Consider the following 49,586-nt stretch of genomic DNA (forward strand, 5'->3'; position numbering starts at 1 on the left):
GGAATACCAATGCGAGGGCGCTCGCAACCGGAGGGGGGCTTGAAGTGCCAACTAAAAATCCACATTTTATCGACATTCTGATAGGCAAAAGAATCCGTCACAGACGCATTTCAATGAGCCTTTCCCAAAAAGAATTAGGAAGCCATTTAGGTGTCAGTTTCCAACAAATCCAAAAATACGAAAAAGGCTTAAATCGTGTAAGTGCCAAATGTTTACTGGAAATCGCTCAAAAACTGGAAGTTCCTATAAGCTTTTTTTATGCAGACATTGCCACAAAAGAAGATCTTTCAACAAAAGAACCTCTCTTACACCACAATCAAGAAACCTATAGCGAAAAAGAACACACCCTTTTAAAAAATTTTAGAGACCTCCAGCCGAAAAAACAAAAAGCAATCTTATGGTTAATTTCTGATTAGGAAAAAGAGCAACAATTAACATACCCCCTGCCTAAAGTTTCCCATACCTGATATCACCATACCTCCAAGAATGATATTTTACGGCATATAAGATAATTCACACTATAGCTCCTCGTTTTCTGTTTCCATTATTGCTTCAAGTCAAGCTGATTAAGGATTGGCAGCTGAGTTTTTTAAGTTTGGCTATTCGTAGCAAAGCGGAGTTAAACAAAAATGACATTGTTACTCAAAACCATGCCCCCTATTGCGTTTACGAGACGGTAGAACAGCGTCAAGAAGGCAAAGCCCCGAAAAAAAATAAAAATATGAGCGGTTAAGTAAAAATCAAAGATTAAACCTATAACGTCAAAAAAGCTGCTCTATGTTGGATTATCTCCACGTCCTCTAAATCTCAGAAAAATGATTTAAAACATTTGTTTTATTGATGAGCCAATCATTGAGATCGAACAATTAACAAAGAACGGTTCAGCAATATCCTGATAGCCAATAAACAGCATAATCCACTCAATCCAGAAAGAAGGAACAATTTTCCAGCCGAAGTGTGACCTAAAACAAACGCTCCAACAAACGGCGCCACCAACATAGCTAAATTTTGTATAGACTGCACCCATCCGGAAGCCAATCCAATCTGTTCATTGAAATTGCTTACCAGATAAACATTAGAAGATATGGAAAAGTAAGCGCTAACCATTCCAATAAGGAAAAAACAGAGCAACAAAGTCTCAATACGGAGTAAATCAAAGTAAAAAAAGCACACTGAGATCATGACAAAACCAATCATTGTTGACATTGCCGGCATTAACAACTCTGATATTTTGCCTGTAAGGGGTTTATGCTTTGATTGTTTCACACTCCAAAATCCATAGAGAAAATTACCGATTGCCGAAGCCGATACCAGCATCCCAAGAGCCTGTTTATTCATTTTCATTGCACTAAGAATAACCGGCAACTGATTATTCACCATAAAGATCATGGCAAAATACACAAACATCACCGCCACATAGGCATACCAAGTTGTCCCATAAAGCCTCTGCTTTGATTTTATGGTATTCGCTGTTTTTATCATGAGCGACGAGACAGGTTGTGCACCAAGACAACAAAACACCATAAAGCCTAGCAATGTCAAAAATCCAGAAAACAATAAAGTATAGGTATCTGATAAAAGTACAGACAGAGCACTCCCCAAAGCAGGTCCTATCATCTTTGCCGCGCTATTGATCATGTTAAGCACAGAATAGTAACGAGTCCGTCCGTTTTCAGGCACCGAATTTGCACTAAGAACGGAAATTGCAGGCATGGCTAGACTGTTGAATGTCGCTCGAATAACTGCCAGTATAATAAATCCTTGCAGACTCGTCGCCATCAATAAACCGACAGTACAGAGTGCCCGTAACAGCAGTGACGCCCGCAACCAATGGATCATAGAACGGTGACTGACCACCATTCCAATTGGCTTAGACAAAACGATACCAGGTAATAATATTGCCGCTCCAATAAAAGCGACATCATATTGATCAGCTTTCCACGTGAACACAGATACGGTCAAAATCACGATATAATCAATCCAACCGCCAAATGACACCACGCCATTACCCAGCAAAAGCACCAACAAGCGATTTTTTACTGCCTCATCTCTTTGCACAAAAACACGCACCCCTTCTTTTTCGTTAGCAATACTGATTAGATGACCAATTTTTCCTCACGCCCTAAAGGCACCAACAGCTTTCACGCAACAAAGCACCAACAAGCGATTTTTTGTTACCCCGTCTCTTTGCACAAAAACACGCACCCCTCTTTTTTGTTAGCAATACTGATTAGATGACCAATTTTTCCTCACGCCCTAAAGGCACCAACAGCTTTCACGCAACAAAGCACCATCGACCTTCATGCAACAAAGCAATTTATAATTATCCATGGTAAACAAAACCTTTGGGGATAAGTCTTAGATATGTATTAAAACTTCCATCGTTGATTGAACTTAATCTGCGTCTTTGCGAATGACGATAATAAGCAAGCCGTTAATCCAGCTCTTAAATACATTTACGATAATCCCGCGCGCCTCCCCTTCAGTTTCCACACAAAAAAACGCTTTAGCGTTCTTTCTCAAGAGAACTCTTTATTCTTCTTCATCACTTACTTGTGGTGGGGGTGGTAAAATATAAGAGCCTGAAAGCCAACGATTAAGATCAATAGCTCGGCACCGTGTGGAACAAAAAGGATAAGAAGATTTTTGTGACATCTGACCACAAATAGGACAAGGATGCGGAGGACGGGTCTCTTTTTGCAAATTTAGCTCTTTTTGTTCTTGGCACACCTTTGTCATTGGCTTCTTCATTAACTTTTCTTCTGTTGCTTTTTTTTCATTTTTGCTTTTCTCTTTTTGTTGCTTTTCACCTTGCATTGATCTTACCTTAAAGTTTTTCTAATGCGTTTGTTCAGCCCAGTGAGTGAAAAGTGGATAGTGATAAGCGGTCAAGAGATCGGCTGTTTCAGCCAAAGGCAATCCCACAACATTAGAATAAGAACCCGTGATATGGACAACAAAAGCCCCTGCTTTTCCTTGGATAGCGTAGCCCCCCGCTTTCCCTTGCCATTCTCCTGAAGCAAGGTAAGCCTTCATCATGGCAGAGGTTAAGCGTCTAAAGCGAACACGACTTTCAACCAATTTTACGGTTATTTTTCCACGTTCATTGAGCGCACAAATGGCACCATAGACCTTATGCGAACGCCCAGAAAGGTATCGTAAACATTCATAAGCCTCATCCTCGCTTTCTGGTTTGGGGAAAATGGTCCGCCCAACAGCCACCACGGTATCAGCCGCCAAGATAATCATTTTCTGTCCAGGTAATTTTTCTTGACCATTCTGCAACTCGTCTTGACCATTCTGACTGTACCAGCGCAAAATTTTTTGGGCTTTCAGTGCTTTTTCTTTTGCCAAACGTTTGGCAAGGTTTGCAGGATGTTCTTTTAATTTTGGCGTTTCATCAATATCGCTTGCATAAACCTGCTGGGGATCAATCCCTATTTGTGCCAAGAGCGCTAAACGCCTTGGCGAAGCGGAGGCAAGCACCAAATAAATTTCTTCTGTAAGAGTATCTGCCAAACGTTTTTCCCCCCACTCTCTTATATTTCTCATTTCCACCCCTTCACAATTGACTTCCCTCTCGCCCCCTTTAGCGCCCCCTTTAGCCTCCCTTTTAAGCGCTATTGATCTCCTTATCCTTTTTCCGCATCGATTTTACAGTTTTTCAAGGCTCTTCAAACACTCCCCTTTTTTCACTCATGAAAAGCAAACTAAAAAACTGTTAAAAAATAATAGAAATAATATGATAGCTTTTAGAAAAAAGTGCAAGCCACCCACGAGGCTACTTATAGCGATATGTAATACGCCCTTTTGTCAAATCATAAGGTGTCATTTCCACCATGATTTTATCACCGGCCAACACCCGTATACGATTTTTCCGCATTCTACCAGCGGTATGGGCAATAATTTCATGATCATTTTCCAGTTTCACACGAAACATCGCGTTAGGTAAGAGTTCAGTAACGATACCAGAAAATTCTAAAACTTCTTCTTTTGACATAAACAAACATTTCCTTTACAGTGCACATATTTTGTTAAGCTGCGCGTTATTTCCAGCGTTCATATCCTATTTTCTTAAGTTTGTGAATAAAAATTCCACAAAAAGGGAAAGGTTTTTCAAGTTTACTCTTCCATGCTCTCAAAAAACGTCATCCCACACCTTAAGAATCAAAACTTTTTTCCACCAATTTTACCCGCTAATTTCCTTCAATTTTTATGATGATTTTGGTTTCAGTGTGACAAGAAATTACGCTAATTTTTTCCCCTAAAGCATTTTCCCAACACCTCTGACTAATCCCTCCACAACTTACGAACAATCATCCTCCCTCCAACTTTTCCTCACCTTCCACACCTTAAACATGCGCCCTTCAGATAAACACCACTCCCCCCACGCCAGAAGCCCTTCCTTTTCTCAAAAACCTTCTCCATTCTTCACTCACCATTCACAACATGCTTCACTGCCCCACACTTCATACTCTACGCATTTCCCATACAGCCTTCCCCATTTTCTCTCTCTCTTCACACGCTTCCTCTAAGCCACTCCTTCCATTTATGTTGTTCTTCCTACCTTCGAAAACACGATCCCTATACATTGCGTATCATTAACCACAACGCCTCTAACGACATAAAGCCTTTTCCTTTTTTACACATTTCCGTTTTCACGCTTTTACGTATTTACAGAATAAAGCCAAATGAAACTTCCACACCGCACCACTCTATAAACAATAGTATTACCCCAGCTTCTTACCTAGCCAATCTCCCCAAGCACTTCAGATCACCCACCCACGGACTTCAGATTCCCCTCAAATGACACCACTTCATCAAGTACCATAAAAGCAAAGCGCTATCTCCTTCACACCATCCTTCACGCATCCCTTCGCACCACCGCCTCTTACCCCCTCTAGTCTGTTCATTCCTATTCCGCCCCCACACTCTCTTCTCCATTCAATCTCCCGCAGGCTTCATCCCAGCTTACCACTCCATTCACAAAAACTCTTTCCCCCATTTATCTCACCATATTCCATGCCATGCCAAAAGCATACACAATGCACAAATCCTCTACTCCTTTTTCACGAATATACGTTTTTAAGCTCCCCTTCTAATCATGATTTCGGAGCCGCGTGAGAGGGACAAAACAAGCCGTTAAGTTCTGGGGGTCAAGGACGCCGTTAGGCGCCATGTAATGGTCTCCTTGACCTTAAGAACCTAGGATTGTTAGTCCCCTCATTAAACGCGGGTCTGATCTCATGATTTTGGTGAGCGTTCCGGAGAGTTTGAGAGGCGGAAAGCCTCTCATTAAAAAATAAAGTTTATAAATAAAAACTATTTTCATTTGCCAATCTTCTGAAATTACTTTATCACTTAAAAGATATTTTGATCGTCTACGCAGCGATCAAGAGGGATTCAAAAACCCTAAGCTCTAGCGTAAAATGAGCCCACTCTTGTGGGTGTCCCGGAATTCCGGGAGTTTTTGCCATGTCCAGGTGCTTTAAGCACTAAAAGCAAAAAAACTGACTAGAGCTCAGTATTTTGACTCCCGGAATACCAATGCGAGGGCGCTCGCAACCGGAGGGGGCTTAAAGTGCAAACTAAAAGTCCATATTTTATCGACATTTTGATAGGAAAAAACGCGATTTATAATCCATATTTCGCACTTTTTTAAAAATTACCCAATCTTATAGTCTTTGAGATTATTTTGATTTTTCTTGCCAATCTCCTGAAATTGCCTTATGAATGAATGCTGTAATTTTGGTCGTATACGCAACGACCAATAGGGAACTAAAAGCCCTAAATCCGAGCGTACAATTGAGCCCACCTTTGTGGGTGTCCCGGAATTCCGGGAGTTTTTGCTATGTCCAGGTGCTTTAAGCACTAAAAGCAAAAAAACTGACTCGGATTCAGTACTTTTAGACTCCCGGAATACCAATGCGAGGGCGCTCGCAACCGGAGGGGGGGCTTGAAGTGCAAACCAAAAATCAAAATTTTATCGACATTCTGATAGGCAAAAGAATTCGTCAAAGAAGAATTGCCATGGGACTTTCCCAAAAAGAATTAGGAAACTATTTAGGTGTCAGTTTCCAACAAATCCAAAAATATGAAAAAGGCTTCAATCGTGTAAGCGCAGGGTGTTTACTCAAAATCGCCCAAAAACTGGAAGTTCCCATAAGCTTTTTTTATGCAGATATTGCCACAAAAGAAAATCTTTCAACACATGCCGCACACTATGATCAAGAAACATACAGCGAAAAAGAACATTCACTTTTGAAAAATTTTAGAGAGCTCCAGCCGAAAAAACAAAAAGCAATCTTATGGTTGATTTCTGATTAAGCAAAAGCGCACACAAAGCATAAATTCTCCGCATCATTTTACGGACATACGTTTTTATTTTACGGATCAACGTTTTGATGCTTCTCCACATTTACAGAAAGCAGCCAAACGAAACTTTCAAATTCCCCCCGCATCACTTTGTAAACATAGGTTTGTCAACAATACAGCTTCTTACTCTAGCCAATTCCCCTGCTGATTTCAGATCACGACACCACAAAGGATAATGTTGCATCAAACGCGACAGATACCTCCTATTTTAAAATATTCTTGCCCCTTCACCACCCTAAAGTAAGATCACGCAAAGCACCGGTCAATCCCACTTCAAAAACAACTTTCCCCACCCCCTCTTTCCTCTCTCGTCAACACACCCACCTCTTCATCCCCCCCAATCTTCTCTCCACATTCCATGCCATGATAAAATCATACACCACGCATAAAGTCCCAGCTTCCTTTTTTGCACATTTCCGTTTTTACGCTTTTACGTATTTACAGAAAGCAGAAAATCTGTAAAAAATGCATTACACAATAACGTTTTCAACAACTGTCATTAAAATCTCGCCTCCCTTTTCATCTAACTCCCCCTATTTTCACTTAAATCATAGATATAAACCGCCCTATTATTGTATTGAGCAGCATAAAATTTTTCGAAAAATTCTAACGATCAAAAGGGGGCATAAGAAGCATTTTACGACTTTTAAAAGAATTTTTATTTACACCCAGTGCTTTTTTGTAACGTAGAAGAGCACATTTAATTAATTGACTATAAGAAAGTTTGAAATGAGAGAAGCTTTTCGTTTTTCTCGTTCAACATCCACAACGATAACTCCTTCTTATAAATCAATTTTTTTCGTAATACAAAACGCACCAAAAGGAATAGACCTGCGTTGCATATTCACACGCTTGTTTTAAAGAAAGATCTCTCAACGCTCATCACACCCATTTTGCAAAACGCCGCCCGTAAAGAAATGGTAAGCCCCCATGAAGTATATAAAATCCATTCAGCCCTCCCCTATCTTTACGCTTATGGAAAAACACGTTTACGCTTATGGAAGAACAAGGCCGGCATCATCACAAAAACTCTGCCAGCTCCCAATGTTGCAGACAGCCTTCGGTTCAAGAGATAATTCATTAAAGGCATGCCTTTCTTGTACAGTTTTGACCCACATGCACGCCCCACCACTTATGATGTATAAGCCAAGTAATTTTAATTGATTTAATATGAGAGAACTGGTGATGAGAAATTTTATTATATTCAGCAACGCGCTTCACGTTAAAAAATGGTTATTTATTATTATAAATCAATATATTAATAAAGAAGAGAGTCATCATCAAGACGCTTACCTTTTTCTAAAAAAGGCTTCACACTGAAAGAAAACATCTAAAACTTAGATAAAAAAAAAGGTTTGCCTCTAATAAACAAACCTCTGCAGAAAATTATTCACATAACTTTCAAAATTTTAAATTAATCCCTCTAGAAGCAATAAAAACGCTTTAGAAGCACCAAAATGAATACAAAGATCAATTTAACACAATGTTAAGAAAAATCAAGAACAAAAAATTTTTATCGTTAATGCACCTTTAAAAAACGAGGCTTTTTAACCTACGCGGCTCAAAAGTCCGGGGCTTCTCTACAAACGCCTCCAAGCCAATCAATCCCTTCATCTCTCTCAAAAGACAGCATAAAAGGTTCACAATACAAGTCTTCGCTAAAAAAATATCAATCGCCAGCGCTCATAAAAGCCAGCGTTGGTATAAAAGATCAGATTATCGAACAATCTTGCTAAAATGTCTTCCCAATAAATAAAAAAGAAGCGGATTCTTAAATATTTCCGCCTCTTTAACAATAAAAATTATGATGAGGGATTATTAAAAAATTTCAAGACTGTGAAGGGAACCAATTTGATAACAATTCATACCTTACAGGATCATCGGCACACTGTCCACCACCACATTCCAGTATGGTAGAAATCAAATTTGCCGCAATCAAAAACACAAATAAAAAACTTGCCGCTTTACTCAAGACTGGAAAAGGAGAAAATTCTTTGAACTTGTGTGCCAATTCGCCTAAAATCATGACAAATGAGACAGCAAAGATACAAAGGACAGAAATAATGAAAGCCCAAGTATAAAAATGCAATCCAAAGAACGTTGAACCATATCCTAAATCATCGGGTGTGATATGCAAAAACACTTGCCGTGCTGCCACAGCACTGGTTACCATACAACCAAGAATAACCATACCATAATGGGTATTTTTCACCTTATGGTGAATATTGAGTAAGAACCCACAACCTGCCAGCATCAATCCAACGCGCTGCAGCAAACAAAGGGGACAAGGTAACTCAAACTTTACCAATTGATAATAAAAAGCCACCACCAAGACAATAGATAACCCAAAGAGTCCTAGCGTATTCATAAAGATGACGAAGTGAGGATTTTTTTGTTCAACATGTTCCATGGCTATTCTCTCAAAAAGATAAATTTAAAGTAGAAGTTGCGTGATGATTGAAAGTGAGAAGAATGACAACGAATAAAATTGCCCACAAAGCATAACTTATATTTTTTTTGCCACACATAGTCGTTACTGCAGTACCTAAAGCGATTAAAAATGGAAGAAACATAGCTTTTAAATCTCCTTTACATCCGTTGTTTAACTCTTATTTATTTCAGCGTTCACCATATTACAAAATTGGGCAAAAAAGAGACCATGGATTTATTATTCACAATTCGTCACTCGCGATTGATATTGCCATTATATTTAAGTGAAAAAACGATATAATCGCTCAGAAGCACATCTCAACAAAAGCGTTAAAAGCACAAAAGCGTTGATTATTCGCTTCCCCTTATATCTGCCATTGTTAAAGATATATCGACAATTATAAAGATTATATCCCCTATAAAGATTATATCCCCCACTCACAAAAGAATCACTTGAACAACAAAATAAATAGGCTTTGAAATCGAGAGATATACATCTCTTTTTTTCTCAAAAGAATATCCTCATTTTGCAACACATTTTTGACATAAAAATCTCTTTTTCTCATAAGCAATGTTTCAAATTGCAACAGATTTTATATCATATGGTGATCTTGTTTATTTTAGCAAATAAAAAATAAGACATTTTTTTAAAAAAAACTTATAATCAATGGCTTTTCCCCAATACACTTTTCCCTCTTATCTTAAATAAAAGACAATACCGCAAGCTCAACAGCCTCATGGGTCCCACGCCACCCCGTGACATTGCCCTCCCCCCTCACAAGAAGTGCTTCATGCCTTCAATACTTTAGTTTTTCATCTCTCGAGATCCCCTTTAAATTTTTAGCTTTCCGCCTTATTTGAAAAATAACTGTTTCTCTGTCATCAATTGGCTTTGCAAAAAGAATATAAAACTTTAAAAAAAATAATGATAAAGAATCGCATTGAACCTTTGAAAAGGATAGAGAATGATGAAAAAATCATGTGATGTGGCGATTTTAATGGGGAGCCAATCGGATTGGCAAACGATGTGCCATAGTGCAGATATTTTGACGAATCTTGGTATTTCTCATAGTTCGCATATTGTCTCAGCACACCGAACTCCTGAACGCCTTTATCAATTTGCAAAAGAAGCAAAAGAAGCAGGGTTTAAAGTTTTAATTGCCGGTGCGGGGGGTGCAGCGCATCTTCCAGGTATGTTAGCAGCCCTTACTCCTCTTCCTGTTTTTGGCGTTCCAGTGCATTCTCACTCTCTTTCTGGTCAAGATTCTTTGCTTTCAATCGTGCAAATGCCAGCAGGGATACCCGTCGGCACATTAGCAATTGGCAAAGCAGGTGCAATTAATGCAGCACTTTTAGCCGCAGCCGTTATGGCCGTTTATGACCATGATCTCGCCCAACGATTAGAAGATTGGCGTCAACAACAAACAGCCAATGTCGCCCAAACGCCTGTAACGGAGGTTTAAAATGGCACCGTTTTTCAACACCTCCTCAGCCAACACCACCTCGTCCAACACCACTCCCTTCACCATGTTACCTCCAGGCAGCGTCATTGGTTTAATCGGGGGGGGACAATTAGCACGGATGCTCGCCATAGCGGCCGCAGAATTAGGATTTCGAACCGTTATTTTTTGCCCTGAAGCCGATTGCCCAGCCGCTCAAACAGCAAACAACCATATTGTTTCCGCCTATGACGATATATCAGCTTTAGATCATTTTATTTCTCAGTGTGATGTTGTCAGCTATGAATTTGAAAATCTTTCGCTTCAAACGGTTCAATATGTAGAAAAGAGTAAGCCTGTTTATCCTTCTTCCAAAGCATTAAAGATCACGCAAGATCGACTTTTTGAGAAGCAATTTTTGCGTGATCAAGGGATTGGCACCGCGTTATGGCACGCTGTTGACAATTTTTCTTCTCTTCTTTCCGCTCTTGATACCTTAGGCGGACGTGGTCTTTTAAAGACGCGTCGTTTTGGTTATGACGGAAAAAACCAGATCAAGCTTGATCACCCAGATGAACAAACCCTTGACGAAGCCTTAAGGACTTTTCAGGAACAGCCTTGTATTTTGGAAGAAATAGTTCCTTTTTTATCGGAAATTTCGGTTCTTTCGGCACGTACAAAACAAGGAGAACATATTTTTTATGACTGCCCTGAAAATCAACACAAAAATGGTATTCTTCATAAATCCTTTGTTCCATCACATATTCCACCTGAGGTGCAAAAAGCAGCTCAAGAAATCAGCTTAACAGTTATGGATGCCCTCAATTATGTTGGTGTTCTTTGCATTGAATTTTTTGTCTTAACGAATGGTCATCTTTTAGTGAATGAATTAGCACCGCGTGTCCATAATTCTGGTCATTGGACACAAAAGGCATGCATAACTTCACAATTTGAACAGCATATCCGTGCTATTTGCGGACTTCCCTTAGGCAGTCCCTATCGCCATAGCGATTGCCAAATGACCAATCTTCTTGGTAACAATTTTAGCACGTTAAAATATTTTCTGAAGCAAGAGCGCACCTCGATCCATTTATATGGCAAAAGCACTGTTCACCCCAACCGCAAAATGGGGCATATCATCCAATTACTGGGACCAGCCAACAAATCTTAAGCCCACATATATACAAATACTTTTTCACACTTTTCCCCTAAATGAACTGAAAAAACAACCTCTCCCCCCACACCGATATCCATCGGCTTCAAAAGCGCCCCTAACCTTTTAATTCTCCCCTGAAAGGGCGTGAAGCCCTCCTACAAGCTCCTTCTCTCTTAAAAACATCACCTCTTCCCCCTCCAAACCGCTTCATCCTACACGAACATCTCATCCGCCCTCAAAAACAAAGCTTCACTCCACACCAATATCCAAGCAGCACAACAAGCGCTCCCAACCCTTCAACTCCACCCCCTAGCTCTTCTCCCCTTCCTTTTCTCAAAAATATCCCCCGGCTAAAAATAATCCACCAGCCCCCAACTTCACTACCCCTCCACCTCCCACAGCATAAATATTCCCCTATAACATACGCAGCCCCTTCATTTTTCTTTTAATGCCAATCTTTAGGCCTTTAATTGCAACCTTTAGAGGATAAACTTACCTCTTGCGGCCTATAGAGAGCATTCTAACAATGCGTTCTCATTGCCTCTAGTCTCCCTTCTTGTGTTCATTCTTTCACAAAAGTGCCAAGCGCCGCTCCGCACCACGCCTTGAGTTTCATGTCAAAGATATAATTACAGTACTAAGCTTATCCATCATAGAATATCCTCTCTCCCCTCATAAGGCGATATTACCTGTGTTGTATTTTCTAGAGCTTGCAGCGTCTCTCCTTATTTCATTTCGCAATAAAGCTTAAAATAGCAGATAAACATACAACTACACACCGAAAGAAAACCGTAAATTTAGCTTACACTCTAAAACAACAACCGTTTTAAATATCACTCACTTTAATATCTGTAATATTTGTCACCTTCGTTATGTCTATCGCCTTCGTTCTTTCCCCTATAAAATTACGTTATTCAAATTTGAGCGCCTAACAGCACTCAAGGACGAAGATTTCTGTGCCGATCTGTCAACAATCAAGCTTTTCTTAAGTAAATTCAACCGGCTAAACACTTCAATATTAAATGCCTCTTCGCCTATAGTTTAGTGATAAAATATAATTGTACTCACAAAACGAATCTTTTATACAGCGGCACGAAAAATTGTACATGCCTCATAATAATAAAGGGAAGATGCGCTACAGACGTAGCAAGTCATTCGTATTATAATTATAACAAGTACAGAAATCTTTTTTCATTTCATAAAAATAGTCTGAGAAACTGAGTTATTCGCTTTATCAAAAGACAAAACCTTCAAGAAACAAACGAATATCAACATGACAAAACCAAACCTATCAGATGCATCACCAAAAGAACAAAATGATACATCTTCTCAATGGGACTTAGTCCTCGATATCCAAAAAGAAGTTAAGGAAACATTAAAGGCTGGTGTTGTTTCACTGGGAGAATTTATATTCATAATCTTTATAAGCGTCTGTTTATACATTTTTCTCTCAGATATTAGGCCATGCGGATAAACCTCAAATGGATGCTGCAAGTTTAATCGGGCTGATATGCGGATTAATTCTGTACGGTTCGATACCAATCTCTTTGGTGCTACGGATCATAGTAAAGAAGAAACTGAAAAAAGTAATGAAACAACTAGACGAAGCGGTTGCTAATCAAAATATAATAAGGAGAGAAAATGACTGAAGCTATAATATTAGGGCGCATTCTAGGGATCATTGTCGGTTGTGCAATAATAACATTATCCGTTTGGCTTGTTTATTCTACCATTAAATATCGAAAACTGTACCGTAAAGCGCTTACAGGACTAAACTTAGCAATTCAAAAATGTAATAAAGAAATTAATAAATAAAAAAAGTCGTGAAAAACGTGGTATTAAAATACCATAATCCTTATTTTCATATTTCTAGACGTATTTAATGTGATTACCAGTTATTGATGACCCATATTGAGGGTATAAGATTTTTCATAAGGGGACGTTTGAAACTATAGGCATGATATTATGTGCGTACAGCCAATACAAGAAACAATTCCAACGGCTCCCCCTCTTCCCCCACTTCAAGCATTTCAGCCGGCGCACGCACCTGACAGGGCTTCACGAGCCCCCACAAACAAGCATCTTGCGTTTTAAGAAGTCCCCCTTTGCCCTTAACGACAAAAACCACACCACTTCAACAATCCAACGGCGTCCCCTCTTCCCCCCACTTCAAACATTTCAGCCGGCGCACGCACCTGACAGGGCTTCACGAACCCCCACAAACAAGCCCCTTACGTTTTAAGAAGTCCCCCTTTGCCCTTAACGACAAAAACCACACCACTTCAACAATCCAACGGCTCAACAGCGCTCCTGTTCTTGCAACACTCCCTAACAGAGCTTATTTGTTTAAAGCTGACAAGGCTTTTACTTTTTTCCACTCTTTGTGCTTTTTTGTGTCCTTTTTTTACGAGAAAATTTTTACCTTCAAGGCCAACCCTTAACACACCCTAAGGAATTTGTAAGGGATATACCCTTGACAAGAATAAGACTTCTTGTTAAATCTCTCCTACTTTTTTGCAATTTTCACTTATCGTTGTGCTAATGAAGTGGTTAATGCGTACCTTAAGAGTGCGCTTTTCTTTTTGTGATCACAGTGAAAAAGTGTATCGTGTGATGTTATCATGCAAGTACGATATCGCAATGCAATGCTCATAGAGTAAGCAGTCTATTGGGGTTGTAATATTGTATTTTCGTGTTTTAATATTGTATTATAGTATTGTGTTACGTAAACTATTTAAACGGTGAATATGATGAAAATTAAAAATTCGCTTAAAGCACTAAAAGAGCGCCACCGTAACAATCGTTTGGTGCGTCGTAAGGGTCGTGTTTATATTCTTAATAAAACGAACCCACGTTTTAGAGCACGTCAGGGCTAATTCTTTTAGGACTAATTTCTTTAGGATCAATGTTTTTATGCCTACTTTAATTGTAGGCTTAAAAAAATTTTCTTGCGTTTTTTTGGTTATAAGTCCGTTGATTACAAGTCTAGTATTTGATAATATTTGGTGATTTATCTTTTGGGGGCTTGTTTTTATGGATTTTTCTATTTTTTTTAAAGCCTTTCGATTTTTTCAGCTGCGTTTTTTCTGTATTTTTCAGCGCGCGTTTTTTCTTTTTTTTGTTGGCGTTTTTTGTTTTGTTCCCTCGAGCTATGGGCAAAATCCTCCTTCTCTTCCTGAAGATCGGCCTTCTCCACAATCGCTTTTACCGTTAGATGATCTTATTCCCAATTCTCCTCCCCCTTCCTCAACGCCCTCCGATTCTGATTCCTCGGCGGTTATTCTTGAAGATCTTGACAAAGAGCAGCTTTCCCATGTTGACAGAGTTAAGCAGCGCAAAGAAGCAGAAATTTCACGTTTACTCAAAGAATTGAAATATTGTGCTGATGTTGCTAAAGCGAAAAAGATCAGTCAACAACTTCAACATTTATGGTCCCAATCGGGGAGTGAGACGATTGATCTTTTAATGTCATGGGCTGAAAATGCACTCAACAGCGATGATTATGGACTTGCGCTTGATTATATTGACAATGCTCTTGCACTTTTACCTACTCATGCTGAAGCTTGGATAAGACGCGCTTGGATTCACATTCAACTGAACGATTTCAAACTTGCCCTGCTTGATCTCAACCATGCTCTTGAACTTGAGCCGCGCAATTATAGTGCTTTTTTTGAACTTGGCGTTGTCATGGAAGCAACGGAGCGTCCAAAACTTGCTCTTAAAGCTTATGAAACAGCATTGGATTACTATCCACAAATGCGCAGGATTCAAAAGCGCGTGCAAGCTCTGTTAGACGAACAATCACCCCAAGCTCTTTAAAACCATTCAAGAACAAGACACTTTACGGCATCCTTTCAAACCTAGATAAGACGCAAGCCGGCTTCACATTCCACTCAATAAACTGCCCCTGCTTATAACCACACCATCACCCCCCCACACAATTGACAGTGCCTTTTTTTGAATTTGGACCTTTTTTGTATTGAAGGCATCTTCCAAACACTGCCAATATGCCCCTTACAGAATTTCTTCTCATAGCAAGCATACGGGCTTCACGCCTAAGTCCTCTTCACGCCGTTTCTTCTTTTCACACCTTCCATCATGGATAAAAAAAAATTGTAAACACGATCCTCAAAAAATACTTTTTGAAAAAAGCTTAAAACATCGCTTAGCGCCTCTAATAAACTATCACCGTCTGTTTTTTATTTATGAGCTTCAACCATATAGCAGCACATACCGTATCGGCTCTCCTCCACCCCTCAAAGTTGATAAAACAGCCCTGAAATATGGCTTCACAAAGCAAAAACTTCAAAGGTGCAACACCAATTCAACCAACATCCTTGAATAAGAAATATTCCTTTCAAAACTCCTCCAAGCATTACCACGAAACATAAAAATCAAGCACTGTCCCAAAAGAGCCAATCAAGCCATTGCCAATAAACCGTTCTGCGTCACTCAATCACCCACCCCCACTCATATTTTTTGCTTTTTTACTTTGAATAAGCCATCCATCATACAGCCATTTCGAGCAACCACCGACAATATCATCAATCTCTCCTGAAATACTTTATGAAAAAGAAGAGAGCGAGGTTATTTTATCTCTAGCAGAAGCTCTGAAATTGTTTTATATTAAGGAGGGTGTTCTGCGCTTCTCGACAGGAAATAACGTATTCCTGAGACCTTAATGATCTCCAAGGGAGCTGTCCCTGATCAAGCCCGTGGGCTTTTTCATATGGCGCCCACCTATTTGTATAGGTTCCCGGGATCAGCTTTTTCCATCGGCTGTTGTGGATCACCCTTTATTTATATAACTTTTTTACATCAAATTTTTCCAGCTAAAATTGAGAGCGTCCTTTTACATAAGACCAATGACGATACTCTCTTTTCAAGAAATAAAAATTACGATAGGCTTTATTTTATAAAACAAACAGCACTTACAAATAATCCCCTCTGTGAATCTGCTTCATCCCTTCGCACGCAAGCAACGCAAAAGCGGTTTATCGCACCAAAATACCCCCTAAAGAGCACACACTTTTTTTCATGCTTTTTTTTTCATGAGCACAGCTCTTGTCCTAACAGAGATTTACAAAACGCCAACAATGGATAAAATACCAGCATCTTATAAAACAATTGACGAGACAATGACAAATAATCCCCTCTATGAATCTGCTTCATCCCTTCGCACACAGCAACGCAAAAGCGGTTTATCGCGTCGTGATGCTCTTTTAACAGAAGAGCGTGCACTCTTTTCGCAGCGTGCTTGTTGCCACTTTATTGAATACCTTGAAAAGAAGGGAACCGATTTTTCACGCCTCATTTTAGCAGGCTATTGGCCCATTAAATCGGAAATTGACCCGCGTCCTTTACTGAATGCTGTAGCGTTACGCGGTGGGCATTTAGCCTTACCAGCAGTTCTTGATTCCACCACCATGATTTTCCGTGCATTTTCGCCCAGCACAATTTTAGAGCCCATGCGTTTTGGCACCTTTGGTCCGGGTGCAGACAATGACGTTGTTGCCCCCAATAATATTATTGTTCCGCTTTCTGCATTTGATCGTCAATGTCACCGTCTTGGCTATGGAGGAGGATACTATGACCGTGCTGTTGCAGCTCTTGAAAAACAAGGGCATCAAATGATATTATGGGGCATAGGATTTTCATGTCAGGAGGTTTCTTCTATTCCCGCAGCAGAACACGATCTACAGGTACAAGGAATTTTTACAGAAAAAGGTTTCTTAAAATGTTAAAATGTGATTAAAGCGCCTATGCGTTTTTTATTTTTAGGTGACATTGTTGGTAGCACAGGCTGTAAAGCTGTTTTTGAACACCTTCCTCAACTGATTGAGAAATGGCAGCTTGATTTTGTTGTGGTAAATGGTGAAAATGCCTCTGGTGGTTTTGGTCTCACACAAGAAACGTATCAAGATCTTTTGATGACCGGTGTTGATGTTGTCACCACAGGTAATCATGCTTTTTCTCACAAAGAAGCATTGCAGTATGCCCATGAGAGTGATCGTTTTTTACGCCCTGCCAATTTTTCGAAAGAAACTCCTGGAAAAGGTTCTGGTGTTTTTACGGCAAAAAATGGCGCCCGTGTTCTTGTCGCCAATCTGTTGGGCAACGTTTTTATGCCGTGTAAAGTAGAAGATCCATTTGAAACAGCGGAAAATATTCTGCTTGCCTGTTCGTTGATGGAGCAAGCCGATACGATTATTTTTGACTTTCACGCAGAAACGACAAGCGAGAAGCAATGTTTTGGCCATTTTCTTGATGGTCGTGTGAGTGTTATCGTTGGCACACATACGCATATTCCCACGGCTGACGCGCAGATCTTAGAAGGTGGGAGCGCCTATTTAACAGATGCAGGCATGTGTGGAGATTATAATTCATCTCTTGGAATGGATAAAGAAGAACCCTTACACCGTTTTCTTTATAAGACGAAGCAAGATCGTTTTGAACCGGCATGTGGTCCTGCCACCCTTTGTGGTTTAGCGGTTGAGATTTCAGATCGCACCGGTTTAGCAGAAAAGGTCTCGGCGGTACGGATTGGTCCTCATTTAAAGCCTGAAGTTCCGGATTTTTGGTAGCTTCTTTTAAGCCACCCCTTTGATAGTTTCTTTCCAAGATTTTCTTTTGAGAACTCTATTTGGCAAGACGACTTTTCTAGCCCTTCCCAAATCCCTACTAAAAACACCCCGCCCTCCAATTTGCCTAATACAGAAACTTTTCTAGCACAAATAAGTCACTCTTTTTAAAAGGATAAAAGATAAAGGATAAAAATTTTCGTGATTTTTAAAACGATGAGAAGGAGGTTTTATTTGGACATTTCTGCGGGGGGGGGGGAGGAGAAATGTTAACCCCCTTCTCTAGAAAAAGCTTTATATAATAATTTATTATTTAGCAAGAGCCTCTTTAATCTTTTTTTAATTCTAACGAAAATTTAATCTTAAAATTGCTTTCTGCTTTTTAGGTTTGAGCTCTCTAAAACTTTTCAAAAGAATGTGCTCTTCTTTACTTGAAATCCTTTCATCACAGCAATACAAGACATTGTCTTTTGTTGAGAGATCCGTATAGAAAAAAGAAATGGGAACATTGAGAATATCAGCAATTTCCTGTAAACGCCCAGCTCCTATACGATTAGAGCCTTTTTCATATTTTTGGATTTGTTGAAAAGTCCCACCTAACTGGCTGCCTAATTTCTTTTGCGACATTCCCAGCATTGTTCTTTTAAAGCGAATTTTTCTGCCTATCGAAATATCGTTAAAGTGTGGATTTTTAGCTTTCACTTCAAGCTCCCCTGCCGGTTGCGAGCGCCTCTTATGCGTATTCCGGGAGTCAAAAACACTGAGTTCAGTCAGCTTTTTTGCTTTTAGTGCTAGAGAGCACCTGGACATAGCAAAAACTCCCGGAATCTCGCGATACTTATAAAGCAGGCTAATGTTTCATCTTGGATTTTCAGGCTTTGGGTTCCACCATTCAACCACACTATACGACGAGAACCTTGGTGCTTGTTCATAAAATAATTTCTGGAGACCAGCAATAAAAATTAAAACAGTGTTTTTATCTCATGAGACAATCAAACACAAAATTGCTTTCTGTTTTTGAGGTTTGAGCTCTCTAAAACTTTTCAAAAGGATGTGCTCTTCTTTACTTGCGATCCCTTCATCACAGCAATACAAGGCATTTTCTTTTGTCGAGAGATCGGAGTAGAAAAAAGAAATGGGAACATTGAGAATATCAGCAATTTCTTGTAAACGCCCAGCTCCTATACGATTAGAGCCTTTTTCATATTTTTGGATTTGTTGAAAAGTCACACCTAACTGGCTGCCTAATTTCTTTTGCGACATTCCGATCATTGTTCTTTTAAAGCGAATTTTTCTGCCTATCGAAATGTCGTTAAAGTGTGGATTTTTAGCTTTCACTTCAAGCTCCCCTGCCGGTTGCGAGCGCCCTCGCATTGGTATTCCGGGAGTTGAAAGAGCTGAAACTTGACTCAGCCTTTTGCTTTTAGTGCTAGAGAGCACCTGGACATAACAAAAGCTCCCGGAAATCCGGGATATCCATAAAGCTGGATAAATACGTGTCTCAAGTTTAGGGTCTTTCATTCCCTGTTGATCGCTGCGTAGACGACCAAAACATTCTCTTACCAATAAAGTAATTTCATGAAATTAGCAATAAAATTTAAAAACAGTCTTTATTTTATGAGCTCCACCCCCGCCTCTCAAACTTTTATGCCCGCTCGTAAAAACTCCAAAACCATGAAATAAAACCCACGTTTATTGAGAGGACTAATAACCCTTTATTTTTGAGATCACACCTCCCAAAAGCACACCTAACAACATATCACCCCCTCCCAAAGCCATTTTTGAGAGACATCTTACAGATTTACACTGTGATGCGTTGGATTTTTGCACCACAACGAGCCAATTTTTCTTCTAATCTCTCAAATCCACGATCAAGATGATAAACACGATTGACGATTGTTTCCCCCTTTGCTGCCAATGTAACAAGAGTAAGAGGGCTGCAATCACAAGAGAAACAACAAGCACGCAAATCCGTCGCCATGATGAGGCCTCCTTGCAAATTCTCTGTTTTATGAGATGCGTTGCTCTCTCGCCCATCAAGCTTTATTTGCACCCTCAAGCGATTGAGTTCTTGAACATGCATAAAACGATTTTCGAAAACCGTCTCTGTAATTTCACGCGCTTCCCTCAACCCCGCGTCATGAGCGCCATGAACGAAACTTAGACAATAATCACGAGCCTCCTCAAGAGTGAGAGAAGCAAAACTTTACACGAAAGAAAAACCATTCCGAAAAGAAAACAGCAGCCACAAAAGCCATACCCTTGAAAGATGGAGATTTGAAAGAACTATTGAGAAAATCATCAAGAATGTACGGCTCCAAAATTCCACAAGCAAGAGAGTAAACCATTAAAAATGCACCAGCCAAGCCCAGCGCCCCAAGCCCAGCCCCTCCCAACAAGCAAACATTGTGTTAAAACGCCCCCAAGCAATCGCCCCCCTCAACCACAGCGCAAAGCATTCAGCATATCTTTAACAGGTTTACACTTTGAAAACTTTACACTGTGATACGTTGGATTTTTGCGCCACAACGAGCCAATTTTTCTTCTAATCTCTCAAATCCACGATCAAGATGATAAACACGATTGACGATTGTTTCTCCCTTTGCTGCCAATGCTGCAATCACAAGAGAAACAGAAGCACGCAAATCCGTCGCCATGACAGGAGCCCCTTGCAAATTCTCTGTTCCATAGACAGTTGCCGTCTGCCCATCAAGCTTTATCTGTGCCCCTAAGCGATTGAGTTCTTGAACATGCATAAAACGATTTTCGAAAACCGTCTCTGTAATATGCGCGATTCCTTCAGCCCGTGTCATGAGCGCCATGAATTGCGCTTGGAGATCAGTTGGAAAAGCAGGATAAGGTCCTGTTTTAATATCAACGGGTATAATTTTGGTGTTCTTTGGATTTCGCTTAATATGAATTCCTTGAGGTTCTATTTGAATCTCGAGTCCTGTTTTTTGGAGCACCTTAAGCACCTTTGTGAGATGATTAGGATTTGCATTTTTAAGAAAGACATCTCCTCCCGTCATAGCAACAGCCATTGCATATGTTCCCGCTTCGATTCGATCAGCAATAACGCGTACTCTAGCACCGTTGAGTTTTTTAACCCCTTCAATTGTAAGCGTTGTTGTTCCTTCACCGGTTATTTGAGCCCCCATAGCATTCAGGGTTCGAATAAGGTTTGTCACTTCTGGCTCACAAGCTGCATTCTCAAGAGTGGTTGTTCCCTTTGCCATTGTCGCCGCCATCAGCAGCACATGGGTTCCACCAACAGTGACTTTAGGGAAACGATAGTGAGCACCTTTTAACCCCTTTAGCGCTTTTGCATGAACATATCCATTTTCGATCGTAATCTGTGCGCCTAAAGTTTTAAGTCCCTCAAGGATAAAATCGACAGGTCTTGTTCCAATAGCGCATCCTCCAGGAAGCGAAACATAAGCCTCTGCGCATCGTGCAAGCAGAGGTCCGATAACCCAAAAGCTTGCACGCATTTTTTTCACCAGTTCATATGGTGCCCGTGTTGTGGCTATTTTTTGCGCCGTAAAATGAATTGTTCTTGAATTCACACACTCATCGTTAAACTCTTGTCCATCAACGGCATATCCAACACCATGATTATTGAGAATACGAATAAGCAATTCAACATCGGCCAGATGCGGAATATTTTCTAAAGTGAGCGTTTCTTCTGTCAGCAGCGCCGCAATCATAAGAGGCAATGCAGCATTTTTTGCCCCAGATATAGGAATTGTTCCTTGAAGTTTTTTTCCCCCAACAATTTGAATAGAATCCATCGTGTTTTCCCTCTTTTCCTTTGTGCCTGCCCTTCCAAAGGATTGTCCCCCTTCGGGAAGTTATGCTTTATTAATCGTTTTAGAACGCATTCTAACTATGAGAACAAATTATTGAGAAGTTTGGTTGCAAAAATTTACTAAAAAACATTTTTTTGCATTTTAGAGCTTTTTGCATTTTAGAGCTCTGGTTGTGCTCTTTTTCGGCTTTGCTCTTTTCGACGTTTCAGGTTTTGACGCAATTGTTGTGCCAATCTTTCTTGACGTCGTTTTGCTTTTTCATCTTGATGATTAATTTCATTTTGTTTTTGTTTTTGATGCATTTGTGTCATTGCGCAACCTTTTAAACAGTGTTGAGCTTCTATCCAAGCAACTCATAACCTTAAATATTTAAGCATATAAGAAACATATGTCATGACATAAGATACGTTTTCTTGCAAGAATATACAAATGTTCTCTTGCCTATTTTCTGACAATATGGCACAAGACAGCGCAAAGATTGAAAAGGGCTGCGGTAGCTCAGTGGTAGAGCACTCCCTTGGTAAGGGAGAGGTCGAGAGTTCAATCCTCTCTCGCAGCACCATTTTATTCTTCTTTTGCCTCTCTCTTCTTGCCCTTATAAGTCTTCCCTATAAGCCTAAATCTTTTCCCCCAACCTTCATCGGCTTCATCAAATCCTCCATCCTTTAAACCATGCGCTTCAATAGCCTCAAAATCAGTAGCCTCAAAATCAGTAGCCTCAAAATCAGTAGCTTCAAAATCAATGGCTTCAAAATCAAGAGCCTCAATGACACGCTTAATCTCTAAAATGCTTTGCGAACGGCTTTTGAAATTGACCGCCCCCCAAAGAATATCCCCCCACCCCTTGCCTCCCCTCTCTTTCCTTGCCTCCCCTCTCTTTCATTTCTGTAAGATTGTCCCCCTTTACTCCTTCTCTTTGCCAAGCCTCACTGTTGCAACAGCTCTTGGCACTTGAGACGGTATAGGCATTTTTATTTTTTCAATATTTTATTTCTTGAATATTTTTCCCCACAAGCTCACCCTGTTTGTAATATGCAAACAAACGATTTTACTTGATTCAATATAAGAGCGTTTGAATAAGAGAACTAAAAACATCTCACACTATTTCGGGCTCTCATTGAAATTCAAATTAAATCTCAATAATGAATTATTATAAACTCATTGTTTAAACATATCCCATTGATACCTTTATCCGCCCCAAAACGAATAATCTTATCTTTCCAGCCTCTCTATCCACCTCAAGCAACACAAGCATTCCCTGTAAAAATTAGAATAAGCTTCATCGATCCTATTCGTCATTTACAACAGATCTAACAGAGCCATTTCCAGAACCTCCTCTCAACGCCTTTCCCATTCTCCCCACCCCTTACCAAAAGCAAAAACCAAACAGTGATAAAATCCCCCTCAATAAAGCTTTCACTAAGCACCCCACGCTCCCATATGGCAAACATCCCATATGGCAAACATCTCATATGACAAACATCTCATATGACAGGCATCCCCATATACTAGACATCCCATATGGCAGAAAATTGAGAGCCTGCCTTTTCAAAGAAGATCCCTCATTACCAATTTTATACACTATGGTTTTCCACGTGCTCTAAGCCTCCCTCTTTCAACACGCATCTTTTTTATACGAATACTTTGATTGATACGGATAGCGTTATTCGTCTTGCATAAGAGCCCCAAGAGCGAAAAGCTCTCTCCCTCTGTTCTATTGAAATTAATCACCCCTCTTCGCTTACACTTCACAAGCAGAAAGATCCGTATGGCGAGAAACTTTCCAAGAAAAGCATATCTCTTCGTAAAAAGCCTCCCAGTAAACGAGATTATGAATCGTCTCAAGAGCTACAGCCCATGCCGCAATTTTGGCAACGGCCCCCCAATAGTACCAACTTACTTTTTCATAAAGTAAAAATAGGGTGCGCAATGTTTATAATCTCTGGGGGGTATAATCTACGGACTTTATAATCTACGGGGCTTGACCGTTATACCCCTCACGATATTATTCACAGGCGCCAGTATGAAATTTATGAACGCCGGCATAAAATGGCTGTGAAATGAGCTTAGAGCGAGATATCTTTATTAAAACAAGTGCGTGAATGTACAACAACAAGTATATTTCATTTGGAGTATTTTGGATATTCCCTACTCTCCCCACCCTAGGACAACCATTTTGGCTACAGATCCCCTTATATTTTCTGCATATTTTCTGCTGTCATATCTCCTCCAATAAGCTAAAACCCCACATATGCGGGGTTTTAGCCAGTACCACACCTTTATTTAGACACATTATGATCATTATAACCATTTTTATTAAATACGTTTTTACGTATATTTTCAACACAAAAATAACACATATTGATTTATTCAACAGAAATGACTTATAAAAGCTCATCAGAAACAAACGACAATAAATACCCTCTGTTTAAACACTTTATTTTCTTCGCTATAGCAATAAGCACTGTTTTATTCACGCATCATACAACGAGTGGATGTACAACAGATGGTCTTTTTGTTGGAAGTACTTCTCCGATCAATTGTATTTCCAAAGAATATATAAGACAGAAAATAAAAAAGAAGCTATTAGAAAAAGAACGCGAAAGAGAATGGTTAGAGCTTGAACAATTTTCTGTTAGCGCTTGTCCAGGTGGAAAATTTCCTGTTTATTATGGCGTTTCTATTATCGACTGTGTTTCAGAGGAAGAACTAAAACAAAATCGTCTTAATCAAAATCGTTTTAATAATGAAATTAATATAATGAACTTATTCCTGCAATGGTTTATCGTAGCATTCGTAATAACAACGATAATGTCTGTTCCCATAAGTTTACTTTGGCGTTTTAGATTTAAGGTTCCTGCCTGTTTATTTACAATAATGACAACCTTGGCTATTATTGCCGTCCCTTTTACATTTGATTTATCGTCTCTCTTTTAATCTATTTTTGTAAAAAATATTTCTAAAATATTAAAAACACTCTGCATTTTTAAGCGTTTTGAACTGTATCTCCTCTCATTTAGAGACAATAGCCCCAAGTACAGCCATGCCACTCAATACAATTTTCACCATATTTCTAACATAAAAATAACACATGTCGATACATTCAAAAGAGATCAATTAAACGATCTTATAAAATAAGAGCAATGCACAAAGTGGCTGTATTTAATGATAGTAAATGAAGACGATTATTATGGAATTCTTGGTGTAAGCTACGCATGCAACGATAAACAGATAAAATCTGCTTTTCGTAAATTAGCTCTGCAATACCACCCTGATCATAATTCTAGTACCGAAGCAGAACAAAAATTCAGAAAAATTTGTGAAGCCTATGAAATTCTTAAAGATCCTCAAAAGAGAGCTGCTTACAATCAGTTCTATCATAAAACTTTTAAAGATAATGACAAGGCTTCTGAAATTAGTAGAAAGCAAGAGAACAGACGACAAGATAATACCGAGCATGTAATTGGTAGTATCATGAATGTAATTTTCATTATTTGTGGAATAATACCTATAATGTGTTATATAATTTCGTTTTTTACGTGGAATATACCACTAGGAATAATAAGTATAGGGTTATTAATTTTCATCAGTATAAAAGGATATTTGGTAAATATTGGTGCATTTATCTTCGGGATCATACTAATATCATTTATCAAAGTTATATGGAGAAGTATCTATTGATCAGTGCTTTTGAAGAGCTTTAAGATCAGCCCCACAGTGAATTCACAAGGTGTGGTAATTTTTGATTTTCTATAACAAGGTAGTGTAGAAAAACATAAAGATTATAATGTCTCTATCCGTTCTTTTCTTATTCTCCCCTTTCCTCCACCCCTCTATTTTTTCCACAACCTGCCCCCCAATCTTTTCCCCAACAAGCCCACTTGACTCCACACAGACTTTTTCTCATGCCCCTACATCCTTTTCCCATATCGGCTAAAAAACGCCCCTCAAACGACTCTTTCTTAATGAACAAAAGTACCACAAGGACCATTTCCTCTCCAATGAAAAAGCACTTGTCCGGCAACTTCGCCATCATGGGGGACTTTCATCGCGCCCCCAAATACGGCACAACACAAAAGCGGCCAGAAGCTCCCCGTTGTCCCAATACGTCTAAACAAGCTTTAATGACCTCCCCCGCCAAACACCTCCTTCCATTTTCCAGCATGCTTTACGTATCATTCCAAGCTCCCTACTTGCGTGCCGCAAAAACATAAAAACCGGCTCTTTTCCTCCTTGAACGTGCCTTTTTATAGGTTGGAACCTGTCTGCACTGCTGCTTCCCTTCCCCCTAAACCTCATTTTTGTTCTCTAGCATGCTTTCGTGTCACTCCAAGTCACAGGATAACGACCTGCCCCCTTCATCCCCACTATTTCCTCCTCATCCCGCTCCAACATTTCTCTTCCCAAAGCCGCGTATCTCCCCCTTTTCCATATCGGCTAAGAAAATCCCCCAAGCCCCCGCAAAGCTCTCTCCCCCCAAGAACGAAAGCATAACGTACACCATTGTCACCACAATGAAAAAGCAACTCAGCCCTTTCATTGCGGCTCCCCCCCAACACTCACCACAAAAGCACCCAAAATCACAGCCTCCATACCTCTGAACACTTAGCCTTACTCCCATTCTCGTTTTCCCCTCCAGCATACCGCGCCGCCTTGCATGCGCTCCAAGCACCCTTTCTTCCCACATTTTCCCACCATGGCTTTCACATTCCTGTCCCCTAAAGTTCGCTATGCTCCCTGCTTCCCTGCGCCCCCTTATTTGGCACCCTCCTCCAACACAAAAACCAGCTCTTTTCCCTCTGCTCTTTCCTTTTTATAGAACTTTGCCTCTCCTCAACGCTACACAAGATCCCTTCCCACCCCGTCTCATTCTCGTTTTCCCCTCCAGCATACGCTTTGTCTTCATTCCAAGCACCCTTTCTTCCCCCTCCTTCAAAGCAATTTCTGTTCTTATATGAAAACCTGTCCCAACACTCTTAATTTGCTGTACCATCTTCTCCAAAGCCTCATTAAAACGGCTAATTTCATTTTCAAGCTTGCAAATATACGCTTCATCACGATAAGCCCGTTTAATCAAAGGGGGCATATCCGGCCAATAGAGCATTAAATCCACCCATTCGCGTTGAGAAATCCATAACCCTCCTTGACATTGTGCTTTATGTTCTGCTGGAAAGCCCTTTTGCATGAAATGAGGAATTAAAATTTCAGGTTTTTTTGTTTTAATTTCCAACAATCCATTTTTTCCAACAAAAGCATCGGGGGAAAATCCTTGTTCGCGATCATCAGCCAAAACAAAGCCAATACATTCAGGTTCTGTATGTGTCAGTTTCCCATAAAGCTGTCGCGCGCTTGGTTCTAATTCAGTCCCACGTCGCATAGAAAGTGTTGCCCCTTCATCAACGGTTTTTCCGGTAATTCTTTCTCCCGCCAATTTCATCATCACACTCTGATAGCGTGACGTTTTTTGCCCTTGTTTTGTTCGTGCCATAACCATCTCAAACAACGAAGCCGTAATCAAACCATTACGCGCTTGCTGCCATTCCTCTGTTCCTTGAATACAATCGATAATGATTGGCATAGTATTTCTCCCCTTCATCTTTAAGGTGTTTTTTTTGCAACATATTCTCTTTGAAACATTCATATCTTTTAAGATGCATTCCCCACTAAGAATGACAGCATCCTTAAATATTGTGCTGCTGAAATCACAAAAGCTGTTGGAAACGCCCCCTCAACATCCCCCTCCCCACAAGTTTCTCATCCCCTCCTTTTCCATATCAGCTAAGCCCCTCCCAAGCGGCGCCCCCCCTAGACGAAAGCATAACGCGTGATATTTTCTCCCCGATAAAAAAACCTCTCGCCCATCATTGCCCCCCTAAGGCTCAATACAAAAACGGTCAGAACCGCGCTCCCATAGCGCCTTCCTCTTCTTCCCTCTCAAACACCTTCCCTCATTTCCCAACATGCTTTCACATTCATATCCAAGCTCTTTGCACTCCCTGCGCTCCAAGCCCTCTACTTTCCCCCCTCCTCCAACACTCTACTCCTTCCCCCTACACGGAACTTTTTTTAAAGATTGACATCTCCTCAACGCTATACGGCTGCCCCTTTTCCACACCTCATATCTCCCCTCCAGCATATGCCTTGCATACGCTTCAAGCTCTCCTCCCCCCACTCGTCCTCCCTCTTAACCAGCCAACCACCAACATTTTCCCCAACAAGCTTCCCCCCAACATCCCTCCTCCCCACAAGTTTCTCATCCCCTCCTTTTCCATATCAGCTAAGCCCCTCCCAAGCGGCGCACCCCCTAGACGAAAGCATAACGTGCACCATTGTCACCGCAATGAAAAAGCACTTGGGCCCATCATTGCGGCGCTCTCCCCCAGCACTCAACACAAAAGCACCCCAAAGCCCCCCACGTGTCCCAATATGTCTAAACAAGCTTTAACGACCTCCCCCGTCAAACACCTCCTTCCATTTTCCAGCATGCTTTACGTATCATTCCAAGCTCCCTACTTGCGTGCCGCAAAAACACAAAAACCGGCTCTTTCCCCTTGAACGTGCCTTTTTATAGGTTGGAACCTGTCTGTACTGCTGCTTCTCTTCCCCCTAAGCCTTCATTTTTGTTCTCCAGCATGCTTTCATATCACTCCAACCCCACTGGATAACCCGCTGCCGCTTCATTGCCTTACCCCCCCAATGAACCAGCCGGCAACTGCCCCCTACACACAAGCGTCCGCAATTCCCCATATATAGGGCTCTTTTCTTCATGCCCTCCTTTCCATATCGGCTAAGAAAATCCCCGCAAAGCTCTCCCCCAAGCGGCTCCCCTAAGTCGTCCCCCCCCAAGAACGAAAGCATAACGCACACCATTGTCACCGCAATGAAAAAGCACTTGGGCCCATCATTGCGGCTTCTTTTTTCAACCCTGCTACTGCACGACGGAAAAATCATGGCGGCAATATTCTTCCTCCAATTTTTTTGCCATAGACTGAGCCACCTCTTGCGATATAAAAAGTATAGCGTTGTGTTTTTGTGGTTCGAGTCTGATTAAATTCCGCATATTTCCAGCATAATAAAGTGGAATCCCTTGATACGAAGTCTTGAGATAACTTGGCATGTTTACCACCAATAATCTGTCAAGACATCACATGGGCGTAAACGATGCTGTTTTTCATAAGAGCCATAGAGATTATCTTCATAATCGCAAGCCGCTCTTTCATTTAAACAAGCATGATAAGCTTCACTATTCAAAATGAAGGGCTGCAATTGTGTATTTTCTTCATTTATTTCATGATTTTCGACATAAAAATCAGCGATTTGTTCCGTAACATCTTCAGCATGAGAAGTTGTCAGATCGAGTCGTAAAACTCTATAAACAGTTTCACATTCTTCAATCAGTTCGAGCACTTCTTCGATTTCGTCGATTGGTCCTTCATAAGTACAAGGATTTTCCTCTTCGCATAAAACGACAATGATTTCATCCTCTTTAACGAATGAAATATTTTTCATGATTTCCCCCTTTAGATAGTTGATAAAGCATAGCCTTGTCTTGACAAGACTAAATATAGCGTTAGTCTTATCTCCTCTATAGGAGAGATGTCAACCATTTTATCCTTCATAAAAGATATATTTTAAATATCTACGGGGTTCAAATGACATATGTAAAGAAAAATCTATTATTCTTTGTTCCTCTCATGCCCCTTTGTTGTTCTCTATTTGTTCTTACAAAATTGCAATTATAAACACACAGGAGAGATAAAATGAGTGACATAATATTAATAAAACACTGGAGTCGCCTTGACTCAAAAGCACAGAAGGAAGTTATTTTGAAGCTTCGTCAATTGGTCGCCGCAAAAGAGTCAAAATCGCCTGTCTCTCTTGCGGAGAGAGTTTCGAAATAAGCTCTATAAATTCTTTATCTTCAGGGCTAGCCCCTTTCCCGTAAAGAATATAATTCATACTGATATTAATTTCGTGACAAATTCGCGAGAGAGATTCGATTGTTGGTTCTTTTCCTTCAGCAAGAATAGAATGAAGGTACCCCGCGCCTTTACCGGCAGCGAGGGAGATAGATCTTTTTGACCGCCCACTTTTTTCCAAAGCGATTCTTAATCTTTGACGCCAACCATTGATATTCATAATTTCACCATATAGCGCGTCTTTTTAAAAAAACACGTCCTTTTTATAAAACGGGCTTGCATTATCCTCTAAAAAGGATAAAATTAAGGAAACAAATTTTACTTTTTAGGGGGAAATTTTTTTATTTTTAGATCATAAAAACACTTTAACCACCCTACCGGATATAAAAGACCACCTCCAAAGCTTCTGCCCAAAAGCAAGTACGTTGAGAATGTGTGGTATTCTTTATTTTTTCCATCACCGCAATCTTAAATCGTAAGTTTGCATGCGCTTCAAGCACAGCCAATCATTTATAAGCATCGTAAAGAAGCCTCTAGTCATCATCGAACAGAGCCAAAAGCAACACAAGTTAAATCCTTATTTGAGCTTTTATCATCAATAAAAATGTATAAAAAAGAAGAAAGTAGATTGCAGTATGAAACACGCTAATCAACAAGAAACTCCTCATTATGAATCGTCTAGGCTTCCATATGTTTGTTGGTATCAAAATGACTTTCTAGGAGGTGTACGTGGGATGCGCGCACACGAAATTGGAATCTATACGATTCTTCTCAATGAAATGTATGCCCGTGGCCGACCTTTAGAAATATCGAAAGAACGTTTAGCGCGTCTTTGTGGTTGTGACAAGCGAACTTTTGTTAATGTTTTAGAGATGCTCATCCAAGAGGGCAAGATTTTAAATTTAGCCAATGGGTTATGGAACAAGCGTTGCGAAAATGTTTTTCAAGAGCGTGAAAAATTGCTTGAACAAAAATCCTTTGCGGGTCGTTCTTCGGCAAAAAAACGCAAGAAAATCAATACTGAGATGCAACAACTGCTTAACGAGCGCACAAAAGATGGTGAACAAAACTCAAAAGCTCAAAAGGCAGAAGAAAAGGAAACACCTTACGGTGTTTTAGAAAAGAAAATTTTGTTTGATGAGACAGAACCTTGTTTTTCCTGCGAAGAGAACTTTGAACAAAGCGATCATCCATCACCCTTATCGGCTCTTGATTCACTTCTCCCTTCTCCTGCGCAAGCAGAAGCAGAGCAAAAAAACGCCTCCCCTTTAACTGCTCCCCAAGCCGAGTTCACTCCCGCCCCTATCGCGCAAATTGTCACGGGGGAAAAAACAAAATCCGCCACCACTCTTCCCCCCAGCAATCTTCCTGCCTCCATCCCTCCTTCTTCCAACAAAAAAACCACAACCTCAGTTGCCAAAGGGCATCGTCTTCCTGAGCATTGGCAAGCAGACATCAAGGCGGCAGTTTCAGAAGGCTTGAGTGAAAGCCAAGCCCATTGGCAAGAAAAGAAGTTTCGCGACTATTGGCAAGCCAAAGGCGGCAAAGAAGCTCTCAAAGTAGACTGGCAAGCCACATGGCGCAACTGGTTTCGCCGTGAGATCGAACGGCAAGAACAGCAAAAACAAAGGAGCTCCTCATCTTTTACCTCTGAGAACAATGACACGCTTTACCGCAGTTTGATCAACTATAACGACAATTTTTGACATCACACAAACAACGTATTTTTCAAGCAAGCGCGGGGACAAAAATGCTTCAACACCACAACAGCATCGGACAAAACAACACAGAACAAAACAAAAGGCGGCAAAACAACAATGAAATAAGCTCTTCACACCGTAAAACGAGTCAACATCGACCATTTTTCTCTCATCACAAAAGCGTTTTCCCCACGCAAGGACCCCAACATACACCCCAATACACACCCCAACATGCACCCCAATACACACCCCAACAGGACTCCAGCATGCACCACCCCCTCACAGGCATATCCTCCCCACCCTTCTTGCACCCCCTTCCTCCTTTCCACCTTCCTCCTTTTCCCAAGGCGCCACTTCCCATGCTCTTGGCAAACAAACATTAACACAGCCATTTCAGAAGGCTTGAGTGAGAGCCAAGCCCATTGGCAAGCCAAGAAGTTTCGCGACCATTGGCAAGAAAAGAGCGGCAAAGAAGCTCTCAAGTAAACTGGCAAGCCCCATAGCACCACGAGACTTTACGATCAGATCAAACGGTGAGAACAGCAAAAACAGAGTCCTCACTTCTCACATCTTGAGAAAAACGAAAATAATATCACGAATGACCATGAGCACAATTTTTGAAATCAAACAAAAACTTATCTCACAAGCCGATAAAATAGCAGAAATGCTTCTTCCCCAAGGGCACAAACGAGGCAACAATTGGATTGTAGGCAACACACGTGGTGAAGCTGGTCAAAGTTTATCGATTTGCTTGAGTGGTAGTAAAGCAGGACTTTGGTATGATTTTGCAGAAAGCACAGGAGGAGATCTTTTAGACCTTTGGTGTGAAGTCAAAGGCATTAGCCTTTCTCAAGCCTTAGAAGAAGCACGCGCGACTCTCAATCTGACACGCCCCAAACCCTTTATGGCGCCCCATCGTTCCTATCGCCGTCCACCGGTTCCTACAGGGCAGAGCCCGCAGAATCTTGTAAAAACCTATCTCCACGAAGAACGCCGCATTCCTCTAGAAATTATAAAGCGTTACCGCATAGGAGAAAATGGCAAAAAAATCATTTTCCCCTTTTATAAACCCGACGGCACCCTTGCTTTAGTCAAAGAACGGCTTGCACAAACGGGAGCAAAAACCAAACCAACAGCCTCCCAATGTGAACCGATTTTATTTGGTTGGCAAGCTCTTTACCCCACAAACCACACCTCCACGCAGGCGCTCCAACAGGCACCCCAACACACACCTCAGCAGGTACCCTCAACCAACCACCCCTCCACGCAGGCGCCCCAGCAAGCATTCCAACACACACCTCAGCAGGTACCCTCCAACCACCCCTCCACACAGGCGCCCCAGCAGGCACCCCAAAACACCGCCTCAACCAACCCCACCTCCACACACACACACCAAAACACCACCTCAACCAACCACGCCTCCACACAAGCGCCCCAAAACACCACCTCAACCAACCACCCCTCCACACAAGCGCCCCAAAACACCGCCTCAACCAACCCCACCTCCACACAGGCGCCCCAAAACACCGCCTCAACCAACCACGCCTCCACACAGGCGCCCCAAAACACCACCTCAATCAACCCCACCTCCACACACACACACCAACAGGCACCCACACACACCCCCCAACAGGCGCCATTTCCCATTCTTTCTTCAACAAACCGTACCATTGTTATCACTGAAGGAGAAATTGATGCGCTATCCTTAGCCGCCTATGGATATCCGGCGGTTTCTGTTCCCTTTGGAGGAGGCAGTGGAGGAAAACACAACTGGATTGAAAATGAATTTGATCATTTAGAATCTTTTGAAACGATTTTTTTAGCCACCGATATGGATCCGCCCGGAGAAGAAGCAGCCCGTGAGATTGCCAGCAGGCTTGGACGCCACCGTTGCTACCGTGTCCGTTTACCCCTTAAAGATGCCAATGACTGTTTAACCGCAGGGATCGATAAAGCCACCATAAAAGCCGCCTTTTCCTCAGCACAAAGCTTTGCACCAGAAGGTTTACGGCGCGCCTCAGACTATAAAGATCAAGTGATTGGGCTTTTTTGGCCAGAGCCTGAAAAACATCTTGGTTATACGGTTCCCTATCCTAAACTGAAGGACAAATTGCATTTCCGCCCAGCAGAATTAACGCTCTGGAGCGGTGCGAGTGGTGCAGGTAAAAGCCAATTATTATCAGATTGTATTCCCCATTGGATTGCACAAAAGAGTCGCCTTTGCTTAGCGTCTCTAGAAATGAAAGGAGAACAATCGCTTCGCCGTTTAACCAAACAAACGGGCGGCTTAGAACAGCCTACAAAAGAGACGATTGAACGGATTCTTCATTTTTTAGACGAAGGGCTTATTCTTTATGAACATGTTGGCAAATCAAGCGTTGACACCTTGCTTGAAGTCTTTGACTATTGTCGTGCGCGCTATGGCTGCGATCAATTTATCATCGACAGTTTGATGCGGCTTGGCATTGCCTCTGATGATTATGCAAGACAAGAACAAGCCGTTTATAAAATGGTTGATTGGGCTGTTTTAAACAGTGTGCACATCCACCTTGTCGCCCATGCCCGCAAAGGCGGTCTGGATAAAGATATCCCCAGCACAGAAGACATTAAAGGCGCCTCAGAAATTGGCGCCAATGCCTTTAACATCATCACCATTTGGCGCAATCGACCGTTGGAAGATAAAATCTTTGCCGCCTCTCTCGCACAAGAAAAAGCAGATTTAGCCAAACGCCCAGGTGTCATTATGAATATTGCCAAACAACGTTCTGGTGATTTTGAAGGCAAAATAGGGCTTTGGTTTGATCCCCAAACTTATCGCTATCGCTGTTCTTTTGAACAATCATTCCCTCGACGTTATCTGTAATGCCCCATAAACCCCACTCTCTTTAAAAACGCCTCCGCTTTCAAACGCGCACGTCTTGCTCCCACAGAAACAACAGGAAGGATCAATCCACAAATGATGAAAAACACCCAATCCTTCGCGAACCAAAGCCTGCTCAACCCTAGATTCTCTGCTCCCAAACGCAAACAAAAAAAGGTCGCTCCAACAACGGCGCAAAACACCACCCCCTTCAATAACCACAAACAACGCGTCACCACCCCATCTCGCCGCCCCCTCATATGCAAAATCAAGAACCACTCCAACAGTGCAGCAAACACGATCCCCATCAAGGACAGAAGTCCCCATGGTATGTCCATACTCTCCATCCCCCAAAGAGCTAAAAAAAGGACGACTCCTAAAATGCAATAAAACAGCACTTCCTTCAAAAAGAGGGAAACACCACAAATACAATAAAACGCCGCCCGCCACCACGAAATATCGAAGCGCTTGGAAACCTTATAAGTACTAATAACGACAACAATAAAAAGGTAGGAAAATACCAACAACAGCAAAAAAAACAAATCGTTCGACATCACATACCCCTCACAGCAAGCCCATTAAAGATCACACCCATAAGACAAAAAACACACCCTACTTTAAGAACCAAGCCCATAGAACACGCGCACGCCTTGCTCCCTCACAAACAAAAGGAAGGGTAAATCCAAAAATGAATAAAAACACCCTCTCATCCGAGAACCAAAGCCAGCTCAACCCTAGATTCTCTGCTCCCAGACGGGTAAAAAAAAGAATTGGTGCCAAAATGCAGCAAAACAGCACAAAATTCAAAGCACGCAACGACCTCTGTAGCACCGTATCACCTTGCTCGCGTATAAAGAACCCCAAGAGCACTTTCAACAATAAAGACAAGAGCAAAACCTTTAAGAATACCGCCCTTATGCTATCCATATCCCTGACGCCCACAGCAGCGAACCACAGGATAAAGCCCATCATGCAACAAAACATGACCGCCTTTAAGAACACTTGCCCCGCCACAGGCATACTCTTGACGCCCAGATGCACCAAACCAAGGACAGTTGCAAAAATGCAAGAAAACACCGCCCCCTTCAAGAGCAGCTCCCCATCAACAGCGCGCCTGCCCACGCCCACATAAACAAAACCAAGGTAGGTGGCAAGGGCGCCATAAAGCACCACCCATCTCCAAAACATCCACTCTGTAACAGAGCGACGCTTTGCTCCCTTATAAATAAAAACCAAGGCCAGAGCAAAAAAGCAGAAAAACCAAGACAACAGCCAAAACATCACATTGTTCGACATCAAATACCCCTCACAGAAAGAACATCAAAGATCACGCCCGTGGAAAAGAAAAATGCTCATTTTTTTAAGCCCCCCAACAGTACACGCACACACCGTACCCCTTCCAAAACAAACAAAGGAACGAATCCAACACTGCTCACAAACACCCCATTGTTAAAGATCAAAAACCAGTGCCCCCATATGCTTGGCTCCGTTATACGCCAATCCAACAACGCAGGAAAACACCGCTAACTTCAAAAACATGTCCCGCGCAACCACCATACGCCCCGCTCCTTCATCAATAAAAATCAGAGACCATGCCAAAAATGCAGCAAAAGATCAATCCTTTTCAAAGAATGAAAGCCTAAACCCAAGACGTTTTGCCCCTAGAAAAATAAGCCCAAGGATAAGACCAAAGACAACGCCAAAAAGAATGTAAAAAACCCACTTGTTTGAAAACCACACCTGAGCCAAACCAAAATGCTCAGCTTTCGCATAAACAAACTTAGAGGTCACGCCAACAAAGAATGCAAGCACCCCACCCTTAAAAAAGCCTTCCTTGTAACCCCGAAAGACCTCATTGCCGCATAAATAGAAACAAAGACAAGAGCAACAAAGCAGAAAAACCCCAACCACTGCCAAAACATCAAATCGTTCGACATCAAATACCCCTCACAGAAAGAACATCAAAGACCACGCCCGTGGGAAAGAAAAATGTTCATTTTTTTAAGCACCCCAACAGTACACGCATACACCGTACCCCCTCCAAAACAAACAAAGGAACGAATCCAACACTGCTCACAAACACCCCATCGTTCAAGAACCCCCCATTGTTCAAGAACCAATGCGTGCTCCAGCCCATATGCTTTACTCCCACATGTGCCAACCCAACGACAGTGCCAATAATGCAAGAAAACACCACCCACTTGAAGCACCACACCCCACGCGATATCCATTTACCCCGCACCCTCATAAGCAAAACCAAGGACAGCGCCAGCAATGCAACAAACACCGCTCCTATCACTAAAAATTCCCATGATATATCAAAACGCTTTACTCCCTTATAAGCAAAGCCAAGAACCACTACAGCAATGGCGCAAAACACCACAGCCTTGAAAAACACGCCCCACGATACAGTCCTACTATTTGCTCCCACAACAATAAAACAAAGGACAGCGCCAGCAATGCAAGAAAGCTCCATCCCCTGCCAAAACACCTCCCACGTAATAGCCGGTCGCCCCGCATCTTCATAAGCAAAACCAAGGACCATGCCAACAACGCCGCAAAACGCCAGCCCCTTTAAAAACATGTCCCGCGCAACCACCATACGCCCCGCTCCTTCATCAATAAAAATCAGAGACCATGCCAAAAATGCAGCAAAAGATCAATCCTTTTCAAAGAATGAAAGCCTAAACCCAAGACGCCTTGCCCCTCTATAAATAAGAGCAAGGACAAAGCCCAAAAGGACATAAAACACCCACTTGTTTGAAAACCACACCTGAGCCAAACCAAAATGCTTAGCTTGCTTATAAACAAAATCAGAGACAGCAGCCAAAATGAAGCTCAACAACACCATCTTGAGGAACAAACCCTTCGTTATACCCCGCCGCTGCATTACTTCATAACCCAACATAAGGAAAATACTGGGAATGCCATAAAACGCCATAGCTCGTAAAAATACGCCCCACGTCATCCCCAACGCCTTCATTTCCACATAAACAGCCACAGAGACATAGGCTACAATACAGCTAAACACCAATCCCTTCAAAGACAAAAGCCCGCGCAACATCATGCCATTCCCCCATCAAGTCATTCAAGGAAAATCCACCATGCGACAAAACACCCCTCTTTTCAAGAACCAAATCCATGGGGCTTCCCACACACAAGCGCAACAGTCCAAGTCACCCCCAAGAGCGCATACCCACACGGCACACTCCAACACATGTCTTCCTCTCATCCCCCTCTTTTGCCTAGAGCAAGCAACATTTTTTAAAAACGAGAAGCAAAATTAAAATTTTTAAGGAGATGCTATGACCCATAAGCAGAAAAAAAATATGCAAACCTGCCCGCTTGATCATCAAAATCAAGAAAAGCACATTGGTCATTTAAAGACGCAAGAAATCCCTGTTGAAACGCGTAATCCTTATTTTAAACCCAATCATCGAGAAAGTTCCAGCAACCCGCGCACCATCAATGCCATTGCCAATGCACAAAGCCATCCCATTGCGCTTTTATATGCGAAAGGACATCTCAGCAAAGCCCAATATAAAGCGGCAGAACGTTTTTATTTTTACTGGCGTCAAAGCCAAGCCGATCTCCACATGAGCCTTGACTACACCCGTGAAAAGGTTTCCTGTAGCCAAGGGTACACACACCCTATTGAACGTCAAATAGAAGCCTCCAATCATTTAAGAACAATCAAAGTTCAACTGGGTATTCTTGGCTATTCACTGCTTGAACGCGTTATCGGCCATGGACAAGCGATAAAAGAATTAAGTTCTTCAAAACGCAAACAAAACTCCCTTGCCGATCATTTACGAGATTGTTTAGACTTGCTCGCATTTCATTGGGGATATGCAAACCATAAACATTTTGAATAATCCCCCTCCTCGCCATTTTAAGCGGTCTCCCATCCTTCCCCGCCCCCTCTAAAGAAACCTCCCCCACACGGGCTCAACCATTGAGCAGCTCTCGCCCCTATTTCCATTACCTTGCCCCCCACACCCAAAAGGACAATACTTCACCCCCACACATACTTAAGATACACCCCACACTCTTAAAAACAAAAAGCCTTCCCCCATATCAGTCCTATAATCATGAGGGGCTCTTAATTCGTTTTTGATTGAAGAATATTATCAAGATGCTTGCATGTATCATAATATTTTTAAATATAGTTTAATTAATATCGAGTCTTAAAACAAATATTCAATTGAAAAAAGTATTACGTTTTAATGCAAAATGACAAAATTTTTTGTAAAAAGTATTTTTTATATTGCTATTTTTTCAATTCTCTGCTAAGTATAATGTGGTAGGTTCTTTAAGTATGATTTTTTGTATTTAGTACGGCCTTTTGAATTTATTCTTTTTTGACACGTCCTGCGAGTCAATGTTAAAATTCTCCTGCTTTTTGGTCCTCTGATTGCGACGGAGGACTTTTTTTTTATAACTGTACTTTTTTATGACTGTATTGTCTTAAATCACTTCCTTATGAGCTTTGTGATAATTCCTCCATAAGGTTTACCCGCAAAATAGATCATTCTTTTGTCAAATTGACTTGCGTTCCATTCTTAAAGAACAAAGATTCTTAACTCAATCTGATTTACAAACAGCTTGGATACACTTCCCTCTTGGTTTGCCATTCCCTCTTGGCTTCTATTCAGGTTTTTCCGCTAAACTCAAGGCGCAACAGAATCTTGCTCTGTCTTAAAGATTCACCACGCCCTTAAAAAAACACTTAAAACATATCCAAGGAAGCTTGCTTCATATCACCAAACCTCAAATGACCGTGTTTTACGGCATAACAGAATGACTTAACTATTGGATAACTTTCTTTATCGCCCCCCAACAGGTTGATGTATCACGACAACATATTGATTTATAATCATCATATCCCGTTATCCATATAAAATTAAGAGACGCAGATATCATAGGGATTCTCTCATTTTAAATTTATTTCATGTTGCATCAATCAACACCTTGTCTTTCCACATTACAAACATGAGAGACATATGAAATAACGCACTTCAAAGATTTCAAAGATAAAGAATCAAAATGCCTCTTATGAACACGCTCAAGAGCCAAAGGCTGTCATCATATGAGGCGCGAATAGCATGATAATGTGCTGGCTTTTCCTTATGAGATTTTAAAGAAGGACTTATCCACTTCACAAGAGATTTCTCCATTATCAGATTTACCAATATCTCCAATCACCAATATAATTGTGATGATAAGATAACATAATGTTTTTAAACAAGTAGGTAAATGTGCAACACAAGTATATTCTATTTAGAACATTCTGTTTTATGTGAGTCGCGTAAACTCCCATTAAAAACAAAATCCCCCATTAAAAACAAAATCCCTATGAGAAAAAATCTAAAGCGTGAAGATAAAAACATGAGACAAGTGTGATTCCATTCAGATATTGCTCTTTAACCGTCAAACCGAATAAAAATAGATCCGGAAAATATGTTAATCTTCCTACCTTAAGAGATAAACTAAGAATATAGACAACATCTCTCCTAACATTCCCCTTTTTCTAGCATCGCTTAAGAAGCAAAAGTTATACAGCTTATTTTGTCATATTATAAAGCACTGTTTTTTAAGGCGGTATTGAAGCAGTTAAAACAATTGAAGTGTTTAGCCAACGCCATCGCCATTAGCAAAGCTAAAAAAACAAACTGTTGAAAAGCCGTGCATATCTTGTGTAAACACAAAAAAAACAAGAAAAAGGCACAAAAATATCTCAATTTTTATAAAAATACATCAGCGTCTTTTACGATTGTATTGACGAACAACCCTTATCACATAATCATCTTAAATATTGAGAATAAAGAATGAATAGCCCTCGCAAATACAGCAACCTATCAATAAAAATATAAAAACAAATCTTTTTGTTATCTCTGTTTCTTATGGAATATGCCTTTCCCTATGGATGCACTTTAGCCTCCAAAGAGTGCATTCAATCCATGGAAAGGACGCACTCTAGCCCTCAAAAGAGTGCATCCTTCCCCTCAACGGATACCGCCGAACCCTCATAAAGGCAGTATCCAATCTATAAGAGGATGCACTCTAGCCTTCAAAAGAGTGCATCCTTCCCCTCAACGGAGACTGCCAAACCCTCATAAGGCAGTATCCAATCTATAAGAGGATGCACTCTAGCCTTCAAAAAGAGTGCATCCTTCCCCTCAACGGAGACCGCCTCAACCCTCATGAGGCAGTATCCAATCTATAAGAGGATGCACTCTAGCCTTCAAAAAGAGTGCATCCTTCCCCTCAAGAGATACCTCCGACCCTCAAAGGAGGCATCCAATCTATAAGAGGATGCACTCTAGCCCTCAAAAGAGTGCATCCTTCCCCTCAACGGAGACTGCCAAACCCTCATAAAGGCAGTATCCAATCTATAAGAGGATGCACTCTAGCCCTCAAAAGAGTGCATCCTTCCCCTCAACGGAAACTGCCAAACCCTCATAAAGGCAGTATCCAATCCATGGAAAAGATGCACTCCGCCTTCAATAGAGTGAATCCTTCCCTTCAAGGGTTTTACTCAATTTTCATCGCATCTCATTTTTATGAACCCTCATTTTTATGAATCCTTGGTCAAAGGCACAAAAAGAAGTTTGCTAGCAACCATTGTATCACCCACCTTATGGGATTCCACTTGCCTACAGAGCTTTCAAACTTTTTTACGCCTTCATAAAATCGAATCTGAAAGAATTCATTAAGGCAATTAAGAGTAAATTTTGTCAAAATATAGACAAAGTTTATTCTTTTTTGTGATTGTTGTATTTTTACTATAGTTATTTAAATCGAATTTATATATGATACGTATCGATATTTATTTATCGAAATAAATATAGGAGAAAAACTATGAATATCAGATATTTTTTCATAGCTGGGGCTATTACAAGTGGTTTAGCTCTCGCGATTCAAAAATCTGATCGTATAGTCAATAAACAACCCTCTCCTATTGTTGCTCCTTATACTATTGAGAAAACAAATTTACATTTTGTTAAACAAGTAAGGGACACATCGGATACATTGAATATACTGAGAGTCAGTAATAGAAGCGCATCAGAACAAGCATCAATCGACGATATATACGATAAAGCAGAAAATTTATTGAATGCACTAGCTGGTTTTTTAGGATCACTTATTATATATTTCGTACAACTTGTTGCTACTAGAATATAAGATACAAAAAGTTCTTAAAGTAAGGTTATATACATTTTGTATATATTGTAAAATTTAAATAAAAAGGCCCTTTATAAAATAGGGCCTTTTTTAGTTTAATTTTTCCTTTGTTTTAGTTTAGTTTTTATTGTGTTTTTATTTTTATTGGCCAAATATCATCGCCTTCAAAAATGCCATTTTTACTTGTCTCACATCTCAAATGACAAAGGCTCTAACTCCCTAGCTTCGCTCCCATAGCGCTTTCGTTAATAAGGGTCCGCAATCTTCTTGTTCTTCCCAAAAATTCTTCTGTTTTCAAGAAAATGACCATGCATCTTCTCTGTCATCGGATTGGCTTACAGATCTCCATGAAGCAGACTGAAAAACACAAAAACACCATAACTTTTTATATTAATATCACCATACTGAAACACTGTTGAAGCTTAACAAGCGCTGCTTCATTGGCAAGGACTTCTTAAAAAGACAAAAAATACCTCAAAGGCAAAAGAGCTTAACACTGCTCAAAAATGCCATTTTTTGCCTTCCTCTCACCTCAAATGACAAAGGCTCTACCCCCTAGCTTCCCCCCATAGCACTTTAGTCAATAGAGCTTCCCCATAGCGCTTTAGTCAATGGACCTTCCCCATAGCGCCTTTAGTCAATGGACCTTCCCCATAGCGCCTTTAGTCAATGGACCTTCCCTCATACCGCTTAAATAAGGCGCTTGAATAAGCGATAATTTATGAGAATTTTCTAACAAAACAACAAAACCATCTTAAAGAAGAGAGTAGAATTTATAATTGATTTTTTCCCCTATTCTTGAGGATCAAGCCATTTTCAGTCTATTTTTTTAATCTTGGCTATTATTCTTGATTTTTCGAGCCCTTTATTTTGCTCTGGTAAAAAAGGTGTGAAAGCGCCATGATTGAGACGCTTTCACAGCTTTTAAATAAAAGTGCTTTTCTTCAACAGGAAAGTACAACACTAATCAATTTTTATATCCATAAATGCGATTTTACCATCTTTAATATAAGTAATATCAGGAGCATGTTTTACCCCTTCTGCTTCAAACACGAACTGTTCATCACTCACCCCTTCAAACCCTTGTTCCCTTAATTCTTGTTTTTTCTTCTCAACTAATTTTTTATGAAAATCTCGTTTTTGATTACACAAATTAAGGTTTCTATCTCTAAAAAGCTGATAGTCCATGGCTATAGACCACTTCTCAGCAACCCGTTCCAGTAGATCGTAACTGAACTTTCCTTCCCTTTTCACTTCTTGAGCAATCACCATCGCGCGTTCCAAATAGACTTTTTCAATGGTTTCATCAAAGCCAAGCTGGTCCCCTGCCGTAAAACTTTCATCATAAGAAGCTAAAGTCTCAACATCGCCCAGCAAGGCAAGAGCAGCAAGATGCAGCAAAGCATAAGGTGCGAACTCTACGTCTCCATCCGTTGCCCATGATAAAGAATCTTTTTCCCAAGGGGGAATACCATATTGAGAGCGAAACATTTCATGCAAAGAATCATCTTCCATTGTCCATTTTAAAGTTTTATCGAGTGCTTTCTTTAAAAGCTGAGCGCTCACTTTTTCTTCAAAAATTTCCAATCCATTGGGTACAAAATTCATAAATACCGTTGGCACAACCCCAGAATTATGAGGATTAATCGTCTGACAAGCCGCCGCAAAAATACCGCTCATAATTAAAAGTCCGCGATCAAAAGGCGAAAACTCTTCCACTCGTTTCTCGTTATAAAGAAACTGCACTTCGCGATCTGGTAAAAAGAGGGTTGCCAAATAATCTCCCTTTCCCTCGATTTCCACCGACCATCCCAAGCTTTTTAAAAGCCCTGTTGCACTTTCTATCGTGAGAATTTCATCATCATCATAATCGGCAGAGAACTCTTTTTCCTTTAGTTGCAAACGCCTCTCCTGCAGCACGGCTTCATCTTTCCAAAACTGCTGCGTTGCAAGATCATTTTCTTGAAGCACTCTTTCCAGCTCGCCTTTCACTTGGAAATTCATTTTCATCCGTTTGAAGACAGAGGTATAAAGAGCTAAAACAAGCATGATAATGATCATGCAAATAACAATCATCACCCAAAACAGGGGATCTAATAGAAATACGGCTATAGGATCACTGTTCATTTTTCCCCTCTCAGTCTTTACAAAGCCCGTGCGACAGAGAGCTTATGTGCTCTCGCACAGAGATTGCTTCTTCTAGTTTCTGAATATTTTTGTACAACTCACCCGTCACTTTGGTGCGAAGCCGTAACATCACCGGAATCAAGAAAAGTGCACAAACCGTTATGATGTCCGTTGTTTTAAAGAGAACGGCATGCACAACATATTGCCACCCTGTCAGCTGCCAATTCAATACACCTGGTATTTCTAGAACCATTTTCCACATGATAATGAGAACCGCAATAGCAAAGATAATTTTATAATCCTTTGCTGAGAGCAACACGTGCTGGAGCGAAAAAGAATGCGCTCCTTTATGCGTTTCTTGCTCTGATGTCCAATTTTGCTCCTTCATGTATTCCCCTCTCACTCTTGATGAAAAGACCCGTGTGACAGAGAGCTTATTTGCTCTCACACAGAGATTGCTTCTTCTCGTTTCTAGATCTTTTTTTCCAATTTACGCATTATGATGATGCAAAACCCAAATATCACCGAAATCAAGAAAAGTACACAGGCCGTTATGGCTTACGTCATAATAAAAATAATAATATTCCTGCTACCTTGCCACCCTCTTACCTTCCTCACATTGCAAACAATAAAGATTTTCAAACCACACCAATCTGTAAACAATAGTCACAATTCAGCTTTTTCTTCCTAAAAATTCTCCTATTTTCAAGAAAATGACCCTGCATCCCCACTTCAATAGGATTCATTTCAAAGCTTGAATGAACAAGGCTCCTAAAAATACGAAAACAACCCATATACCGCGCGCCCCTACAAGCAAAACCGTTCCTTCCTCACGCCTCAAACGATAAAGTAAGTCCCAAGCACTCACTCTAGGCTCTAAACCCCACGGGCTCTTATTCCCTTTAATCAACACTGATCCATAATCGGCTTTTCTTCCACTCAATGCCACCCAACACTGCTCCTTTAAAGCAATGTTTACGGACAACCCATAAAAAAACACCAAAACATATCAGAGGCAAAATGGTATAGAGAGCAATCCCTATAAAGGCTGAATCTCTCATAATTTCTTCATTATTTTTTCCCTCTCATGACTTCTCAAGCGCTGTATCCTGTTCTTGCAAGACGTTTTTCAGTTCTTTTCTTAAACAGCGATACGTTCTCACCTGCTTAAAGACACCATAATAAAGTTCTAAAATCATCATGGGAATACAAGCAACCCACAGTGTCACGAACAGAAGCACGAGACCGAATATTGTAACAAGAATATCGTCCATTTTCCAGTTCACACTTTCTTTATATCGATCCTTTTGATCGGTTATTTTACCCCGTTGCTGGTTTATTTCTTTCAATTTTTGAGTATTTTTTCTCAACAAAAGCCACAATGTTATGAAGAGTATCAACATAACTGGAAACAAGACCCAAACACACACTATAATAACTTGCCAAAACGCACACAGAGAGAGAAAAAGAGGTGTATCCTGCCACCCTGTCAAGTTCTCTTGGCTACCTAAGGATGGAAGAAAGAAAATCCTGTTGCACAACTCAATAATGAGCGAGAGGAACCAAATGACAACATACTCTTGCACAGAAAAATAATCTTTCTCGAAAAAATGGCGCAGTCCATTATAAAATGCTGAATTTTTCCCCTTCATTGCTCTTCCTTTTTATGAAAAACGCATTTTTTATCTCATGCCCGCTCTTTTAAGAACCACGAAAAGTGCGATGCATGGCGCTTCCCTTGTTTTCAACAAAAAACCCCAATTTTCTAAAAGCGTGGTTGCTCTTCCCAATGATTAAGAGCATCCTCCTCATTACAAACCTGATAGGCTTCTTTATCCTCTTTGCCTGATGATTTTCCAACCATCCCCTCTTTCTTGTGTCACGAGAGCTTCTAAACGTTGCCTCTCCCCCCTCACAATAGCGACAAAAGCGCTTTATAGCTAGGCAAGCGCCTTGTCACTCTCTTTATCTTACGCGTTTTAATTCCCGTCTCACTTTACGATACGTTCTCACCTGCTTAAAGACACCATAATAAAGTTCTAAAATCATCATGGGAATACAAGCAACCACCAATGTCACGCACATAAGCACGAAAACAAATATCATGACAAGAATATCGTCCATTTTCCAGTTCACACTTTCTTTATATCGATCCTTTTGATCGGTTATTTTACCCCGTTGCTGGTTTATTTCTTTCAATTTTTGAGTATTTTTTCTCAACAAAAGCCACAATGTTATGAAGAGTATGTACAGAACTGGAAACAAGACCCAAACACACACTATAATAACTTGCCAAAACGCACACAGAGAGAAAAAAAGGGGTGTATCCTGCCACCCTGTCAAGTTCTCTTGGCTACCCAAAGATGAGAGAAAGAAAATCCTGTTGCATAGCTCAATAATGAGAGAGAGAAAACAAATGACAACACGCTCTTTCTCAGAAAAAACACTTTTTTCGAAAAAATAGCGTAGTCCATTATAAAATGCTGAATTTTTCCCCTTCATTGCTCTTCCTTTTTATGAAAAACGCATTTTTTTATCTCATGCCCGCTCTTTTAAGAACCACGAAAAGTGCGATGCATGGCGCTTCCCTTATTTTCAATAAAAACCCCAAACTTTCTAAAAGCGCGGTTGCTCTTCCCAATGATTAAGAGCATCTTCCTCATTACAAACCTGATAGGCTTCTTTATCCTCTTTGCCAGATGATTTTCCAACCATCCCCTCTTCTTGTGTCACGAGAGCTTCTAAACATTGCCTCTTACCCCTCACGATAGCTACAAAAGCGCCTTGTCACTCTCTTTATCTTACGCGTTTTAATGCCCGTCTCACTCTACAATACGTTCTCACGCGCTTGAAAACAAAATAATAAAATTCTAAAATGAGCATGACAACACCCGCAGGAAAAAAGACTTCTAGCAGAAATATCAACCAAAAGTATACGATAAAAAAACAGCTTATTTTTTCTCTATCCTTTTTTACCGGATTATTTTGTTGATCGGTTGTGTGCCCCCGTTGCTGGATAGCCTCATCCAACTGCTGAATCTTTTTTTTCAACAAATACGTTAAGATGAGATAAAGCACCAATAAAACAGGTATCAAGGCAACAACACACACCATGATAACTTCACGCAGCACAAAGAGCGCCAAAAGAGCGCTATCCTGCGATACACTCAACGACCACTTGGATTCTAATGGGATCAAAAGAGCTTTATGACCTATCCCAATAAGGATAGAAATAAGCCAAATGATAATATGGTCTTTATAAGAACGAAATGATTTTCCAAAAACAACAGAGCACAGTTTGTTATAAAATGTGGAATTTTCCCCCTTCATTTGCTCTTCCTTTTTATACAACTGTTTGTCCTTGACTTTTATAAGAACACGAACAATCTCTCAAGTAAAATTCCGTCCATTGTCGTCAAACAGAATACCCCAGAGAACACTCGTATTGCATATTTTATGTTGCCAATAGTTTTGCCAATTCACGTGCTTGTTTAAAAAAAACACCTCTCAACACTTGCAAACCAACGCGTATCACCCCCATTTCATGAACAGCCCCCATGAAGGGGATAACAATAGCGCCCCCATGAATATATCCCCTTACTATAAACTCTATCACCCCTATTGTTTCAGTAAAAAATGTAATCCGGCGCCATTCATATACGCCCCCTGCGGCCTCTACAATAGCCTTACCCTCCCTTGTAATACGGGGCACGCCATAACTCCATTCCTCAACACGGACAACCCCCAATTACCGCTCCTACAACAACCCCACTCCTGCCCCAAAAACAGACATATCTAGGCTTTTACGATAGCCCTTATCCCTTGAAAAGACAGAAGCATTTTTATTCTTTTCTCAATTATTTTCCGCCCACTTAAGACATGAAAAAAGCAACTTCCATTGATGCGCAAATGATCGCGCAATAAGAGCATTTGAAATGAGAAAATCTTACAACTTTCTTATTCCAATTAAAAAGGCTCAATGATCATTCAAAATACGATGATATCTTCCATTTTTCATTAGAGTTCTTGCAAGCCAATAGCTTAGAATATATTCATAAAAGCGCTTCTAAAACACGAGACAGCCGCTACTTTTGAGATCAAGCATTTTAATATTAATGAAAGCACTAACATTCCCTTGCAAGTTTGAGGTGTTGTTTTGTCAACAATCTTGTTAGCATGGACTGATTCTATGATGATGCGATATCATCACAATTGCTCTTTATAAACAGCATAATGATACGCATCATTTTACTCACAATTCTTTATAAGCCTTGCGTTATAGGCTTGTGGGGAAAAGATAAAGGAGAATCCTGTTGAATATAGCAATTATTTTGGGGTCTGTGCGTCAACCTTCCTTAACAAGAACTTTAGCCAATTATTTAGCGGATTGCCTCATAAAGCGGGGTGCATCACTTCATTGGGTTGATTTGCGTGAACAGCCCTTGCCGATGACAGATCCAGATTATCATCAGCAGGTAGAGGCTAATCCAAGTGCTGCGGTCCGTGAGTTTGTCAAAACCATTGCCGCGGCTGATGGCGTTATTCTAGCAAGCCCTGTTTATCAAGGATCTTATTCGGGTGTTTTAAAAAATGCTCTTGATAATTTGAGCTATAATGCCTTTTTAAATAAACCTGTTGGGCTTATCTCTCATGGGAGTACGGCCAAAAAATGCGCACAACCGTGTGAGCATTTAGTGCCGGTGGTGCACACGCTTTATGGTTATACACTCCAATGTCAAATTGCCTCTTCCAACGAAGATTTTTCCTCAGATGATGAAGGTCGTACTTGGAAAGTTATAAGTGAAGAGGTACAAACCCGTTGTGAAAGACTTGCTGATGAAATGTACACATTTTTAAAGCAACGAGGTGGGATTTAAAGTAATAAGGGAGGGGGCATGAAAAAAAAGGATGCGCACTATCGTTATTTAGTGGTAGGGGGCACAGGGATGCTTGCTCCTTTGTATCAATCACTAAAGCCGCAAGAAGTGATTATTGCTGCACGCTTTCTTTCCCATAAAGTCCAGCTTGAGGCATTGCACAACAAACAGTTGTGCGTGTCGTTGGATTATGATTGTGCGGCATCAAAGGCGCAATTTTTAGAAGCTGTGAAGCAATGGCATGATCTAAAATATTGCATATTATGGATTCATTCGCCCGCCTATGCATTTTCTTGCGCATTAATTGAGCAGTTGGCTCTTTTGCCTAAACCGCCATGTATTCTTCATATTTTTGGTTCCAACACGCATGATCAAATGATCCTCGAGTGCGCGCGCAAAAACAAGGTTGATTTTATCCCCATTCAATTAGGACAAAAAACAACGCCCAAAGGTTTACGATGGCTGCCCCATAAGGAGATAAGCCAACAGGTACTGGATGCCATAAAAAACCATATGAATAAACAAAACTTATGATCAATACCTCTGCTTTGCAAAGAAGCAGTGCCCCTTCAATCTCTATCCATACCCGAACACCCTCTTAAATAACTCATACTCTCTACATCATAGGCTTTGAGAACGAACAATCCCCCTCCCTTACGCCTCTAAACAGCATGCCTATATCAACAGCTCCAAAACCAAACGTTTTTCTAACCCTTCTCACACGGGCTTATCCCCCTCTCACAACCATCACGGCTCTTGACCAACCACACGCCCTATTACAGTTCCACGTTTTTACGATTTTGCAAATTCACAGAAAACAACAAACTTCCGATCAACTGCCCCATTAAAGCCTATTACAAGCCTATCACCAGCCTATTCATTGCCACATCAGCCCTTTTCCCCCAACGCCCTCCATTCCCCCATTCCCCATTACCCCATTCCAATTTTGACACATTGCACAATCCAACCATCCTCCATTGGCACCTTTTCTCCCCATATCCTCCCCACAACTCTCACGGCTCTTGACCAACCACACCCGCTTTTACAGTTCCACGTTTTTACGATTTTGCAAATTCACAGAAAACAACAAACTTCCGATCAACTGCCCCATTAAAGCCTATACAAGCC

Annotated in this window: 53 protein-coding genes, 1 tRNA gene, 1 other RNA gene and 3 pseudogenes; 20 read left to right on the forward strand and 38 right to left on the reverse strand. The window is 40.8% G+C overall.

From position 1 onward, the window contains the following. Positions 1 to 44: 44 nt before the first annotated feature. Positions 45 to 416 (forward strand): helix-turn-helix domain-containing protein, encoded by a 372-nt coding sequence (locus ACFINM_RS05570; protein WP_375630103.1) that lies wholly within the window; start codon positions 45 to 47, stop codon positions 414 to 416. A 433-nt stretch (positions 417 to 849) separates the two neighbouring features. On the opposite strand, the gene ACFINM_RS05575 is transcribed toward ACFINM_RS05570, so the two are convergent. The 4 genes from ACFINM_RS05575 to infA form a co-directional block, all read right to left on the reverse strand. Next, positions 850 to 2,058: an MFS transporter gene (locus tag ACFINM_RS05575; protein WP_375640861.1), complete on the reverse strand. Its 1,209-nt coding sequence runs from the start codon at positions 2,056 to 2,058 to the stop codon at positions 850 to 852. A gap of 474 nt (positions 2,059 to 2,532) precedes the next feature. Beyond that, positions 2,533 to 2,817 carry a DNA gyrase inhibitor YacG gene (gene yacG / locus ACFINM_RS05580; RefSeq protein WP_375611670.1) on the reverse strand — a complete coding sequence of 95 codons (285 nt, stop codon included), beginning with the start codon at positions 2,815 to 2,817 and terminating at the stop codon, positions 2,533 to 2,535. A 21-nt stretch (positions 2,818 to 2,838) separates the two neighbouring features. Further along, positions 2,839 to 3,552, reverse strand: a complete 714-nt coding sequence (locus ACFINM_RS05585; protein WP_375610660.1) for a Maf family nucleotide pyrophosphatase — start codon at positions 3,550 to 3,552, stop codon at positions 2,839 to 2,841. Between the two features lie 229 nt (positions 3,553 to 3,781). Beyond that, positions 3,782 to 4,000 carry a translation initiation factor IF-1 gene (gene infA / locus ACFINM_RS05590; protein WP_004857577.1) on the reverse strand — a complete coding sequence of 73 codons (219 nt, stop codon included), beginning with the start codon at positions 3,998 to 4,000 and terminating at the stop codon, positions 3,782 to 3,784. Between the two features lie 1,961 nt (positions 4,001 to 5,961). On the opposite strand from infA, the gene ACFINM_RS05595 reads away from it, so the two are divergent. Next, positions 5,962 to 6,327: a helix-turn-helix domain-containing protein gene (locus ACFINM_RS05595; protein ID WP_375613591.1), complete on the forward strand. Its 366-nt coding sequence runs from the start codon at positions 5,962 to 5,964 to the stop codon at positions 6,325 to 6,327. Between the two features lie 1,043 nt (positions 6,328 to 7,370). Here ACFINM_RS05595 and ACFINM_RS05600 read toward each other — a convergent pair. From ACFINM_RS05600 to ACFINM_RS05610, 3 genes are all read right to left on the reverse strand, one after another. After that, on the reverse strand, positions 7,371 to 7,493 hold the full coding sequence (locus tag ACFINM_RS05600) for a hypothetical protein (protein WP_375630052.1): 123 nt from the start codon (positions 7,491 to 7,493) through the stop codon (positions 7,371 to 7,373). A 710-nt stretch (positions 7,494 to 8,203) separates the two neighbouring features. Continuing rightward, entirely contained in the window at positions 8,204 to 8,785 is a 582-nt protein-coding gene (locus tag ACFINM_RS05605; protein WP_375613594.1) for a disulfide bond formation protein B, read from the reverse strand. Positions 8,786 to 8,795: 10 nt separating this feature from the next. Next, positions 8,796 to 8,948, reverse strand: a complete 153-nt coding sequence (locus tag ACFINM_RS05610; RefSeq protein WP_273790835.1) for a DUF5993 family protein — start codon at positions 8,946 to 8,948, stop codon at positions 8,796 to 8,798. A gap of 822 nt (positions 8,949 to 9,770) precedes the next feature. Between ACFINM_RS05610 and purE the strand changes: the two genes are divergently transcribed. The 3 genes from purE (at position 9,771) to ACFINM_RS05625 (ending at position 13,215) form a co-directional block, all read left to right on the forward strand. Further along, positions 9,771 to 10,268: a 5-(carboxyamino)imidazole ribonucleotide mutase gene (purE, locus tag ACFINM_RS05615; RefSeq protein WP_375610656.1), complete on the forward strand. Its 498-nt coding sequence runs from the start codon at positions 9,771 to 9,773 to the stop codon at positions 10,266 to 10,268. A 1-nt stretch (position 10,269) separates the two neighbouring features. Next, positions 10,270 to 11,415, forward strand: coding sequence for a 5-(carboxyamino)imidazole ribonucleotide synthase (locus ACFINM_RS05620; protein WP_375640862.1), 1,146 nt, complete (start codon positions 10,270 to 10,272; stop codon positions 11,413 to 11,415). 1,626 nt (positions 11,416 to 13,041) lie between these two features. Continuing rightward, a complete protein-coding gene (locus ACFINM_RS05625) occupies positions 13,042 to 13,215 on the forward strand; it encodes a hypothetical protein (RefSeq protein WP_375611660.1) in 174 nt (57 codons plus the stop codon). A gap of 148 nt (positions 13,216 to 13,363) precedes the next feature. Here the strand turns inward: ACFINM_RS05625 and ACFINM_RS05630 are convergent, their stop codons facing one another. Then, a complete protein-coding gene (locus ACFINM_RS05630) occupies positions 13,364 to 13,528 on the reverse strand; it encodes a hypothetical protein (RefSeq protein WP_375640864.1) in 165 nt (54 codons plus the stop codon). 622 nt (positions 13,529 to 14,150) lie between these two features. Here ACFINM_RS05630 and ykgO point away from each other — a divergent pair. The 5 genes from ykgO to ACFINM_RS05655 all read left to right on the forward strand — a co-directional run bounded on the left by ykgO (position 14,151) and on the right by ACFINM_RS05655 (position 17,984). Continuing rightward, entirely contained in the window at positions 14,151 to 14,276 is a 126-nt protein-coding gene (gene ykgO, locus ACFINM_RS05635) for a type B 50S ribosomal protein L36 (protein WP_004863016.1), read from the forward strand. Positions 14,277 to 14,433: 157 nt separating this feature from the next. Further along, positions 14,434 to 15,219: a tetratricopeptide repeat protein gene (locus ACFINM_RS05640; protein ID WP_375640865.1), complete on the forward strand. Its 786-nt coding sequence runs from the start codon at positions 14,434 to 14,436 to the stop codon at positions 15,217 to 15,219. 815 nt (positions 15,220 to 16,034) lie between these two features. Further along, positions 16,035 to 16,195: non-coding RNA, 6S RNA (ssrS, locus tag ACFINM_RS05645), on the forward strand. Between the two features lie 343 nt (positions 16,196 to 16,538). Continuing rightward, a complete protein-coding gene (locus tag ACFINM_RS05650) occupies positions 16,539 to 17,144 on the forward strand; it encodes a 5-formyltetrahydrofolate cyclo-ligase (RefSeq protein WP_375640908.1) in 606 nt (201 codons plus the stop codon). 18 nt (positions 17,145 to 17,162) lie between these two features. Further along, entirely contained in the window at positions 17,163 to 17,984 is an 822-nt protein-coding gene (locus ACFINM_RS05655; RefSeq protein WP_375630057.1) for a TIGR00282 family metallophosphoesterase, read from the forward strand. Between the two features lie 342 nt (positions 17,985 to 18,326). Here the strand turns inward: ACFINM_RS05655 and ACFINM_RS05660 are convergent, their stop codons facing one another. The 5 genes and pseudogenes from ACFINM_RS05660 to ACFINM_RS05680 form a co-directional block, all read right to left on the reverse strand. Continuing rightward, positions 18,327 to 18,791 (reverse strand): helix-turn-helix domain-containing protein, encoded by a 465-nt coding sequence (locus tag ACFINM_RS05660; RefSeq protein ID WP_375621485.1) that lies wholly within the window; start codon positions 18,789 to 18,791, stop codon positions 18,327 to 18,329. Positions 18,792 to 18,962: 171 nt separating this feature from the next. Further along, positions 18,963 to 19,547: a helix-turn-helix domain-containing protein gene (locus tag ACFINM_RS05665; protein ID WP_375613601.1), complete on the reverse strand. Its 585-nt coding sequence runs from the start codon at positions 19,545 to 19,547 to the stop codon at positions 18,963 to 18,965. A 235-nt stretch (positions 19,548 to 19,782) separates the two neighbouring features. Continuing rightward, positions 19,783 to 20,135, reverse strand: a pseudogene (locus ACFINM_RS05670) (UDP-N-acetylglucosamine 1-carboxyvinyltransferase); the annotation flags it as partial. A gap of 341 nt (positions 20,136 to 20,476) precedes the next feature. Further along, entirely contained in the window at positions 20,477 to 21,772 is a 1,296-nt protein-coding gene (murA, locus tag ACFINM_RS05675) for a UDP-N-acetylglucosamine 1-carboxyvinyltransferase (protein WP_375640866.1), read from the reverse strand. A 176-nt stretch (positions 21,773 to 21,948) separates the two neighbouring features. Then, positions 21,949 to 22,101: a hypothetical protein gene (locus ACFINM_RS05680; RefSeq protein WP_375607050.1), complete on the reverse strand. Its 153-nt coding sequence runs from the start codon at positions 22,099 to 22,101 to the stop codon at positions 21,949 to 21,951. 176 nt (positions 22,102 to 22,277) lie between these two features. On the opposite strand from ACFINM_RS05680, the gene ACFINM_RS05685 reads away from it, so the two are divergent. Then, a tRNA-Thr gene (locus ACFINM_RS05685) sits at positions 22,278 to 22,352 on the forward strand. 1,179 nt (positions 22,353 to 23,531) lie between these two features. Here ACFINM_RS05685 and ACFINM_RS05690 read toward each other — a convergent pair. After that, complete coding sequence (locus ACFINM_RS05690; protein WP_375636919.1) at positions 23,532 to 23,720, reverse strand: hypothetical protein; 189 nt, start codon at positions 23,718 to 23,720, stop codon at positions 23,532 to 23,534. A gap of 449 nt (positions 23,721 to 24,169) precedes the next feature. On the opposite strand from ACFINM_RS05690, the gene ACFINM_RS05695 reads away from it, so the two are divergent. Continuing rightward, positions 24,170 to 24,727, forward strand: a complete 558-nt coding sequence (locus ACFINM_RS05695; RefSeq protein ID WP_375631876.1) for a hypothetical protein — start codon at positions 24,170 to 24,172, stop codon at positions 24,725 to 24,727. A gap of 228 nt (positions 24,728 to 24,955) precedes the next feature. Beyond that, a pseudogene (locus ACFINM_RS05700) lies at positions 24,956 to 25,195 on the forward strand (DnaJ domain-containing protein); the annotation flags it as partial. Between the two features lie 557 nt (positions 25,196 to 25,752). Here ACFINM_RS05700 and ACFINM_RS05705 read toward each other — a convergent pair. The 8 genes from ACFINM_RS05705 to ACFINM_RS05740 form a co-directional block, all read right to left on the reverse strand. After that, complete coding sequence (locus tag ACFINM_RS05705) at positions 25,753 to 25,908, reverse strand: hypothetical protein (RefSeq protein WP_375640867.1); 156 nt, start codon at positions 25,906 to 25,908, stop codon at positions 25,753 to 25,755. A gap of 260 nt (positions 25,909 to 26,168) precedes the next feature. Beyond that, a complete protein-coding gene (locus tag ACFINM_RS05710) occupies positions 26,169 to 26,477 on the reverse strand; it encodes a hypothetical protein (protein ID WP_375631882.1) in 309 nt (102 codons plus the stop codon). A 126-nt stretch (positions 26,478 to 26,603) separates the two neighbouring features. Then, positions 26,604 to 27,368 carry a lambda exonuclease family protein gene (locus tag ACFINM_RS05715; protein ID WP_375640868.1) on the reverse strand — a complete coding sequence of 255 codons (765 nt, stop codon included), beginning with the start codon at positions 27,366 to 27,368 and terminating at the stop codon, positions 26,604 to 26,606. Positions 27,369 to 28,063: 695 nt separating this feature from the next. Further along, on the reverse strand, positions 28,064 to 28,228 hold the full coding sequence (locus tag ACFINM_RS05720) for a hypothetical protein (RefSeq protein ID WP_375640869.1): 165 nt from the start codon (positions 28,226 to 28,228) through the stop codon (positions 28,064 to 28,066). 168 nt (positions 28,229 to 28,396) lie between these two features. Further along, complete coding sequence (locus ACFINM_RS05725; RefSeq protein WP_375640870.1) at positions 28,397 to 28,558, reverse strand: hypothetical protein; 162 nt, start codon at positions 28,556 to 28,558, stop codon at positions 28,397 to 28,399. 160 nt (positions 28,559 to 28,718) lie between these two features. After that, on the reverse strand, positions 28,719 to 28,907 hold the full coding sequence (locus ACFINM_RS05730; protein ID WP_273790850.1) for a hypothetical protein: 189 nt from the start codon (positions 28,905 to 28,907) through the stop codon (positions 28,719 to 28,721). 2 nt (positions 28,908 to 28,909) lie between these two features. Next, positions 28,910 to 29,299 (reverse strand): hypothetical protein, encoded by a 390-nt coding sequence (locus tag ACFINM_RS05735; protein WP_375621497.1) that lies wholly within the window; start codon positions 29,297 to 29,299, stop codon positions 28,910 to 28,912. Between the two features lie 312 nt (positions 29,300 to 29,611). Then, entirely contained in the window at positions 29,612 to 29,929 is a 318-nt protein-coding gene (locus tag ACFINM_RS05740; protein WP_375621498.1) for an XRE family transcriptional regulator, read from the reverse strand. Positions 29,930 to 30,344: 415 nt separating this feature from the next. On the opposite strand from ACFINM_RS05740, the gene ACFINM_RS05745 reads away from it, so the two are divergent. Next, positions 30,345 to 31,415 carry a DUF1376 domain-containing protein gene (locus tag ACFINM_RS05745; RefSeq protein WP_375640871.1) on the forward strand — a complete coding sequence of 357 codons (1,071 nt, stop codon included), beginning with the start codon at positions 30,345 to 30,347 and terminating at the stop codon, positions 31,413 to 31,415. A gap of 125 nt (positions 31,416 to 31,540) precedes the next feature. Here ACFINM_RS05745 and ACFINM_RS05750 read toward each other — a convergent pair whose 3' ends face one another. After that, the gene (locus ACFINM_RS05750; RefSeq protein ID WP_375640872.1) at positions 31,541 to 31,891 is read right to left on the reverse strand and encodes a hypothetical protein; all 351 of its coding nucleotides are present in this window, start codon (positions 31,889 to 31,891) and stop codon (positions 31,541 to 31,543) included. Between the two features lie 122 nt (positions 31,892 to 32,013). Between ACFINM_RS05750 and ACFINM_RS05755 the strand changes: the two are divergent. Beyond that, a pseudogene (locus ACFINM_RS05755) lies at positions 32,014 to 34,269 on the forward strand (toprim domain-containing protein); the annotation flags it as partial. Here the strand turns inward: ACFINM_RS05755 and ACFINM_RS05760 are convergent. The 5 genes from ACFINM_RS05760 to ACFINM_RS05780 form a co-directional block, all read right to left on the reverse strand. Then, positions 34,249 to 34,719, reverse strand: coding sequence for a hypothetical protein (locus ACFINM_RS05760; RefSeq protein ID WP_375640873.1), 471 nt, complete (start codon positions 34,717 to 34,719; stop codon positions 34,249 to 34,251). The pseudogene ACFINM_RS05755 and the gene ACFINM_RS05760 sit on opposite strands and share 21 nt — an antisense overlap. A 162-nt stretch (positions 34,720 to 34,881) precedes the next feature. Beyond that, a complete protein-coding gene (locus ACFINM_RS05765) occupies positions 34,882 to 35,565 on the reverse strand; it encodes a hypothetical protein (RefSeq protein WP_375640874.1) in 684 nt (227 codons plus the stop codon). A 153-nt stretch (positions 35,566 to 35,718) separates the two neighbouring features. Then, the gene (locus ACFINM_RS05770) at positions 35,719 to 35,868 is read right to left on the reverse strand and encodes a hypothetical protein (protein ID WP_375640875.1); all 150 of its coding nucleotides are present in this window, start codon (positions 35,866 to 35,868) and stop codon (positions 35,719 to 35,721) included. A gap of 394 nt (positions 35,869 to 36,262) precedes the next feature. Next, a complete protein-coding gene (locus tag ACFINM_RS05775; protein WP_375640876.1) occupies positions 36,263 to 36,913 on the reverse strand; it encodes a hypothetical protein in 651 nt (216 codons plus the stop codon). 15 nt (positions 36,914 to 36,928) lie between these two features. Continuing rightward, positions 36,929 to 37,336: a hypothetical protein gene (locus tag ACFINM_RS05780; protein WP_375640877.1), complete on the reverse strand. Its 408-nt coding sequence runs from the start codon at positions 37,334 to 37,336 to the stop codon at positions 36,929 to 36,931. A gap of 238 nt (positions 37,337 to 37,574) precedes the next feature. On the opposite strand from ACFINM_RS05780, the gene ACFINM_RS05785 reads away from it, so the two are divergent. Beyond that, positions 37,575 to 38,144: a hypothetical protein gene (locus tag ACFINM_RS05785; RefSeq protein WP_375621509.1), complete on the forward strand. Its 570-nt coding sequence runs from the start codon at positions 37,575 to 37,577 to the stop codon at positions 38,142 to 38,144. Positions 38,145 to 40,339: 2,195 nt separating this feature from the next. Here ACFINM_RS05785 and ACFINM_RS05790 read toward each other — a convergent pair. Further along, positions 40,340 to 40,474, reverse strand: coding sequence for a hypothetical protein (locus ACFINM_RS05790; RefSeq protein WP_375640878.1), 135 nt, complete (start codon positions 40,472 to 40,474; stop codon positions 40,340 to 40,342). Between the two features lie 656 nt (positions 40,475 to 41,130). Here ACFINM_RS05790 and ACFINM_RS05795 point away from each other — a divergent pair. Continuing rightward, the gene (locus ACFINM_RS05795) at positions 41,131 to 41,454 is read left to right on the forward strand and encodes a hypothetical protein (RefSeq protein ID WP_375630071.1); all 324 of its coding nucleotides are present in this window, start codon (positions 41,131 to 41,133) and stop codon (positions 41,452 to 41,454) included. A 963-nt stretch (positions 41,455 to 42,417) separates the two neighbouring features. Here the strand turns inward: ACFINM_RS05795 and ACFINM_RS05800 are convergent. The 8 genes from ACFINM_RS05800 to ACFINM_RS05835 all read right to left on the reverse strand — a co-directional run bounded on the left by ACFINM_RS05800 (position 42,418) and on the right by ACFINM_RS05835 (position 47,329). Next, entirely contained in the window at positions 42,418 to 43,581 is a 1,164-nt protein-coding gene (locus ACFINM_RS05800) for a DUF6990 domain-containing protein (RefSeq protein ID WP_375640879.1), read from the reverse strand. A 10-nt stretch (positions 43,582 to 43,591) separates the two neighbouring features. Then, positions 43,592 to 43,969 (reverse strand): hypothetical protein, encoded by a 378-nt coding sequence (locus ACFINM_RS05805; RefSeq protein WP_375640880.1) that lies wholly within the window; start codon positions 43,967 to 43,969, stop codon positions 43,592 to 43,594. Between the two features lie 354 nt (positions 43,970 to 44,323). Further along, positions 44,324 to 44,530 (reverse strand): hypothetical protein, encoded by a 207-nt coding sequence (locus ACFINM_RS05810; protein WP_375621755.1) that lies wholly within the window; start codon positions 44,528 to 44,530, stop codon positions 44,324 to 44,326. Positions 44,531 to 44,666: 136 nt separating this feature from the next. Further along, positions 44,667 to 45,233, reverse strand: coding sequence for a hypothetical protein (locus ACFINM_RS05815; protein WP_375640881.1), 567 nt, complete (start codon positions 45,231 to 45,233; stop codon positions 44,667 to 44,669). 313 nt (positions 45,234 to 45,546) lie between these two features. Beyond that, complete coding sequence (locus ACFINM_RS05820; RefSeq protein ID WP_375640882.1) at positions 45,547 to 46,083, reverse strand: hypothetical protein; 537 nt, start codon at positions 46,081 to 46,083, stop codon at positions 45,547 to 45,549. A gap of 114 nt (positions 46,084 to 46,197) precedes the next feature. Next, a complete protein-coding gene (locus tag ACFINM_RS05825) occupies positions 46,198 to 46,347 on the reverse strand; it encodes a hypothetical protein (protein WP_375621752.1) in 150 nt (49 codons plus the stop codon). Between the two features lie 30 nt (positions 46,348 to 46,377). Further along, positions 46,378 to 46,911, reverse strand: coding sequence for a hypothetical protein (locus ACFINM_RS05830; protein WP_375640883.1), 534 nt, complete (start codon positions 46,909 to 46,911; stop codon positions 46,378 to 46,380). A 124-nt stretch (positions 46,912 to 47,035) separates the two neighbouring features. Beyond that, positions 47,036 to 47,329 (reverse strand): hypothetical protein, encoded by a 294-nt coding sequence (locus ACFINM_RS05835; protein ID WP_375621750.1) that lies wholly within the window; start codon positions 47,327 to 47,329, stop codon positions 47,036 to 47,038. A 565-nt stretch (positions 47,330 to 47,894) separates the two neighbouring features. Between ACFINM_RS05835 and ACFINM_RS05840 the strand changes: the two genes are divergently transcribed. The 3 genes from ACFINM_RS05840 to ACFINM_RS05850 all read left to right on the forward strand — a co-directional run bounded on the left by ACFINM_RS05840 (position 47,895) and on the right by ACFINM_RS05850 (position 49,306). Continuing rightward, a complete protein-coding gene (locus ACFINM_RS05840; RefSeq protein ID WP_375621749.1) occupies positions 47,895 to 48,458 on the forward strand; it encodes an NADPH-dependent FMN reductase in 564 nt (187 codons plus the stop codon). An 18-nt stretch (positions 48,459 to 48,476) separates the two neighbouring features. Further along, a complete protein-coding gene (locus ACFINM_RS05845; protein WP_375640884.1) occupies positions 48,477 to 48,992 on the forward strand; it encodes a short-chain dehydrogenase in 516 nt (171 codons plus the stop codon). A gap of 137 nt (positions 48,993 to 49,129) precedes the next feature. Next, positions 49,130 to 49,306, forward strand: a complete 177-nt coding sequence (locus ACFINM_RS05850) for a hypothetical protein (protein WP_375636902.1) — start codon at positions 49,130 to 49,132, stop codon at positions 49,304 to 49,306. 29 nt (positions 49,307 to 49,335) lie between these two features. Here ACFINM_RS05850 and ACFINM_RS05855 read toward each other — a convergent pair whose 3' ends face one another. Beyond that, positions 49,336 to 49,488, reverse strand: coding sequence for a hypothetical protein (locus tag ACFINM_RS05855; protein WP_375633358.1), 153 nt, complete (start codon positions 49,486 to 49,488; stop codon positions 49,336 to 49,338). Between the last annotated feature and the right edge of the window lie 98 nt (positions 49,489 to 49,586).

It is taken from the genome of Bartonella sp. AA168HLJHH (assembly GCF_042197365.1).
Lineage (GTDB): Bacteria > Pseudomonadota > Alphaproteobacteria > Rhizobiales > Rhizobiaceae > Bartonella.

Bases quoted from the DNA above. Each gene is read 5' to 3' on its own strand.
- yacG (WP_375611670.1), bottom strand. From the start codon at position 2,817: ATGCAAGGTGAAAAGCAACAAAAAGAGAAAAGCAAAAATGAAAAAAAA.
- ACFINM_RS05585 (WP_375610660.1), bottom strand. From the start codon at position 3,552: ATGAGAAATATAAGAGAGTGGGGGGAAAAACGTTTGGCAGATACTCTT.
- infA (WP_004857577.1), bottom strand. From the start codon at position 4,000: ATGTCAAAAGAAGAAGTTTTAGAATTTTCTGGTATCGTTACTGAACTC.
- ACFINM_RS05600 (WP_375630052.1), bottom strand. From the start codon at position 7,493: ATGTGGGTCAAAACTGTACAAGAAAGGCATGCCTTTAATGAATTATCT.
- ACFINM_RS05605 (WP_375613594.1), bottom strand. From the start codon at position 8,785: ATGGAACATGTTGAACAAAAAAATCCTCACTTCGTCATCTTTATGAAT.
- ACFINM_RS05610 (WP_273790835.1), bottom strand. From the start codon at position 8,948: ATGTTTCTTCCATTTTTAATCGCTTTAGGTACTGCAGTAACGACTATG.
- purE (WP_375610656.1), top strand. From the start codon at position 9,771: ATGATGAAAAAATCATGTGATGTGGCGATTTTAATGGGGAGCCAATCG.
- ACFINM_RS05620 (WP_375640862.1), top strand. From the start codon at position 10,270: ATGGCACCGTTTTTCAACACCTCCTCAGCCAACACCACCTCGTCCAAC.
- ACFINM_RS05625 (WP_375611660.1), top strand. From the start codon at position 13,042: ATGACTGAAGCTATAATATTAGGGCGCATTCTAGGGATCATTGTCGGT.
- ykgO (WP_004863016.1), top strand. From the start codon at position 14,151: ATGAAAATTAAAAATTCGCTTAAAGCACTAAAAGAGCGCCACCGTAAC.
- ACFINM_RS05640 (WP_375640865.1), top strand. From the start codon at position 14,434: ATGGATTTTTCTATTTTTTTTAAAGCCTTTCGATTTTTTCAGCTGCGT.
- ACFINM_RS05650 (WP_375640908.1), top strand. From the start codon at position 16,539: ATGACAAATAATCCCCTCTATGAATCTGCTTCATCCCTTCGCACACAG.
- ACFINM_RS05655 (WP_375630057.1), top strand. From the start codon at position 17,163: ATGCGTTTTTTATTTTTAGGTGACATTGTTGGTAGCACAGGCTGTAAA.
- ACFINM_RS05660 (WP_375621485.1), bottom strand. From the start codon at position 18,791: ATGTCCAGGTGCTCTCTAGCACTAAAAGCAAAAAAGCTGACTGAACTC.
- murA (WP_375640866.1), bottom strand. From the start codon at position 21,772: ATGGATTCTATTCAAATTGTTGGGGGAAAAAAACTTCAAGGAACAATT.
- ACFINM_RS05680 (WP_375607050.1), bottom strand. From the start codon at position 22,101: ATGACACAAATGCATCAAAAACAAAAACAAAATGAAATTAATCATCAA.
- ACFINM_RS05695 (WP_375631876.1), top strand. From the start codon at position 24,170: ATGACTTATAAAAGCTCATCAGAAACAAACGACAATAAATACCCTCTG.
- ACFINM_RS05710 (WP_375631882.1), bottom strand. From the start codon at position 26,477: ATGTGGGAAGAAAGGGTGCTTGGAGCGCATGCAAGGCGGCGCGGTATG.
- ACFINM_RS05715 (WP_375640868.1), bottom strand. From the start codon at position 27,368: ATGCCAATCATTATCGATTGTATTCAAGGAACAGAGGAATGGCAGCAA.
- ACFINM_RS05725 (WP_375640870.1), bottom strand. From the start codon at position 28,558: ATGAAGAAAAGAGCCCTATATATGGGGAATTGCGGACGCTTGTGTGTA.
- ACFINM_RS05730 (WP_273790850.1), bottom strand. From the start codon at position 28,907: ATGCCAAGTTATCTCAAGACTTCGTATCAAGGGATTCCACTTTATTAT.
- ACFINM_RS05735 (WP_375621497.1), bottom strand. From the start codon at position 29,299: ATGAAAAATATTTCATTCGTTAAAGAGGATGAAATCATTGTCGTTTTA.
- ACFINM_RS05740 (WP_375621498.1), bottom strand. From the start codon at position 29,929: ATGAATATCAATGGTTGGCGTCAAAGATTAAGAATCGCTTTGGAAAAA.
- ACFINM_RS05745 (WP_375640871.1), top strand. From the start codon at position 30,345: ATGAAACACGCTAATCAACAAGAAACTCCTCATTATGAATCGTCTAGG.
- ACFINM_RS05765 (WP_375640874.1), bottom strand. From the start codon at position 35,565: ATGTCGAACAATGTGATGTTTTGGCTGTTGTCTTGGTTTTTCTGCTTT.
- ACFINM_RS05780 (WP_375640877.1), bottom strand. From the start codon at position 37,336: ATGATGTTGCGCGGGCTTTTGTCTTTGAAGGGATTGGTGTTTAGCTGT.
- ACFINM_RS05785 (WP_375621509.1), top strand. From the start codon at position 37,575: ATGACCCATAAGCAGAAAAAAAATATGCAAACCTGCCCGCTTGATCAT.
- ACFINM_RS05790 (WP_375640878.1), bottom strand. From the start codon at position 40,474: ATGAGGGTTGAGGCGGTCTCCGTTGAGGGGAAGGATGCACTCTTTTTG.
- ACFINM_RS05795 (WP_375630071.1), top strand. From the start codon at position 41,131: ATGAATATCAGATATTTTTTCATAGCTGGGGCTATTACAAGTGGTTTA.
- ACFINM_RS05800 (WP_375640879.1), bottom strand. From the start codon at position 43,581: ATGAACAGTGATCCTATAGCCGTATTTCTATTAGATCCCCTGTTTTGG.
- ACFINM_RS05805 (WP_375640880.1), bottom strand. From the start codon at position 43,969: ATGAAGGAGCAAAATTGGACATCAGAGCAAGAAACGCATAAAGGAGCG.
- ACFINM_RS05815 (WP_375640881.1), bottom strand. From the start codon at position 45,233: ATGAAGGGGAAAAATTCAGCATTTTATAATGGACTGCGCCATTTTTTC.
- ACFINM_RS05820 (WP_375640882.1), bottom strand. From the start codon at position 46,083: ATGAAGGGGAAAAATTCAGCATTTTATAATGGACTACGCTATTTTTTC.
- ACFINM_RS05830 (WP_375640883.1), bottom strand. From the start codon at position 46,911: ATGAAGGGGGAAAATTCCACATTTTATAACAAACTGTGCTCTGTTGTT.
- ACFINM_RS05845 (WP_375640884.1), top strand. From the start codon at position 48,477: ATGAAAAAAAAGGATGCGCACTATCGTTATTTAGTGGTAGGGGGCACA.
- ACFINM_RS05850 (WP_375636902.1), top strand. From the start codon at position 49,130: ATGCCTATATCAACAGCTCCAAAACCAAACGTTTTTCTAACCCTTCTC.